This window comes from Micropruina sp. (genome assembly GCF_047602085.1).
Classification (GTDB): Bacteria; Actinomycetota; Actinomycetes; order Propionibacteriales; family Propionibacteriaceae; genus Micropruina.
Genome location: NZ_JASGID010000005.1, coordinates 455,245 through 512,915 on the forward strand (window position 1 = coordinate 455,245; position 57,671 = coordinate 512,915).

Annotated in this window: 50 protein-coding genes and 1 riboswitch (2 of these 51 only partly in view); of the genes, 22 read left to right on the forward strand and 28 right to left on the reverse strand. The window is 68.8% G+C overall.

The genetic code is table 11. From position 1 onward, the window contains the following. From QM721_RS11105 to QM721_RS11115, 3 genes are all read left to right on the forward strand, one after another. On the forward strand, window positions 1–117 hold the 3' portion of the coding sequence (locus tag QM721_RS11105) for an MFS transporter (protein WP_415121888.1). 2,574 nt of this gene lie to the left of the window's left edge; 117 of the gene's 2,691 nt are visible here — the last part of the coding sequence; its start codon lies off the left edge, out of view; the stop codon is at window positions 115–117. 79 nt (window positions 118–196) lie between these two features. Continuing rightward, window positions 197–631, forward strand: a complete 435-nt coding sequence (locus QM721_RS11110) for a hypothetical protein (RefSeq protein ID WP_415121889.1) — start codon at window positions 197–199, stop codon at window positions 629–631. Window position 632: 1 nt separating this feature from the next. Next, complete coding sequence (locus tag QM721_RS11115) at window positions 633–962, forward strand: SHOCT domain-containing protein (protein WP_415121890.1); 330 nt, start codon at window positions 633–635, stop codon at window positions 960–962. A 233-nt stretch (window positions 963–1,195) separates the two neighbouring features. On the opposite strand, the gene treS is transcribed toward QM721_RS11115, so the two are convergent. Both treS and QM721_RS11125 read right to left on the reverse strand, forming a co-directional pair. Continuing rightward, a complete protein-coding gene (treS, locus tag QM721_RS11120; protein ID WP_415121891.1) occupies window positions 1,196–3,409 on the reverse strand; it encodes a maltose alpha-D-glucosyltransferase in 2,214 nt (737 codons plus the stop codon). 433 nt (window positions 3,410–3,842) lie between these two features. Beyond that, window positions 3,843–4,637, reverse strand: a complete 795-nt coding sequence (locus QM721_RS11125; RefSeq protein ID WP_415121892.1) for a transglutaminase-like domain-containing protein — start codon at window positions 4,635–4,637, stop codon at window positions 3,843–3,845. A gap of 227 nt (window positions 4,638–4,864) precedes the next feature. On the opposite strand from QM721_RS11125, the gene QM721_RS11130 reads away from it, so the two are divergent. Further along, entirely contained in the window at window positions 4,865–6,175 is a 1,311-nt protein-coding gene (locus QM721_RS11130) for an alpha-amylase family glycosyl hydrolase (RefSeq protein WP_415121894.1), read from the forward strand. Beyond that, entirely contained in the window at window positions 6,172–6,867 is a 696-nt protein-coding gene (locus QM721_RS11135) for an MOSC domain-containing protein (RefSeq protein WP_415121896.1), read from the forward strand. Before QM721_RS11130 ends, QM721_RS11135 begins: the two co-directional genes overlap by 4 nt. A gap of 31 nt (window positions 6,868–6,898) precedes the next feature. On the opposite strand, the gene QM721_RS11140 is transcribed toward QM721_RS11135, so the two are convergent. Continuing rightward, window positions 6,899–8,107: a THUMP-like domain-containing protein gene (locus QM721_RS11140; RefSeq protein ID WP_415121897.1), complete on the reverse strand. Its 1,209-nt coding sequence runs from the start codon at window positions 8,105–8,107 to the stop codon at window positions 6,899–6,901. Between the two features lie 60 nt (window positions 8,108–8,167). On the opposite strand from QM721_RS11140, the gene QM721_RS11145 reads away from it, so the two are divergent. Beyond that, complete coding sequence (locus QM721_RS11145) at window positions 8,168–8,464, forward strand: hypothetical protein (RefSeq protein WP_415121899.1); 297 nt, start codon at window positions 8,168–8,170, stop codon at window positions 8,462–8,464. A 117-nt stretch (window positions 8,465–8,581) separates the two neighbouring features. Here QM721_RS11145 and QM721_RS11150 read toward each other — a convergent pair whose 3' ends face one another. From QM721_RS11150 to QM721_RS11165, 4 genes are all read right to left on the reverse strand, one after another. Continuing rightward, window positions 8,582–10,819 (reverse strand): alpha-amylase family glycosyl hydrolase, encoded by a 2,238-nt coding sequence (locus QM721_RS11150; RefSeq protein ID WP_415121901.1) that lies wholly within the window; start codon window positions 10,817–10,819, stop codon window positions 8,582–8,584. A gap of 5 nt (window positions 10,820–10,824) precedes the next feature. Further along, window positions 10,825–13,509, reverse strand: coding sequence for a TIM-barrel domain-containing protein (locus tag QM721_RS11155; protein ID WP_415121903.1), 2,685 nt, complete (start codon window positions 13,507–13,509; stop codon window positions 10,825–10,827). Window positions 13,510–13,641: 132 nt separating this feature from the next. Beyond that, on the reverse strand, window positions 13,642–14,850 hold the full coding sequence (locus QM721_RS11160; protein ID WP_415121905.1) for an ROK family protein: 1,209 nt from the start codon (window positions 14,848–14,850) through the stop codon (window positions 13,642–13,644). 5 nt (window positions 14,851–14,855) lie between these two features. Further along, on the reverse strand, window positions 14,856–16,625 hold the full coding sequence (locus QM721_RS11165; RefSeq protein ID WP_415121907.1) for a hypothetical protein: 1,770 nt from the start codon (window positions 16,623–16,625) through the stop codon (window positions 14,856–14,858). A 255-nt stretch (window positions 16,626–16,880) separates the two neighbouring features. Here QM721_RS11165 and mmuM point away from each other — a divergent pair, with 255 nt between their 5' ends. Beyond that, the gene (mmuM, locus tag QM721_RS11170; protein ID WP_415121909.1) at window positions 16,881–17,762 is read left to right on the forward strand and encodes a homocysteine S-methyltransferase; all 882 of its coding nucleotides are present in this window, start codon (window positions 16,881–16,883) and stop codon (window positions 17,760–17,762) included. Window positions 17,763–17,936: 174 nt separating this feature from the next. Here the strand turns inward: mmuM and QM721_RS11175 are convergent, their stop codons facing one another. The 11 genes from QM721_RS11175 to glmS form a co-directional block, all read right to left on the reverse strand. After that, window positions 17,937–18,431 (reverse strand): NUDIX hydrolase, encoded by a 495-nt coding sequence (locus tag QM721_RS11175; RefSeq protein ID WP_415121911.1) that lies wholly within the window; start codon window positions 18,429–18,431, stop codon window positions 17,937–17,939. After that, entirely contained in the window at window positions 18,431–19,474 is a 1,044-nt protein-coding gene (tsaD, locus tag QM721_RS11180; protein ID WP_415121913.1) for a tRNA (adenosine(37)-N6)-threonylcarbamoyltransferase complex transferase subunit TsaD, read from the reverse strand. Before tsaD ends, QM721_RS11175 begins: the two co-directional genes overlap by 1 nt. Continuing rightward, on the reverse strand, window positions 19,471–20,070 hold the full coding sequence (locus QM721_RS11185; RefSeq protein ID WP_415121915.1) for a GNAT family N-acetyltransferase: 600 nt from the start codon (window positions 20,068–20,070) through the stop codon (window positions 19,471–19,473). Before QM721_RS11185 ends, tsaD begins: the two co-directional genes overlap by 4 nt. Next, window positions 20,067–20,711 (reverse strand): tRNA (adenosine(37)-N6)-threonylcarbamoyltransferase complex dimerization subunit type 1 TsaB, encoded by a 645-nt coding sequence (gene tsaB, locus QM721_RS11190; protein ID WP_415121917.1) that lies wholly within the window; start codon window positions 20,709–20,711, stop codon window positions 20,067–20,069. Before tsaB ends, QM721_RS11185 begins: the two co-directional genes overlap by 4 nt. Beyond that, a complete protein-coding gene (gene tsaE / locus QM721_RS11195) occupies window positions 20,708–21,514 on the reverse strand; it encodes a tRNA (adenosine(37)-N6)-threonylcarbamoyltransferase complex ATPase subunit type 1 TsaE (protein ID WP_415121919.1) in 807 nt (268 codons plus the stop codon). Before tsaE ends, tsaB begins: the two co-directional genes overlap by 4 nt. Before the next feature lie 195 nt (window positions 21,515–21,709). Next, window positions 21,710–22,840, reverse strand: a complete 1,131-nt coding sequence (locus QM721_RS11200) for a mannitol-1-phosphate 5-dehydrogenase (RefSeq protein ID WP_415121921.1) — start codon at window positions 22,838–22,840, stop codon at window positions 21,710–21,712. Window position 22,841: 1 nt separating this feature from the next. Next, on the reverse strand, window positions 22,842–24,926 hold the full coding sequence (locus tag QM721_RS11205; RefSeq protein WP_415121923.1) for a PTS sugar transporter subunit IIA: 2,085 nt from the start codon (window positions 24,924–24,926) through the stop codon (window positions 22,842–22,844). Between the two features lie 335 nt (window positions 24,927–25,261). Further along, window positions 25,262–25,912, reverse strand: a complete 651-nt coding sequence (locus tag QM721_RS11210; RefSeq protein ID WP_415121925.1) for a PTS sugar transporter subunit IIA — start codon at window positions 25,910–25,912, stop codon at window positions 25,262–25,264. A 103-nt stretch (window positions 25,913–26,015) separates the two neighbouring features. Continuing rightward, on the reverse strand, window positions 26,016–27,521 hold the full coding sequence (locus QM721_RS11215) for a bifunctional ADP-dependent NAD(P)H-hydrate dehydratase/NAD(P)H-hydrate epimerase (RefSeq protein ID WP_415121927.1): 1,506 nt from the start codon (window positions 27,519–27,521) through the stop codon (window positions 26,016–26,018). 4 nt (window positions 27,522–27,525) lie between these two features. After that, on the reverse strand, window positions 27,526–27,873 hold the full coding sequence (locus tag QM721_RS11220; RefSeq protein WP_415121929.1) for a holo-ACP synthase: 348 nt from the start codon (window positions 27,871–27,873) through the stop codon (window positions 27,526–27,528). Then, on the reverse strand, window positions 27,870–29,714 hold the full coding sequence (gene glmS / locus QM721_RS11225) for a glutamine--fructose-6-phosphate transaminase (isomerizing) (RefSeq protein ID WP_415121931.1): 1,845 nt from the start codon (window positions 29,712–29,714) through the stop codon (window positions 27,870–27,872). The genes QM721_RS11220 and glmS overlap by 4 nt, the downstream gene beginning before the upstream one ends. Window positions 29,715–30,004: 290 nt before the next feature. On the opposite strand from glmS, the gene coaA reads away from it, so the two are divergent. After that, complete coding sequence (coaA, locus tag QM721_RS11230) at window positions 30,005–30,994, forward strand: type I pantothenate kinase (RefSeq protein ID WP_415121933.1); 990 nt, start codon at window positions 30,005–30,007, stop codon at window positions 30,992–30,994. Window positions 30,995–31,154: 160 nt separating this feature from the next. Here the strand turns inward: coaA and QM721_RS11235 are convergent, their stop codons facing one another. The 4 genes from QM721_RS11235 to QM721_RS11250 are packed head-to-tail and all read right to left on the reverse strand — an operon-like array spanning window position 31,155 to window position 36,297. After that, window positions 31,155–31,988, reverse strand: coding sequence for a metallophosphoesterase (locus QM721_RS11235; protein WP_415121935.1), 834 nt, complete (start codon window positions 31,986–31,988; stop codon window positions 31,155–31,157). After that, window positions 31,985–33,817: a putative nucleotidyltransferase substrate binding domain-containing protein gene (locus QM721_RS11240; RefSeq protein ID WP_415121937.1), complete on the reverse strand. Its 1,833-nt coding sequence runs from the start codon at window positions 33,815–33,817 to the stop codon at window positions 31,985–31,987. The genes QM721_RS11235 and QM721_RS11240 overlap by 4 nt, the downstream gene beginning before the upstream one ends. 40 nt (window positions 33,818–33,857) lie before the next feature. Continuing rightward, complete coding sequence (locus QM721_RS11245; RefSeq protein ID WP_415121939.1) at window positions 33,858–34,715, reverse strand: glutamate ABC transporter substrate-binding protein; 858 nt, start codon at window positions 34,713–34,715, stop codon at window positions 33,858–33,860. A gap of 43 nt (window positions 34,716–34,758) precedes the next feature. Next, window positions 34,759–36,297, reverse strand: a complete 1,539-nt coding sequence (locus QM721_RS11250) for an amino acid permease (RefSeq protein WP_415121941.1) — start codon at window positions 36,295–36,297, stop codon at window positions 34,759–34,761. Between the two features lie 51 nt (window positions 36,298–36,348). Between QM721_RS11250 and QM721_RS11255 the strand changes: the two genes are divergently transcribed. Further along, the gene (locus QM721_RS11255; RefSeq protein WP_415121943.1) at window positions 36,349–36,825 is read left to right on the forward strand and encodes a hypothetical protein; all 477 of its coding nucleotides are present in this window, start codon (window positions 36,349–36,351) and stop codon (window positions 36,823–36,825) included. Here the strand turns inward: QM721_RS11255 and glmM are convergent. The 3 genes from glmM to rplM are packed head-to-tail and all read right to left on the reverse strand — an operon-like array spanning window position 36,803 to window position 39,133. Beyond that, complete coding sequence (glmM, locus tag QM721_RS11260; protein WP_415121945.1) at window positions 36,803–38,155, reverse strand: phosphoglucosamine mutase; 1,353 nt, start codon at window positions 38,153–38,155, stop codon at window positions 36,803–36,805. The genes QM721_RS11255 and glmM overlap by 23 nt on opposite strands. 7 nt (window positions 38,156–38,162) lie before the next feature. Then, a complete protein-coding gene (gene rpsI / locus QM721_RS11265) occupies window positions 38,163–38,693 on the reverse strand; it encodes a 30S ribosomal protein S9 (protein ID WP_415121947.1) in 531 nt (176 codons plus the stop codon). After that, the gene (gene rplM, locus QM721_RS11270) at window positions 38,690–39,133 is read right to left on the reverse strand and encodes a 50S ribosomal protein L13 (protein WP_415121949.1); all 444 of its coding nucleotides are present in this window, start codon (window positions 39,131–39,133) and stop codon (window positions 38,690–38,692) included. Before rplM ends, rpsI begins: the two co-directional genes overlap by 4 nt. A 457-nt stretch (window positions 39,134–39,590) precedes the next feature. On the opposite strand from rplM, the gene QM721_RS11275 reads away from it, so the two are divergent. From QM721_RS11275 to QM721_RS11285, 3 genes are read left to right on the forward strand one after another with little or no spacing between them, the layout of a single operon-like run. Further along, window positions 39,591–41,744 (forward strand): ArnT family glycosyltransferase, encoded by a 2,154-nt coding sequence (locus tag QM721_RS11275; protein WP_415121951.1) that lies wholly within the window; start codon window positions 39,591–39,593, stop codon window positions 41,742–41,744. 7 nt (window positions 41,745–41,751) lie between these two features. Beyond that, window positions 41,752–42,984 carry a glycosyltransferase gene (locus QM721_RS11280; protein ID WP_415121953.1) on the forward strand — a complete coding sequence of 411 codons (1,233 nt, stop codon included), beginning with the start codon at window positions 41,752–41,754 and terminating at the stop codon, window positions 42,982–42,984. A 34-nt stretch (window positions 42,985–43,018) separates the two neighbouring features. Next, window positions 43,019–43,972 (forward strand): asparaginase, encoded by a 954-nt coding sequence (locus tag QM721_RS11285; RefSeq protein ID WP_415121955.1) that lies wholly within the window; start codon window positions 43,019–43,021, stop codon window positions 43,970–43,972. A gap of 253 nt (window positions 43,973–44,225) precedes the next feature. Here QM721_RS11285 and QM721_RS11290 read toward each other — a convergent pair whose 3' ends face one another. Next, entirely contained in the window at window positions 44,226–44,804 is a 579-nt protein-coding gene (locus tag QM721_RS11290; RefSeq protein WP_415121957.1) for a hypothetical protein, read from the reverse strand. A gap of 130 nt (window positions 44,805–44,934) precedes the next feature. On the opposite strand from QM721_RS11290, the gene QM721_RS11295 reads away from it, so the two are divergent. After that, window positions 44,935–47,031 carry an elongation factor G-like protein EF-G2 gene (locus QM721_RS11295; protein ID WP_415121959.1) on the forward strand — a complete coding sequence of 699 codons (2,097 nt, stop codon included), beginning with the start codon at window positions 44,935–44,937 and terminating at the stop codon, window positions 47,029–47,031. Between the two features lie 83 nt (window positions 47,032–47,114). Here the strand turns inward: QM721_RS11295 and QM721_RS11300 are convergent, their stop codons facing one another. Next, on the reverse strand, window positions 47,115–47,987 hold the full coding sequence (locus QM721_RS11300) for a DUF559 domain-containing protein (RefSeq protein WP_415121961.1): 873 nt from the start codon (window positions 47,985–47,987) through the stop codon (window positions 47,115–47,117). A 192-nt stretch (window positions 47,988–48,179) separates the two neighbouring features. After that, complete coding sequence (locus QM721_RS11305; protein ID WP_415121963.1) at window positions 48,180–48,647, reverse strand: YccF domain-containing protein; 468 nt, start codon at window positions 48,645–48,647, stop codon at window positions 48,180–48,182. 404 nt (window positions 48,648–49,051) lie between these two features. Here QM721_RS11305 and trmB point away from each other — a divergent pair, with 404 nt between their 5' ends. The 9 genes from trmB to QM721_RS11350 all read left to right on the forward strand — a co-directional run. Further along, window positions 49,052–49,780 (forward strand): tRNA (guanosine(46)-N7)-methyltransferase TrmB, encoded by a 729-nt coding sequence (gene trmB / locus QM721_RS11310; protein WP_415121965.1) that lies wholly within the window; start codon window positions 49,052–49,054, stop codon window positions 49,778–49,780. Then, window positions 49,777–50,589: a tRNA pseudouridine(38-40) synthase TruA gene (gene truA / locus QM721_RS11315; protein ID WP_415121967.1), complete on the forward strand. Its 813-nt coding sequence runs from the start codon at window positions 49,777–49,779 to the stop codon at window positions 50,587–50,589. The genes trmB and truA overlap by 4 nt, the downstream gene beginning before the upstream one ends. Further along, complete coding sequence (locus QM721_RS11320; protein WP_415121969.1) at window positions 50,586–51,185, forward strand: class I SAM-dependent methyltransferase; 600 nt, start codon at window positions 50,586–50,588, stop codon at window positions 51,183–51,185. Before truA ends, QM721_RS11320 begins: the two co-directional genes overlap by 4 nt. An 84-nt stretch (window positions 51,186–51,269) precedes the next feature. Beyond that, complete coding sequence (locus QM721_RS11325; protein WP_415121971.1) at window positions 51,270–51,656, forward strand: hypothetical protein; 387 nt, start codon at window positions 51,270–51,272, stop codon at window positions 51,654–51,656. 187 nt (window positions 51,657–51,843) lie between these two features. Beyond that, window positions 51,844–51,971, forward strand: a riboswitch (cobalamin riboswitch). Between the two features lie 74 nt (window positions 51,972–52,045). Then, on the forward strand, window positions 52,046–53,635 hold the full coding sequence (locus QM721_RS11330) for a hypothetical protein (RefSeq protein WP_415121973.1): 1,590 nt from the start codon (window positions 52,046–52,048) through the stop codon (window positions 53,633–53,635). Next, entirely contained in the window at window positions 53,632–54,540 is a 909-nt protein-coding gene (locus QM721_RS11335) for a hypothetical protein (RefSeq protein ID WP_415121975.1), read from the forward strand. The genes QM721_RS11330 and QM721_RS11335 overlap by 4 nt, the downstream gene beginning before the upstream one ends. Further along, on the forward strand, window positions 54,513–55,706 hold the full coding sequence (locus QM721_RS11340; RefSeq protein WP_415121977.1) for an energy-coupling factor transporter transmembrane component T: 1,194 nt from the start codon (window positions 54,513–54,515) through the stop codon (window positions 55,704–55,706). Before QM721_RS11335 ends, QM721_RS11340 begins: the two co-directional genes overlap by 28 nt. After that, window positions 55,703–57,298, forward strand: a complete 1,596-nt coding sequence (locus QM721_RS11345; protein WP_415121979.1) for an ABC transporter ATP-binding protein — start codon at window positions 55,703–55,705, stop codon at window positions 57,296–57,298. The genes QM721_RS11340 and QM721_RS11345 overlap by 4 nt, the downstream gene beginning before the upstream one ends. Further along, window positions 57,295–57,671, forward strand: the 5' portion of a protein-coding gene (locus tag QM721_RS11350) for an ECF transporter S component (RefSeq protein ID WP_415121981.1). Its footprint extends 397 nt past the window's final position; the window shows 377 of its 774 coding nt (coding positions 1–377); its start codon is at window positions 57,295–57,297; its stop codon lies beyond the right edge, outside the window. The genes QM721_RS11345 and QM721_RS11350 overlap by 4 nt, the downstream gene beginning before the upstream one ends.

Sequence of the window (57,671 nt, forward strand, 5' to 3'; positions counted from 1 at the left end):
CTGCTGTACGGCGCGGCCTGCCTGATGCTGCTGGCACTGTTGCCGCTGATTCGGGTGCCGCTGATTCGGGTGTCTGCATCGACACCGTCGTCCGACTCATCTGCGACCGTGGCCTGAAATCCGTGCCCTGAAATGTTGGACGACACAGTGGTTCCGGCCAGCTCGCGGCCCTAGGCCTCGCGGCTAAGCTGACGCCATGTCTGCTGATCCGAATTGGCTCGATGCCCGACTGGGCCCCCTCGAAGTGGTGGCCATCGTGCTGCCCAGTACCGGTGTCGCTTCCGCCTGGGACACCCTTCTCACCGCCGTCGACGCCCACCTGCTGCGCGTGCTCGACCTCGAACTGGTGCGCGTCGGCGACACCGGCGTCGAACTGGTGAAGGGCGACGACCTGAGCAACCTGTTGCCGCCCGATCTGATCGGCGCGTCCAGTGACCTGCTCACCTCTGACGACGTGCGAGCCCTGTCTGACGATCTCGAACCCGGCAGCCTGACGGCTGTGCTGGTGGTCGAGCACCTGACCCTGCTGAACGTGCTGAGCGACTTCGCCAACGCCGGGTCAGAGATCATCATGGGCGGCGTCCTCGCCGAAGACGAACTGGACGAACTACTCGAAGAAACGGAGTCCTGACATGGCGCTGTTCAAGACGGCAGCGAAGGTGGCGGTCGCCACATCGGTGCACGGCAAGGTGCGTCGCCGCCAAGACAACCGCTGGGCGGCCGAAGACCAGGCCCGGGCCGCGGCCGCCCAGGCCGCACCGCCGGTGCAGCAGTACGCGCCTGCACCGCCGGTGCAGCAGTACGCGCCCCCGCCACCCGTGCCCGCCCCGGCGGCAGCGCCCAGCGACGACGTGATGCAGCGCCGAATCGCCCAGCTCACGCAACTCGCCGAGCTGCGCACGGCAGGCATTCTCAGCGACGCCGAGTTCGAGGCCCAGAAGGCAGTGATCCTGGCCAGCTAGCCAGCCGCAGCGCTGATCAATCGCTTGTCGAGGCAAGCGCTGATATTTCGCTGGTCGAGCTTGTCGAGACCTCGGTCATCACGCAGTGGCAAGGGTGTTCGACAAGCTCAACCAGCGATGGGCGCATTGATCGGTGCTTCCCTATGTCGCTGGTCGAGCCTGTCGAGACCCAATTGTGTCGCTCCGACACGGGGTCTCGACAGGCTCGGCTTTTGTCCAGCCCGACCGACGGCTCAGTTCTCGCGCACGATCATCGCCAGGCCGCCGAACGGCGGCAGCGTGACTGAGAAGCCGCCCAGGTCGTCCACGTTGTCGACCTTGCGGCGGGTGGAAAGGTCGAACACCCGGCCGGCCGGGATCGACTCCGACTGCACCCGGGCGGTGATCTTGTCGGGCCCGAAGTTGAGCGCCGTGACCTGCACCGCCCCCACGTAGAGCCGGTTGACCATCACCAGCAGTTCTTTGGTGGGTACCTCGGGAACATCGAGCAAGCTGCCGGAGAAGATGCCATGCCGCTTGCGCACCTTGAGAATCGCCGCCAATCGCGACACGAACGACTTGGGGTCGGCGAGTTGCTCGGGCAGCGACCCGTACAGCACCCGGGCCCGCGGCATGCCCGAGGCGGACCTCTCGGCGTCCGGCGCCCAGCCCATCAGGTCGTAGGCCCCGCGTTCGAGCCAGCGCGTGTCGCCCGAGGCGATCAGGCTCTGCACCTGCGACCGGTCCAGGGGCAGCGCGCCGACCAGATCCCACCCCGACAGCGCGAACACCCCCGGCTGCCAGGCGTTGTACATGCACAGCAACAGGTGGGCGTTCTTGATCCGCTCGACCTCGGCCGGGCCGATGGCGTCCAGGTCGTCATAGCCGAGGCTCGCGGCGATCACCGAGGCGGTGGTCGACGCGATGCCGTTCTGGGTGAACACGGCGTTGTAGGGGCCAGCCTCGCCGGTGATCTTCTGCCGCAGCGTCTCGCGCACATACTCGGCCAGGTCGATGCCGGTGTACTCCGTCCCGCCCAGGGTGTACCTGTCGTGGGCATGCCGGGTGGCGAAGTGCACCAGCTCGTAGGTGAGTTCGTCGTGATTCTGCAGAGCATGCACCAACGACGCCTGATCGATGCCGGCGGCCATCGCCTGGCGCAGGGTGAGCCGGAGAAACTCAGTGTCGGTTGTGGCCAGCGCGAAGTGGTAGGCGGGCCGGGTGACGAAGTCGTAAGACAGGTCAGGCCCCACCTTGCCGGTCTCGGCAATGTCGTCGACGGTCAAGTTGAGTTCCTGGAAGGTGAACCCGCCCACCTTGCGCACCATCGACCCGATCAACTGATTCGCCGCCTGCGACAAGGGGTGACCCTCTGACCAGGCCGGCCCAGACGCGTTCTTCTCCACACCCAGAAAGCCGTTGGCGTCGAGCCGCAGCCCGCCCGAGCCCAGGTCGAGCAGTGAGTGCAGGGCGTCCCCGATCACCAGCCGCATGCCGGCGAAGGTGGGGTCGAGCCAGTTGATCGACGGCTGGCCCTCTTTGAAGTAGTGCAGGTACACCCAGCGCCGCAGCGTGCCGGTGTGGTCGTAGACCGGCGGCGTGGCCGACCAGTTGGTCTCTTTGACGCCGGGCTCGTAGAAGATCACCCGCTGCAGTTCGCCGATGATGTAGCCCGCTTCGGCGAGCGCCTGCTCGTGCGAGGGGTCGAGGTTCACCGCGTCGTGACCCTTGGGCACCTCGGGCAGCAGGTGCCACGCCTCGGGCGGAATATCCACCAGGTGGTAGATGCCCGGGTAGTCACCGTAGTTCAGCTCGGCCAGCCTGAAGTCGGCGCCCTTGCCGGTGTGGCCGGGCACGATGTCGTCGATGATGGTGCCGTGGTGCTTGCCGGCCGCCTCACACATGGCGCGGAACTCGTCCTCAGTGCCGAACAGCGGGTCGATCGCCATGCTGATCCGGTCGAAGTGGCCGTCGATGCTGGGGGTGGCGTCCCAGCCGCGAATACCGCCCGCCAGCTTCACCGGCCCGGTGTGCACGGCGTCGATGCCGACCGCCTCGAAGCAGCGCCACAGTTCGTCGTCACCCAGCGCGCCCAGAAACGACTGGTTGGGCGCGGTGATCAACGACAGCGGGTAGGCGGTGAACCAGGCGGAAGCCCGGTCGACAGCGGCCCGCGGGTCGGGGGCCGCGTACGGATTGCTCCACATGGTGTGCTGCCCGGCCAACTGACGGGCCAGCGTGCGAGCGTCGCCCAACATCGACTGCTCCACCAGCCATTCCACATACGCCTTGTTGCGCCCGTCGGGGGCGAACGGCGGTGCACTGATCGCATGCAACGGGTTCTGCCGGCGGCGAGCGGCCGGGCGCAGCTTCTTGGGTCGCGCCGGGTAGAACTGCGCGTCGAACGTCATCTCGGGCATCACGTCGTCGGCGTCGTGTGCGACCTGGTCTTCGGGCTCGACAGTCATGGGCGTCAATCTAGTGCTCTGTCTTGCCGATCTGCGTGCTCCATGCTTCCCTGCTGAAGGTGGCCGACACTCGGCAGCCATCGACGCCGCCTGGCAGCCGGTTCGCCGCCACCCACCCGTAGACCAGCCGGGCCGGCCACCGCACCGGCGGATGGCTCAGCAGCCAGCCCGCTACCCGCCAGATGCCCCCACCGGCTCTCAGTGCCCGGCCAATCGTCTCGGTACCGTGGCGAAACCGTTGGTCGAGCTTGTCGAGACCTGGGACGTACCACGGTGGCACGGTGTCTCGACGTAGCTCAACCAGCGGTGGGCGCGCTTCACTTTCCCGCCCAGCGAGCCGGTCGGCGCACTGCGCACCCCAAGCCCCCATCGCTGCAGCCAGCGGGCACTGCGGGTGCGCGGCCCTCAGCCGGCGTCACGCACCGGCACCAGCTCAGCGCAGCGCGGTCAGCAGGGTCAGGTCGTCGTTCGGCAGCGCGTCGACCGTGGCACCCACCTCGACGCTGTGCAGCGTCAAAGCCCCCTTGATCGTGCTCAGAAAGGCTGTGTCCGCGGCGTCGCGCCCGGTGGCGATGCGCAGCAGCGTGGGCCGCGGCGCCAACGCCGTGGCGTCCACCACCCACCAGGCACCGTCGACGAAGGCTTCGGCCACGGCGTGAAAGTCCATCGGGTCGAGCCCGGGCGCGTACACGGCAGCCAGCCGGGCCGGCACGTTCAGGCCGCGCAGCAGCGCGATCACCAGGTGCGCGTAGTCGCGGCAGACGCCCTGCCGCAACAGATAGGTGTCGACCGCCCCGTCGATCGGCTTGGACGACCCCGACACGTACGAAAGCTGCGAGCCGACCCAACTGGAGACGGCGTCGAGCAGGTTCTTGCCTTGCAGCCCGGCGAACTCGGCTGCCGCCACCGGCATCAGCTTGTCGGAGTCGCAGTAGCGGCTGGGCCGCACGTAACTGATCCGGTCGATGTCGGCGGGCTGCTCGACCGGAGCGATCCCGTTCACGGTCGCGTTGTAGTCGATGGTCAACGCTCCGGCAGGCAGCCCGGTGACCAGGTGCAGCCGGCCGCCGTGCGGGGCGGCGATCTCGCGGGCGACGGCGGGGGCGCCGTTGGCGATGATCTCGAGGCTCTCGGTGCAACTGGGGCCGTGCGCCACGGCGATCGCCAGCACCACTTCGGTGTCGGCGCTGAGGGTGGCCTCGATGTGGGCACTGACGGTGCGTTGCATGGCGTCCATGGTGCCAGCACCCGCAAAGGCACCGCTCCCGGACAGACCTACCCGCCCGGCCCCGCCTACCCGCCCGGCGCGGGCATCGTGCGACGCGAGTGCGGGGGCGCGCGAGCTCGCCGTGCTCGACGCGACCACCGTTGGCGTGATGTTTCGCGACTGGGGTTGAACCGCACGGTAGATCACCCGTGATCGGTAGACTCGCGGCGCGAGGGGTGAGGAGCTCGATGGACTGGACGGGACACGTCATTTGGTGGCACTGCTACCCCCTCGGCTTCGTCAACGCCGAGGACACCGCCGTGCACGAGGTGCGGCATCGCCTGGGTCAATTGGCCAATTGGCTGGACTACCTGATCGACCTGGGCTGCAACGGCATGCTGCTCAACCCGATCTTCGCCTCGATGAGCCATGGCTACGACACCCTGGACCACTACGCGATCGACCCGCGGCTGGGCGACGACGACGACTTCGGCGAGCTGATGTGGAAGGCGAAGGAACGTGGCATTCGCATTCTGCTCGACGGCGTGTTCAATCATCTGGGTCGCCAGCACCCGATCGTGCAGCGCGCCCTGGCCGCCGGCCCGGGCACGCCTGAGGGCGATTGGCTGCGCTGGGTGGACGGCTACCCGCGGGTGTTCGAAGGACACGACGCCCTGGTCGAACTCAATTTCGGCAACTCGGCGGTGCAAGACTTCGTCGTCGACGTCATGTGCCACTGGCAGCAGCGCGGCATCGACGGCTGGCGGCTCGACGCCGCCTACGCGCCCGGTGCGGACGCGTGGCGTCCGATCGTCGAACGAGTGAAGGCCGCCTACCCCGATTGCTGGCTGCTGGGCGAAGTGATCCACGGCGACAAGGACGAGTTCGTCGCCCACTCGGGTCTCGACTCGGTAACCCAGTACGAGTTGTGGCACGGCATCTGGCAGTCGATGAACGACCACAACCTGTGGAACCTCGACTGGGCCTTGCAACGGCACCGCCGGTTCTGCGAGCACTTCAGGCCGCAGATCTTCATCAGCAATCACGACGTCACCCGGATCAGTTCCAAGCTCGATGACCGCCGGCACATCGAACACGCCGCCGTGCTGCTCACGCTGCTGCCGGGCGTTCCGTCGATCTACGCCGGCGATGAGCAGCGGTTCGAGGGCGTCAAGCTCGACCAGGTCGGCGGCGACGACGCGGTGCGGCCACCATTTCCGCAGACCCCCGACGGGCTGCTGCCGTTCGGGGCGGACACCCGCGAGTTGTACCGGAGGCTGCTCGGCCTGCGCCGGAAGCACGCGTGGATCGTCGACGGCGTGGTCACCACCCGTGATCTCACCAACGAGTCGGTGGTGGTGCTGGTGGCCGGACCCGAGCAGGTCATCGAGCTGGCGCTGAACATCTCTGACCAGGACGGCCCGATGCCCGAGGGCGAGGTGCTGATCGCCAGCCCCGGCTGCGCCAACACCGTGCCGCCGCACGGGTGGGCGGTCGGGGTGCGACCCCGCTCGCCAAGCGACGCACCCTTCCTGCCCCGAATCGAGGGGGCGGCATGACGGCATCGGTGTTGTCGGTGAACCTGGGCCGCCCGGCCCTCGATCGCGGCAAGCCCGAGAACACCACCGGCATCGACAAGCAGCCGGTCGCCTCGGCTGCAGTGAGGGCACCGGGGGCGCGCGACCGCACCCGCACCCTGGGCCCCGACCGGCGCAGCGGGCTGGCCGGCGACTACATCGGCGACGGCAAGAATCACGGCGGCGACGTGCAGGCCGTGTACGCCTGCGCCCGCGAAGACCTGGACGCCCTGGGCGCGCAGGTGGGGCGGCAGTTCATCTCCGGCAGCTTCGGCGAGAACCTGACCACCCAAGGGCTGGACGTCAACGGTGCTCTGATCGGCGAGCGGTGGCGCATCGGCACGGGCCCCGATGCGGTGGAGCTGAGGGTCACCTGCCCGCGCATTCCGTGCAATACGTTCCGGGCGTTCATCGCCGAGCGCGGCTGGCTGAAGACGTTCACCCGCGCCGCCAAGCCGGGGGCCTACCTGTCGGTGGTGACTCCCGGGGTGGTGCGGGCCGCAGACCCGGTCGAGGTGGTGTTCCGACCCGACCACGCGGTGACCATCGAGGTGCTGTTCCGGTCACAGACACTGGAGCGCGAGCTGGCACCCCTGGTGCTGACCGCCGCCGATTATCTGGACGCCGAATCGCTCGACTACGCCCGCCGGGGTGCGACCTTCACCATCGGCTGAGCTGCCCCCGCCGCACACACCGGTCGTCGGCTCACAACCGCCGGACGACCAGCGCCCGGGCTCCGTCGGGGGTCGGGGTGAGCACGATCGTGGCGGCGTTGGGCCCCGAGGGTTTGAGCCGCCGGCGCAGCACCGCCGGGTCGACCTCCAGGCCGCGCTTCTTGATCTCGAGGGTGCCGATGCGCTCGGCGCGCACCCAGGCCCGCAATGCCCGCTCGCCGGCGTCCAGCACCCGCACCACCTCGAAGGCGGTCGCGAACGGGGTGGGACGATGCTCGGCCCCGGCCAGGTAGGCGATGCCGGGGCTGACCCGGCGGGCGGCGATGCCGACGGCGAGCCGGTCGACCAGGCCGGCCCGGATCACCGCCGGGTCGGGCTCGTACAGCACCTCGCCGGGTTTCACCGGTACGGCGGGGTGCGGCGCACCGGACGTCTGGTCGGCCGGCACGTCCTGGGCCGGCGGGACCGTCCCGACCGACACCTCGCCTTCGGCCAGAACCTCGCCGGAGGGCAGCAGCACCGCCTCGCGACCCTGACTCCACGCCCCGCGCCACAGCGACAGTTCCACCAGGTCGCCGGACTCGCTCACCCACGTCGCGGCGGCATTGCCGGGCACCCGGTTCAGCGGCAGGCCGGGGCCGAGCTTCACGCAACACGTGCGGGTGGCCAGCAGGTGCTCGACGAACGACCACGGCGGGCTCAGGTCCTGCACCCGCCAACTGCGCCCCTCCGACGTGCGCCGAGCCGGGTCACAGAACACCGCGGCAGCGCCGTCGTCCAGTTCGTCGAGCAGGGCCACGGCGTCGCCGGCCACCACCTCGACACCCAGGTTGGCCCGGGCCAGCACGGCGGTGGCCGGGTCGGCCTCGACGGCGATCACTTCGAGGCCGGCATCCAGCAGGGCGAGTGCGTCAGCACCCAGCCCACAGCCGAGATCGATCACCGTCCGAACCCCGGCGGCTCGGAAGCGTTGCGCCCGCCACTGCGCCACGTCACGGCGGGTGGCCTGTTCCAGGCCGTCGGCGGTGAAGAACAAGGCGGCGGCCCGGGGGCCGAATTTGCCGACCGCCCGGCGCCGCAGCGCCTCCTGCCCCAGCACCAGGGCGGCGTGTTGGGGACTGAGCCCCCGACGCAGCCGCTCGGCGGCGGCGAGCGAGCCGGGGTCGGTCTCGGCGGCAGCGCGCGCCAGCCACTCCTGCGCGGCGGGGCTGACCAGCCACGCGGCCTGCTCGGCATCCATGCTGCGATGTCTACCCGATCGGCGCTGCCACGTCGAGCAGGTGCGGGCTACGCTGAGGCCATGAAACTGCTCTCCCGCGTGCTGTTGATCCTCGGCGGTGTCGTACTCGTCGGCGCCATCGGCGTGCTGGCCTACGGTGGCCTCGAAGTGTGGAAGCAGTACATCGCGGTGTCGGCCAACCGCAGCCTGGCGTTCGTGAATCCGGTCGGCTACATGATCACCGGCGCCGCGCTGGCCCTGCTGGCCGGAGCGCTCGCCGGCTACGCTCTGGGCCTGCCACGCAAACCCAAGCCGGTCGATCCGCCGGCCGCTGGCGCAGCGGGTCCGTCCGTGCCGCCGGAACCCACGCTGCGCTGACAGCACATGGCCGGCGGGCCGCCTCGGCTGAGCTCCCCGGTCACGGCACGAGCCCTCAACGCAGGTGGCCCGGGCCGCCCCGACGGGCGAACCGGGCCACCTGGTTCAAGCGGTCGGTCAGCGACCGCGCTGTTGCGGCTGCAACGACTCCGGAGTGTCAACCGGAGCCTGCTGAGCCTTGACCGAGGCGGTCTCACCGACCACCTGCACAATGCCGTCGCTCACCCTCCGGTGCCCGTTGTTGTCGGTCACGATCGCCCGGAAGGTGACCGGGGTTCCGGGCGCAATCCCGGACGGGTCGAACCACACCGACCACTGCGGGTTGTCGTCGGTGCCGATACTGGCCCAGGCAGCGTTGCCCACCTTGGCCACGAAGGTGACCTGGTCGTTGCTGCCACCCTGATTCGAGGTGCGGGCCTGCACCTGCCACCGGTCGGTGATGGTGGCACCGGGGGTCATGCCGGTGAGCTCGACCGACGGGGCCGAACTGCTCTTGGCCACCGCCTTGGCCGCCTTGAACACGGTCACTGACATGGCCGGCACCGTGAGCGAGAGCCGCTTGTTCAGATCGGTGTACAGCGTTTGGCTGCCCGCCGGGTAGAGCTGAGTGAACGCCATGTTGGCGCTGTAGGTCGGAATGTCAACCTGCTTGTCGGTCCAGCCGTTGTTGACCGCGACCACGTACTCGACGCCCTTGCCGGCATCGGTACGGCTCATCGCGAAGACGCCCTGGCCTTCGTCGACGTGCCGGGTCACCTGGGCGCCGTTCTTCAACGCCGGGTTGGCGTTGACCACATCCGCGATCCGCTGAATCTGGCGATACATCGGAACATTCGTGCCGTAGTTGTCCTGCGCGCCGGTTCGGTCGGTGCCCAGCAGGGTCTCCTCCGCGTACTCGGGCACCTTGCTGGCGAACAGTGACTCGCGCGCCCCGGTGTCGTTGCCGTTGCCGACGAAGCCCTGCTCGTCGCCGTAGTAGACGATCGGGTTGCCGCGTGAGAAGAAGAGCACCGCGTTGGCCACGTTGAGCCGGCGCAGCAACGCCCAGTCCGGCTGTTCGGGTGTGTCGACCCGGAGCATGTTGGCCATTCGGCCCATGTCGTGATTGCTGACGAAGGTGGCCAGGTTGTAGGCGTTGAAGTCCTTCGTCGTGTACAGGTCGTCCTGCGCGAACAGGTCGGCCAACGTCGACACCGGAGCGTTCTCCGCCAGCAATTTGCGAATCGCCCCCTGAAACGCGAAGTCGAGCATCGAGCCACTGCGACCCTTGGTCGACCACCACGACACCTCCTCGGCGGTCGGCGAGGCGACCTCACCGAAGACATAGAAGTTCTTCTTGCCCTGCGTGTGCGCATACCTCTCCACGTCGGGCATCACCTGCTGCCAGAACTCGATGTTGACGTGCTTGTAGGTGTCGATCCGGAAGCCGTCCACCCCGTAGTTCTTGATGTAGCCCTTGAAGATGTCCTTGAAGCCATTGACCACCGCGGGCTTCTCAGTGAATACGTCGTCGAGGCCGATGAAATCGCCCCACTGTGAGCTCTCACCCGCGAACGTGGAGTCACCACGGTTGTGGTAATTCAGCGCATCGTTCAAGAACGCGGGCGAGCGCTTGGTGGCGTCGGAGGCCTGGCGCTGCACCGGCGTGTACGGCATGTCCTCGACCTTCATCTGCGGGAACTGGCTGCTCGTCGCAAAGTCGTGGGGGTTGAAGGCGTTGCCGTTCACATCCTTGTACGGGTACTGGTCGGACGCCCGGTAGGTGTACTCCTGCTGGGCATAGTCGAAGACGTCCGCGGTGTGATTGGCCACCACGTCGAAGATCACCTTCAAGCCCTTCTTGTGGGCCGCGGCGATGAACGTCTTCACCTCGGCAGGGGTGCCGACATGCTTGTCCATCGTGTCGAAGCCGGTGATCCAGTAGCCGTGGTACGACGCCGAGGTGTAATTCGGCAGAATCTGCACCGGATCGTTCTCGTACGGCGGCGTGATCCAGATGGCGTTCATGCCCAAGCCCTTGATGTAGTCGAGCTTGTCGGTCAGGCCTTTGATATCACCACCGTTGTAGAACTGTTTCTTCGTTGCGTCGAAGCCATGCTGGAGCGGGCCGCCCGAGATGCCACCGGTGTCGTTGGACGGGTCGCCGTTGGCGAACCGGTCGGTCATCACCGAGTACATGTTCAGCGCGGTCTCCTGATTGCGGGCGCTCGACGCCGCCAGTGCCTTGGCCTGGCTGGCCGAGAGCGAGGCGACGGTCAGGTCGCCCGGCGCCGCCTGGGCGGCCGGCGACCACGATGCGACCACCAACGCACCGGTCAGCGCAAAGGCAGCGGTGAGGTTTGCTGACTTGCTCATCGGGTTCACTTCCCTTCGAACGCGATGGTCACGTTGCGGGTGTTGATCGGCACCCGCACGGTCACCGTGTTGTTCTTGGCGTCGGTCTTGACGATCCGGACGCCGCTGGTGGAGGCCGAGGAGTTGATGGCAGCTTTGGTGGGGCTCACCTTGGCGGCGCCGGAACCACCCAACACCGGAAGATCACCGCGCAGCACGATGTCGTAGGTCTTCAACTTCGAGGCATAGCCCGCGTGGGTCTTCTTGGTCGACACCGACATCGAGCCGTTCGACTTGGTCGTGACAGTCGTGGCGTAGGTGTTGTAAGCGCCCTTCTTGTAGGCCTCGGTCTTGCCGTCGTCCTCGTAGAGCGTGCCGGAGGCCTTGCCGTTGCCGAGGAATACGTTGAACGCGACGTTGGTGAAGTCGTTCTGCCCGGTGTGCTGCTGCACCTCACGGGTCGAGATCACCGAGCCGGCCTTGACGTAGATCGGCATCACATCGAGCGGAGCGGCCTTGGTGATGGTCTGGCCGCCGCTGTGCTTCTCACCGGTCCACCAGTCGATCCAGTCGTTGCCCTGGGGCAAGTACACCTCTCGCGAGGTCGCGCCCTCGGTCACCACCGGCGCGACCATGATCGAGTCGCCCCACATGAACTGGTCGGAGATGTTGCGCACCGCGGAGTCGTTCTGGAACTGGTAGACCAGTGCCTGCTGTACCGGGCGTCCGTCCTTGGTGGAGTTGTGGAAGGCCGTGTTGGTGTACGGCAGCAGGCTGTACCGCAGGCTGACGTACCGGCGGGCGATGTCCTCCACTTCGGAGCCGAGGCACCAGGGCTCCTGGCATTGCTGGTCGGGCTGGAAGCTGTTGTCGTAGTGCACGCGGGCGAAGGGGGCGAACGAGCCACTCTCGATCCAGCGGGCGAACAGTTCGGGCGTGGTGTCGCCGACGAAGCCGCCGATGTCGTTGCCGACATGCGGCACCCCCGAGAGCCCAGCGTTCATGTTGAGCGGTAGGGTCAGCTTGAGGTGGTCCCAGTTGCTGACGTTGTCGCCGCTCCACAGTGCCGCGTAACGCTGTGACCCGGCGTACATGTCGCGGCTGAAGACGAATGCCCGATCGTTGGGCTTGGCCTTCTTCAGGCCCTCATAGGTGGCGACTGTGTTCCAGAAGCCGTAGATGTTGTGAATCTCGGTGTGCTGCTTGGTGCCCTTGCTGAACTCCACATTCAACGGCAGCGTGTGGTTGGGGCCGACGAAGTCGGCCGGCTCGTTCATGTCGAGCCAGATACCGTCCACGCCCTTGTCGGTGAGCTTGGGCAGCTGGCCGGCCCACCACGCCCGAACGTCGGCTCGGCTGAAGTCGGGAAAGTATGCGGTACCCGGCCACACCGCGCCCTCGTAGTTGCTGCCGTCGGGGTTGGTCGCCCAGTAGCCCTTGTCGGTGCCCTCCTCGGACAGCCAGTAGCCGGACTCCTTCTTCACCCCCGGGTCGTTGATGGCGATCGTCTTGACCCCCATCGACTCCAGCTCGTCGTCGATCTGGTTCTGGTCGCCCCAGTTCTTGCCCCAGGTGAAAACCCGCCACCCGTCCATATAGTCGATGTCCATGTTCATCGCATCGAGCGGAATCTTGCGCTCGCGATAGCCCTTGGCCACGTCGAGGATCTTGCTGCCCGGGAAGTAGCCCCAGTGGCTCTGCTCCCAGCCGAGGGACCATTCCGGCGGCTGCTGGTAGCGACCGGTCAGTTGGGTGTACCGCTCGAGCACGTCGCCCATCTTGGGGCCGTTGATGAAGTAGTAGTTGAGTTCTCCACCATTGGCGTAGAAGTAGTAGTAATCGTCGGCCTCGCTGGCCATCTCGTACATCGAGTGGTGCGTGTTGTCGAAGAAGATGCCGTAGGCGCCTGTGCTCTTCAGGCCGGTGAAGAACGGAATGGACGCGTAGATGTACTTGGCGTCGGCCTCGTAGGCGTAGTGGTCGGTGTTCCACATGCCGATGCTGTCCCCACGCTTGTTCAGGCCTTTGGTCTGCTCGCCAAAGCCATAGAACGCCTCGCCCTTGTCGGTCTTCTTGAACACGTAGGGCTTGCCGTCCTGGTACCCGCTGCCGAATCGCGAGTCGTCGGCGTTGATCACCCGGCCCGCCTTGTCGAGCATGGTGACACCGAATTTGTTCAGCGCGATCCGCACCGTGACGCCGCTCGTCTTCATCGTGTAGGTCGAGGACGACTTGCTCCGCTTGATCGAGACCTTCTTGATCCGGTCCTTCACTACGGCCACACTCTTGTAGGCCGGCTGGCCGGCGGCCTGAATGGTGACCTTCACGACATCGGCGCTGACGAAGCGGACGAGACCGACGAACGATCCCATCTCGAGCTTCACCCCGTCGCTGGTGGCCGTGGTCTTGCCCACCTTCAGGTTCTGGAGTTTGGACTTGTCGAGCGGCACCTCGTCGCCGGGATTGACTGCCCGCTGAGCGTTGGCCTCGTTGGCGGCAAGCTGCACGCGGCGCTCACGCTCGATCTTCTGGGCTTGCTTGGCGGTGAGGTCCTTGTCGGGGTCGGGGGTCGGCTGGGCCGACGCGATCATGGGGAGGGTGAGGGTGCAGGCCAGGGCTATGCCGGCCGTGAGCAGCGGGAGGCGACCACGCGCAAACGGAGTTCCGCTGCGCCGGAGTTGAGTGGTCGACTGGTCTTCTGGAGTGGTCATCGAAGAACCGATCTATGCGGGGTGGTGATGGGGTGGACGGCCCGGTGGCCGAGCAGGTGCATCGAAGCGTGCAGCGAAGAGGGTCAATGGGGGCAGCAAAGGCTGGGGGCGCCCGGGCCCGGTTCGGCCGGTTCACACGGCCACTTCCGGGCTCACCCTGGCGAAGGTCTCGGGTCGCATGACCGCCGCCCTGATGGCCAACCAGGCCGCTCCCCGGGCCCACATCTCGTCGCCACCGCGGTCGATCTTCAGCCGGCAGTTCGACCAGGCCGACGAAAACGCATGCTCTGCGGCGGCGCGTCGCATCGGGGCCTCCAGGTGGTCGATGACGCTGACCATTTCGCCTGCCACGATCACCAGCGCCGGATTGACCAGGTTGACCAGAGCTGCGATGCCGCGGCCGAGCAGTTCGCCCGTGGTGGCCAGGCACTCCAGAGCCACCTGATCGCCGGCAGCGGCCAGCCGCTCGACATCGCCCAGTTCGCATACGTCCGCGTCGCCCGTCCGGGCGCGGACGGCGGCCACCAGGGCCCGGTCGGACGCTACGGTCTCCAGGCATCCGCGGCCTCCACAACCGCATGGGGGACCGTCCGGGATCAGCGGCAGATGGCCGAACTCGCCCGCCGCCCCGTCGGCTCCGACTAACAGGCGGCCGTGCAGCACCAGGCCGCAGCCGAGGCCGCGCCCGATGGTGAGCACCGCGAGGTCGTCCACGCGTCGCCCGTACCCGAGCAGGTGCTCCCCCGCTGCCAGTGCATTGACATCGTTGGCGACGACGGTGGGCAGTCTCGTAGCCGCGGCCAGAACCGTGCTCACCTCGACCCCTTGCCAGCCGAGAATGGGCGACGTCACCACCCGGCCCTTCGACACGTGACCGCCGACGCCGACGCCGAGCCCCACCACGCGGGCTTCCGGCTGGTCGACAACCGCCAGTCCCCGACCCGCGAGAACTCTGACCATCTCGCTGACGGCTGCGAGTACCCGGTCGGGATCACGGGTGTCGAGCGGGCTCGTGCCGGCAGCGATCACGTCGCCGGCCAGATCGGTGACCGCCCCGACGATCCGCTCTGGCCCGATCTTGACCCCGATCGCCAGGTGGTGTCCGCCGCGCACCGCCACGCGCTTGATCGGACGCCCGCGCGTGCGGGCCTGCATCTGGTCGACGGTTTCGCTGATCCAGCCGGCCGCGACCAGTTCTGGCAGGGCCCGCACGATGGTCGACACGTCGACACCGGCCGCGTCGGCCAGTTGTGTGCGCGAGCTGGCACCTGCACGCATCAGCCTGGCCAGGATTTCACCGTGCAGCCGCTGTGCCGGGGCGGTCAGAACCAACTCGCGCATGAGACTCAGACCTCGATGAAGTTCAGGTTGATGGCACCCTGGTCGGATGCGGACCGCGCCACGGTGATCAGGTTGACGCCGGCGTCGAGGACGATCTCGCCCGGCACCGTGCCCCACACATCCCAGGCCGACAGGTGGGGGAAGGCCACCGAACTGGGTGCCGCCACCGCCGTCCCATCCACCCGCTCAGCGATGACGGTCATGGTCGCGCGGTAGCCCATCGCGTTGGCGTATCGGTAGCGGATCGGGTAGTTGCCGGTGTTCGACACCTGCACCGCGAACGTGACGGTCGGCCCGACGGAGGCCGCCTCGAGCTTGTCGACGAAGCCGATCGAGCGATGGTTCAGGTGGTTGTTGTTGAAGTTGGCACCGCCGCCCCACGCGGCGAAAACAGCCTGGTAGCGGCGTCCGCGGGCGGGTGTGACACGAAAGATGCGCGACGCGTGCGGGCGCAGACTGACCGTGATGCTGCCCTGACCACCCTGTTCCGTGTGTGCCCACAGGTCGCGTACGGTGCCGCCACCGTCGAAACCGAGGTCTGCGGCGAAATCGATCGAGCGGGTCACCGTGTCGTGATCGCCGCGGTTGAACAGCGCCACCGCCCACGAACCATCGGGTAGCTGGCCGGCCCACCGCTCGGTGTCGCGGGCGGCCGGATCGTCCCAGTAGCGCAGGCCGTTGCGGAACAGCGGACGGCCGACTAGACCGGCCCGATGCAGCGCCAGCAGTTCGGGATTGGTGAACACCCAGCCGTACTCGCCGATCGTCTCGTGAGTATCGGCGATGGTCACCGGCGAACCCGCGATGACCATCAGGTTGATCATGGTCTTGCGTTCCTCGTCGTCGGCCAAGGTGCTGGGCATCAGAAAGTCGCCGTCGAGGATTAGCTGACCGCGCCCCGATCGGTGCGACCAGCCGGTGAAGCCGCAGAAGGGGTTGAACCAGTTCGGCCAGACCGGCTGATAATTCTGGCGTCCGCCACTCAGCCGCTGCCATCCGCCGCGGTCTGCGTCGGCGTTGATCCGAACCATGTCACCGTGCGCCAGCTCCAGCTCGGCGTCGTTCTCGAGTTGCGGCATCACCAACGACAACAGCATGGTGTCGCCAGCCGCCTCGTCCATCCAGCTCAACGCCGTCGCGTACGCTTCGCGGCCGTGTCTGACCCCGACCTCGCCGATGCCGGCATCCATGCCGGTCTCGTACCACGAAAGGAAGTCCACCCGCAGGTAGCGCACCCCCAGCTCGGCGAAATAGCGCACGTAACCCTGCACATACTCCTTCGCTCCGGCCCGGTTGACGTCGACCCAGTACAGGCCTCGCCCCTCACCCTTGGTAGAGAACAGATCGCCGGGAGCAACCAGATCGGCCACGGCAATGTCCGGACGCCCCAGCACGGTCTTCGACCGGTCGAGTAACGCGGACTCGGTCACCCACAGCGGGTTGTAGTAGACGCCAAGTTCCATGCCGCGCTTGTGCAGATAGCCCTGCCAGTAGCGCCAGTCATGTTCCCACTCGTCGCTGTAGCTGATCACGTAGCCGTTGTCGGTGGTGCGGGTCGACCATTCCACCCAGCCGTCGGTGTTGGCCATGGTGTAGCCGGACGGCGCGAAATCGCGGGCCAGCCAGTCGATGTTCGCCCGCCACTGGGCCTCCGGGATCGGCGCGTCGTTGGGAAAGTTGTAGCCGTAGGTGTTCCAGTACAGCGGGCCGGGGCCGCGTCGGCTCCACACCGAGTTGCGGCTGGTGCGGGGCACCGATGGCAGCGCCGTGGGCATCACCCGACCCCGCGAGGCCTGCGCCACCGGCGCTGCGATCCCGCCAGCCGCCAGAGTCGCCAATCCCGCCAGCAGGGTTCGTCGTGAACTCAGGACCATCGGCACCCCCTCGGATGTCTCAGATGTGAGGACGCTGTGTCTACGTTGTCAAAAATAGTGCGAGCTGCACAAAACCCTGTCAAGGGGGTCGAAGCCTCCCCGAGACGCGGCCGGACAGCGCGGAATGAGTGTGCCGGCCTGCACTACCGTGGCGCGATGAGGTCTTTCGCTGCTGCGCTGGAGCGGCAGCCGGTGCTGCTCGACGGCGGCTTCGCCACCCAGCTCGAGACCCGCGGGCATGACCTCAGCGACACGCTGTGGTCGGCCCGACTACTGCTCACCGACCCGGACGAGATTCGCGCCACCCACGCCGACTTCTTCGCCGCCGGCGCCGAGGTGGCGATCACCGCGTCGTACCAGGTGAGCCAGTCGGGCTTTCTCGCTGCCGGACGCACCACGGACGACGCCGAGCGCGCGTTGCGCAGCAGCGTGCGGCTGGCGCGCGAGGCGGCCGACGGGTTCGACGGCGAGCGGTTCGTGGTGGCCTCGGTGGGCCCCTACGGGGCCAGCCTGGCCGATGGTTCGGAATACCGCGGTGACTACGGGTTGAGCGTGGCCCAGTTGCGCGCCTGGCACCGGCCCCGGTTGCAGGTGCTCGCCGAGGCCGGCCCCGACCTGCTGGCCTGCGAGACGATCCCCTGCCTGGCCGAGGTCGAGGCGCTCGCCGCCGAGCTGGACGACCTCGGCGTGCCGGCCTGGATCTCGCTCACGTCGGTGGGTGACCGCACCCGGCTGGGCGAGCCGGCTGCCGAGGCCTACGCGATGGCCGCCGAGGTGCCGAGCGTGATCGCGCTGGGCGCCAATTGTTGTGATCCTGCTGCGGCCGACGACGTGGTAGCCGCGGTGGCCGGACGCCGCCCGGTGGTGTTCTACCCCAACAGCGGCGAGTCCTGGAACGCCGACGCTCGTCGCTGGACCGGTGCGTCGTCCTCGGCGAGTGTGGACGGCTGGCTGGCCGCCGGGGTGCGGGCGCTCGGCGGGTGCTGCCGGGTGAGCCCCGAGATGATCGCGGCGATGGCGGTTCGCCTGGCACCGTAGGCACCGCGCGTCGGGCACAAGCACCACATGCGAGGTCTCGACAGGCTCGACCAGCGACAAGCTCGACCAGCGACAAGCGCCATCACCACCGTCGGCTGAGCGTGTCGAAACCCCTAGTGGGAGCACTACATTCGGGGTCTCGACAGGCTCGACCAGCAAAAGATCAGCGTTTCACTAGCGGTGATATTCCCACGAGGCGGGGTGGCCGTTCACGTACGGCATCACCATGTGGAAGGGGCGGGGGTCGTCGTCGAAGACCAGCGGCAGAAAATGCCGGTCGCCCTCCCACATCGGCAGCGGTTCCCCAGCACCCAGCAGCTTGCTGATCGGCACCCACTCCAGCGGCCCGTCGTCGTTGCGCGGCGGCACCTCGCCGGTGAAGGCGTCGACCACGAAGACGAAGCCGAACCAGTCCTCGCCGCCGGCGCCGAAACCCGGCCACGAGATTGTGCCGCGCAGCCGCTGGGCGATCACCGTGATGCCGGCCTCCTCCATCAACTCGCGATGCAGGCAGGCCACCACGTCTTCGTCGTTCTCGAGCTTGCCGCCCAGGCCGTTGTACTTGCCGCGGTGCTGGTCGCCCGCACGGCTGCGCAGCACCATGAGGGCACGCTCGCCGTCGGGGTGCAGCACGTAGCCGAGCACGCCGATGATCGGTGTGTACGGCACTAGACCAGCACCGTCGAGACCGGCAGGCCCGAGTTCGCGCCGATGTCGAGCCCCGAGGGCCGTAGCCCCCGCTCGACCACCTCGGCGCCGAGCACCGCGATCATGGCGCCGTTGTCGGTGCACAGGCCCGGGCGCGGCCGCCGCAGCGCGATGCCCCGCTCGGCGGTGCGCTGTTCGAGCAGTGCCCGCAGCCGCGAATTCGCCGCGACCCCACCACCGATCAGCAGATCGGCCACGCCGAGATGCTCGCAGGCGTCGACCGCCTTGGCGGTCAGCACGTCGCAGACCGCCTCTTGAAACGAGGCCGCGACGTCGGCCACCGGAACGTCCTCGCCGTCGCGCCGCCGGGTCTCGACCCAGCGCGACACGGCCGTCTTGAGCCCCGAGAAGGAGTAGTCGAAACGGTGCTTGACCAGGTCTTTGCCCGCGGTCAGCCCCCGTGGAAAGGCGATCGCCTTCGGGTTACCGTCGGCCGCTGCCTTGTCGATCACCGGCCCGCCGGGGTAGGCCAGGCCGAGCACCCGGGCAACCTTGTCGTAGGCCTCGCCGGCGGCGTCGTCGATGGTCGAGCCGAGTTCGACGATGTCGCCGGTGATGTCGTTGACCAGCAGCAGCGAGGTATGCCCACCCGACACCAACAAGGCCGCACAGGGCTGCGGCAGCGGGCCGTGGTCGAGCAGGTCGACCGCCACGTGGCCGACCAGGTGGTTCAGCCCGTACAGCGGCTTGTTCAGGCTGACGGCCAGCGCCTTGGCCGATGCCAGGCCCACCACCAGCGCCCCCATCAGGCCCGGCCCGGCGGTGACCGCGATGCCGTCGAGCTCGGCCAGGTCGACATCGGCGGCGGCCAGGGCGCGCTCCAGTGCCGGACGCATCGCCTCGAGGTGGGCCCGCGAGGCGATCTCGGGCACCACCCCGCCGTAACGGACGTGCTGCTCGACCGACGAGGCCACCTCGTTGGCGAGTAATTCGTGACCCCGGACGATGCCCACGCCCGTCTCGTCGCAGGACGATTCGATTCCCAGCAGCAACGGGCCACTCATCGGTTCCACTCCCTCGTCATGGTGTCGCCGGCCCCGGCGGTGGCGCCGGCAGGCAGGCGGTCGGCGGCTCCGGCGATGTCGCGCCGCAGCACCAGCGCATGCCGTCCGGGCCCGTAGTAGTCGCTGCGCCGCGCCAGCTCGGCGAAGCCGAGCCGACGATAGAGCCCCAGGGCGGGTGCGTTGTCGTGCTCGACCTCCAGCAGCATCCGCTCCCCCTGCCGTTGCGACGCCCAGACGATCCCCGCCTCGATCAGGGCGCGGCCAACGCCGTGCCCGCGATGCTCGGGGGCGACCACCACCCGATGCAGATCGACGGTCTCGGCGACCAGTTGAAAGGTGGCCACACCGACCAGGGCTGCACCGGCCGTCGGATGAGCCGACCGAGGCCCCTGGGCACCGGCGGCTTGCGCCGAACCTGTTTCCGCCCGGCTCGGCGGTCGGCCCGCCACCAGCACGCAGCGATCGGGCGCAGCCAGTTCCGCCGTCCACGACCCGGCGCTCCACCGGGAAGCCGGGTCGAAGCCGGTGCGCTCCAAAGCCAGAATGGCGTCCAGGTCGGCCGTCGTAGCCCGCCGGATCACCTCCGAGCCGCTCATGACCGGCTGGCGCCGCGGGCCAGCCGCGGCTGCAGCAGAGTCGACTTACGCGTGGTCGGCACCTCGGCGTCCGGGCGGCGCAGGTAGAGCGGCGACAGCCCGGCATCGGGCAGGTCGGGGCCGGCCAGCGCCAGCAACCCGCCGTCGAGGGCGACGGACGCGCCGCCGGCCAGCGCTGCGCCGGGCCCGGTCACCGGCAGCTGTGGCAGGTCGGCGGACGGGCCTACGAAGGGCCCGGCCAGCCGAGTGCCGTCCGCGGCGTAGCGGGCCCAGTAGACCTCGCGGCGGCGGGCGTCCGAGACCACCAGGAACTCGCCTGCAGCCCCGTGATGCCCGGCGGCGCCCACATCGAGCGAGCACACCCCGCGCACCGGAACCCCCAGCACGAAGCCGAGTGTGTGCCCGGTGACCACGCCGACCCGCAGGCCGGTGAACGGGCCCGGACCCACGCCCACCACCAACTGAGTGACGTCGGCCAGCCGACGTCCGGCATCGGCCAGGGTGCGCTGAATCAGGGGCATCAACTGCTCGGCGTGCGCGCGCGGGTCGGTGACGGCGCCGGACGCCAGCACCGCCCCGTCGGCGGCCAGGCCGACCCGCACGTCGGTCGAGGTGTCGATTGCCAGGGTCAGGCTTCTCATCGCAACCCCTCCAGTTGCCGCTGGGCCCAGCGCGGGCCGCGTCCGGACAGAAAGACCAGCCGAGTCTCGTCGTCAGGGTCGAGCCCGCGCCGAATGTCGATCTCGACCCGGTCGTCGGCCAAACCCTCGGCGATGCCGCCGCCCCATTCGATCAGCGTCACCGAGTCGCCCAGGGACGCTTCGAGATCGAGATCTTCCAGTTCGTCGAAGCTGCCCAGCCGGTAGGCGTCCACGTGCACCAGAGCCGGGCCACCGACCGTGCTGGGGTGCACCCGCGACAGCACGAACGTGGGCGAGATCACCGGGCCGGCAACGGCCAGGCCGGCACCGATGCCCTGGGTCAAGGTGGTCTTGCCGGCACCCAGATCGCCGGTGGCGATGATCACGTCGCCGGGTCGCAGCAGCGCCGCCAGCCGCTCACCGAGGGCACGCATGGCCTCGGCCGTCGGCGCCTCGACGAGCACCGGCAGCGCCCGCTGCAGCACCGCGTCGTGGCCGTCGAAACCATTGCGCCGCCACCAGGACGCCTCGTGCGGGCGGGGCTGCACGCTCAGCCGCCGGACGCCCTGGGCGGCGAGCAGTTCGGCAGTGCAGCCCACCAGGGCCGTGCCGATGCCGCGGCCACGGTGTTCGGGCCGCACCGACAGGTCGGCGATCCGTGCCACATCGCCCGGCACGTCGAGGCTGAGGGCCGCGATCACGACGCCGTCGAGTTCGGCCCGCACCTGCATGCCAGTGCGCACGAACTGCAACGTGCCGCCCTCGGGCAGGGCTGCCTGGGCGACGACGGTCGGGGCGGGCATGGTGTGGCTGAATCCTCCGGAACGAGTGCAGGACGGCCCACACTGTAGTCGCCGCGGCGATCGGGGTGGCAACGGGGCCGCCCGGCGATTGGGCTCGCGATGCTGCCGACCGGTCTCGACCGGCTCGGCCAACGGCGACGGCGCCCCGGAACTCCGCGGTGCCCTCACGGTGTCGTCCGGCTCGACCAGCAGCGCTCAGCGGTCGCGGAAGACCCGCAACAGCCGGTCGTAGAGCGGGTGGCCGACCTCGATGCCTGTGATCTTCTCGACCGCATCCTCGGGCGACAACGTGCCCAGCAGCCGCTGCAGTTCCACGGCCTCGGGGTCGTCCGGGGTGTCGAAGCGCAGCCCGGCAGCGATGGCCGCCAGCAAGCCGTCGCAGGGCAGGCCCCGCTCGGCCAGTTGCGAGGCCGGCGAGATGAACCGGTCGTGCCGGCTCAGCTTGCGCAGCGGTCCGCGGCCCACCCGCAGCGTGGTGTCGGGCAAGGCGGCGTTCGCGAAGCGCTTCAAGATCTTGCTCACGTACCCGCTCTGCACGGCCTCGTCGACGCCGTGCTTGGCCACGATCAGCGACGTGGTGTCGGCCAGCGCAGCGGCCACCGTGGCGGCGACGGTGGGGTCGGCCAGCGCGTCGGAGATCTTCTCGATGCCCGCGGCATGGCCGAACCATGCCGCGGTGGCGTGGCCGGTGTTCACCGTGAACAGCTTGCGCTCGATGTACGGCTCCAGGTCGTCAACCCAGGTGACCCCGGGAATCTCGGGCACGTTGCCCTTGAACGGCGGGGTCTCGATCACCCACTCGAAGTAGTTCTCGACGGTGACGTCGAGCCCCGCACCGGGGGCCTGCGCGGGCACGATGCGGTCGACGGCGGTGTTGGCGAACAACGCCCGGTCGGCCAGATCGTCACCGGCATAGTTGAGTTCGACCTCACCCTTGAGAATGTCGGTGCCGTTGATCGCGTTCTCGCAGGCCATCACCGCCACCTTGGGGGCCCCGGCCGGACGAGCCGCGATGCCGGCCGCGATGGCCGGTGCCACGAACGTCAGAATGTGCGCGCCGACCGCCGTGGTGACCACGTCGGCCGAGGCGATCGCAGCCGTCAGTTCGGCGGCCTGTTTGGCCGAGTTGAGCGCGGAGTACCCGCGCACCACCGTGCTGCGCGGGTGGTCACCCACTTCGTGCACGGCATACGACCGCGCGTTCTGCAGCCCCTCGATCAGCGGGTCGGCGACGTCGGCGAAGACCAGTTCGTAGCCGGCATTGCCGAGTAGCAGGCCGACGAACCCTCGGCCGATGTTTCCCGCCCCGAAATGAACCGCCTTCATCTCAGCCGTTCACCTTTCCAAAAGCGTCCTTGATCTGCTCGGGGCTGGTGGCCGCCTCCAGCTCGGCGATCTTGGACTCGTCGAGGAACACCTCGGCGATCTTGCCCAGCAACTCCAGGTGATCGTTGCCGGCCCCGGCGATGCCGATGACGAATTTGACCGGGTTGCCGTTCCATTCGATGCCGCCGGGGTACCGGATGACCGAGATCGACGACGAAGTGATCATCGACTTCGCCTCGTTGGTGCCGTGCGGAATGGCCAGCAGGTTGCCCATGTAGGTCGACACCGACTCCTCTCGCTCATGCATCGCCGCGACGTAGCCGGCGTCGACATTGCCCGAGGCGACCAGCAGTTCGCCGGCCTCGGTGATGGCGCCGTCACGGTCGGTGGCCGAGCCGTCCAGGACGATGGACGACAGCTTGAGCACCGCGCTCCCCTCGTCCGCCGCCGGGGCCGGCTGCGGTGCCGCGGCCGCGATGTCCGCCGCCGCGGTCTCCAGGGCCGTCGCCGGTGCCGCAGCGGTCGGCTCGGCCGCGGCAGCACCACCGCCATGTGCCCGGCGGACCATTTCGACCACCTCGTCGTAGCGCGGTGAGGCCATGAAGTTGTCCACCGACACGTGGATCGCCGACGGAGTGGCCGGGGCCGCGCGGTCCATCAGGTCTTGGTGCGAGACCACCACGTCGAAGGTGTCGGTCAGGTTCGAGATGGCCTTGTTGACCACGGTGACGTCCTTGAAGCCGGCCGCCTGGATCTTTTTGCGCAGCACCGAGGCGCCCATCGCCGACGAGCCCATGCCCGCGTCGCAGGCGAACACGATCGACTTCAGCGGGCCGGACGGGGCGGCACCGGCGCCGGCCAGGCCCGCCAGCGCCGCAGACGCCTTGCCCTTATTGGCCTCGGTCTGGCTGATCGCGCTGGAGAATTTGTCCTCGCCCGCGGCGGCGGCGGCCAGGTCCCGGGTGCGAGAGGCCCGCAGGATCACCGACGCGATCACGAAGCTGACCGTGGCGGCGAGCACCACCGACAAGATCACGGCGAAGTACGCGCCAGGCGCGGTCTGCGCCAACACGGCCAGGATGCTGCCCGGTGCGGCCGGCGCCCGCAGTGCCCCGCCCAGCAGCATGTTGGTGGTGACGCCGGTCATGCCGCCGCCGATCACCGCGAGCAACAGGGACGGCTTCATCAGCGCGTAAGGGAAGTAGACCTCGTGGATGCCTCCGACGAAATGGATGAACGCCGCTCCCGGAGCGGAAGCCTTGGCCGCCCCGATGCCGAAGACAGCGAAGGCGAGCAACAGGCCGAGACCCGGCCCGGGGTTCGCCTCCAGCAGGAAGAGGATGGACTTGCCGGTGTCGGCCGCCTGCTGCGTACCGAGCGGAGTCAGCACGCCGTGGTTGATGGCGTTGTTCAAGAAGAACACCTTGGCGGGCTCGATCAGGATGCTGGTGAGCGGCAGCAGGTTGTTGGCCACCAGCCAGTTCACCGCATTGCTCAGCACGTGCATGATGCCGTTGACCAGCCAGGCGACCGGGTAGAACCCGACGATCAGCAGAGCGAAGCCCCAGATGCCGGCCGAGAACATGTTGACCAGCATCTCGAGGCCGGCCTTGACCTTGTTCTCCCAGAGCCGGTCGAGCCATTTCATGCTGTAGGCAGCCACCGGGGCCATGATCATGGCCCCGATGAACATGTGGACCTGACCCAGCTCTTTGAAGTCGGCCTCGGCGTTGCCCTGCGCGAGCCACAATTCGAGCAGGCGGGCGTTCTCTTGTGCGATCAGGTAGTCCGAACCGACGATGGCGCCGAGCGTGCCGATCGCCGCGACCACGGCGCCCCGGTTGCCGTAGACCATGTGGCCGCCGGTGTAGCCGATCATGATCGGCAGCAGGTAGTGGATCATCGGGCCGACGATGGTCGCGATGCTCTCGTTGGGCGTGAAGCCCGCCGGAATGAAGAACATGGTGACGATGCCCCAGGCAATGAGCCCCGGGATGTTGGGCATGATCATGCCCGACAGGAACGTCCCGAATTTCTGAATCTGAACCCGCGCCGATCCCTTCGGCGCTCCCGTGGTGGTCGACATAGTGGCTCCTTGTGTTCTGCGCGGGGCCCGGCGGCTCTGCTTCTCATCGGCTCCGCGCACGTGTTCTAAGAACACTAAACCGCCGGCGTCGGGAGAACCAAGCACCGGTTCGCCGCCACGCACCAGGACACCCTGAGCCGGGGGCACGCCGATTTCGCCGCTCTCGCTGTCTAGGGAAGCGCTGATCTTCGCTGCTCGGGCTTATCGAGACCTCGGTCAGCACACTGCGGCAAGGGGTTTCGACAAGCTCAACCAGCTACACCGCCCCGCCTGGCACCTGCCTGCGCCGCATTCGTTGCTCGCCGCCGCAGGGTGACCGTGAACAGGTGCAGAACTCAGCCGTTCACCTTGGCCAGCGTGCGCCAGACCTGTTCAGGGGTAGCGGCCTGCTCGAGCAGCTCCACCTTGGACACGTCGAGAAACACCTCGGCGATCCGTCCCAGCAACTCAAGGTGCTGGCCTCTGTTGGCCGCGATGCCGATGACGAATTTGACCGGGTTGCCGTTCCACTCGATCCCGTCGGGGTAACGGACCACCGAGATAGTGGATGCCTGGATCGTCCGGAGCGCCTCGTTGGTGCCGTGCGGAATGGCCAGCAGGTTGCCCATGTAGGTCGACACCGAACGCTCCCGCTCGAACATCGACTCGATGTAGCTCTCTTCGACCGCACCCACGGCCACTAGCAGACCGCCGGCCTCACGGATCGCATCCTCCTTGCCGGCGGCGGTGCCGTTCAGTTCGATCGCCCGCAATTTCACCACGGCGTTGGTGTCATCGATCTCGGCCAGGTCGTCGGGGGCATCGGGGACGATGGAGGTCACGACCACGCGCTCGGCGAGGGCGTCGGTGGCAGCCGCCCGGGCGGGCTGTGCCTGCACCGCGTCGACCGGGGCCTGCGGGGTCACCGACTGACGCTTGCGCAGCAGGTAAACAGCCGCGACGGCCACCGCAGCGACGATCAGCACGATCACCAGGGTCTGTTCCATCAGGTTCTCCTCGTCGACGGATCTGCGGCACACAACGGGCGCCACATGGATTCTTGCACCTCGCACCTGCAAGGACGATCCTCAGCCCGGCATCCGGGCCGGCTCAGCCCGGCAGCGGTGGGCGCAATCCGGCGATCACCCCGGGTAGCCGCTCGACGACCAGTTGCTGCGGCGGGTACGGCCCCGGCGCGGCAGCAGCGGTCAGGGCCTGGATCGAGGCCCCGGCCAGGGCCGCTTTCGCCGGCGGCAGGCCGGCGGCGAGCAGGGTGCCGCAGATACCTGCCAGCACGTCACCGGATCCGGCTTGAGCCGTCCAGTGCGGTCCGGGCACCGCGATGCTGACGCCGCCGTCGGGTCCGCAGACGTACTGGGTGGCACCCTTGAGCAGCACGGTGGCCCCGAACCATTTCGCGGCGCGGCGCACGGCGCAGATCGGGTCGGACGCCACAGCGGCGCGGTCGATGCCGAGCAGCTTGGCGAGCTCGCCGGCGTGCGGGGTGAGCAGCACCTGCTCCCCCAGCGCGGTGGCCGGCAGGAAGCGCAGCGCGTCGGCGTCCAGCACGAGCGGGATGCCCTCGGCAAGGGCCCGCTCGACCACCGCCGCACCGTCCGCTCGGTCGCCCCAGCCGCTGCCCAGCACCCGGGCCTGCACCCGGCCGGCGCCGAACACCACGTTGGGGGCGGCCCGCCCGACCAGGCCGGCGGCGCCCGCCGCGCCCGCAAAGCGGACCATGCCCGCCCCGGCCTGCACCGCACCCAGAGTGGACAGCACCGCGGCCCCGGGGTAGGCGTCCGAGCCGGTATCGAGGCCGACCACCCCGCGGGAGTACTTGTCGCTGGTCACCCCCGGCCAAGGCCACGCGGCGGCGACGTCCGAAGGCTCCCAGCAGCGCAGGTCCGGCTCGGGCAGGTCGAGCCCGATGTCGACCACTTCGACCACCCCGCAGCCGGACGCCGCCGGCTGCAGCACCTGGCAGAATTTGAGCCCGCCGAAGGTCACTGTGCGAGCGGCAGCGAAGTGCGAGACCCCACCCCCGCCGGTCGAGCTTGTCGAGACCCTGGTTTCGACACGCTCAACCAACGAAGCCCTGGTTTCGACACGCTCCACCAGCGCGGGTGAATCCGCGGCCAGCCCGGAGGGGAGGTCGACCGCAACCACCGGCACCCCGGCGTCCACGCAGGCCCGAGCGAACAACGCGACCGGCTCACGCAGGCCGGCCCGTCCGCCGATGCCGAGCACGCCATCGACCACCAGGTCGACCGCGCTCAGCCCGGCCACGGCGCCGACGGCGTCCAGCTCACGACCGCCGGCGGCCCGAAAGGCTGCCCAGGCCGACTCGTGTACCCGCTGCGAGGTCCGCCAGGCCGCCACCCTCACCCCGCGTCCCGACAACCGCGCCCCGGCGTACAGCGCATCGCCGCCGTTGTTGCCCGAACCGACCACCAGCAGCACCCGCGCCCCGTAGACCGCGCCGCGAACGGCGCGCAGCTCCCGCAGCAGCACCGACGCCAAGGCGGTGGCGGCTCGCTGCATCAGCACCCCGGGCAGCGCCTCGAGCAGCGGCGCCTCGGCCGCGCGAATCGTCTCTGCCAGGTAGACGGGCCTCATCGCCTCAAGCCTCGCAGACCACCACCGCGGCGGCGATGCCCGCGTCGTGGGTGATCGACAGGTGCACCGTGGCGATGCCCAGCTCGGCGATCCGCGCCGCGATCGTGCCCCGGCAGTCGAAGAACGGCTTGCCCACGTCGTCCTTGCGCACCGCGACGTCGTGCCACGACAGGCCCTCCGGGGCGCCGAGCGCCTTGGCCAGCGCCTCCTTGGCCGCAAACCGTCCGGCCATGCGGTTCATCGACGAGTCCTGTTCGGCCGGGGTGAACAGCCGGTTCAGCAACCGCTCGCTGCCCGCGGCCCGGGCGAACCGTTCGACCGGGCAGACGTCGATGCCGATGCCGACGATCACTCGACCGTGACCGATTTCGCCAGGTTGCGGGGCTGGTCGACGTCGTACCCCTTCAACGTCGCCACCTCGCAGGCGAATAGCTGAAGCGGGATGGTGGCGACCAGCGGCTGCATCAGGGTTGAGACCTTGGGCAACCGGAACAGGAAGTCGGCGTACGGGGTGACCTCGTCGTCGTCGTCCTCGGCCAGCACCACGGTGAAGGCACCCCGGGCGCGCACCTCCTGAATGTTGGAGATCACCTTGTCGTGCAACTGGTCACGGCCCTGCGGCGGCACCACCACGAAGATCGGGATGCCGTTCTCGACCAGCGCGATCGGGCCGTGCTTCAGTTCGCCGGCCGGGAATCCCTCGGCGTGCAGGTAGGCGATCTCCTTCAGCTTCAGCGCACCCTCCAGGGCCACCGGGTAGCCGACGTGGCGGCCCAGGAAGAGCACCGATTCGGTGTCGGCGTACTTCACGGCCAGCTGCTTGATCGGTTCGATCTCGTCCAGCACCCGCTGGATCAGCGGCGGGGTGGCGGCCAGCTCGCCCATGACGGCGGCGATCTCGTCGCCGAACTTCGCACCCCGCACCTGGGCCAGGTAGAGGCCGAGCAGGTAGCAGGCGGCCACCTGGGTGAGGAAGCCCTTGGTGGAGGCGACGCCGATCTCGGGGCCGGCGTGGGTGTAGATGACGGCATCCGATTCGCGCGGAATGGTGGCGCCGTTGGTGTTGCAGATCGCGATCACCTTGGCGCCCTGCTCACGTGCGTGCCGGATCGCCATCAGGGTGTCGGCGGTCTCGCCGGACTGGCTGAGCGTCACCACCAGGGTGCGCGGCGTGATGATCGGGTCGCGGTAGCGGAACTCGGACGCGATCTCGACCTCGCAGGCGATCCGCGTCCAGTGCTCGACGGCGTACTTGGCGACCATGCCCGCGTAGTAGGCGGTGCCGCAGGCGACGATGATGATCTTGTCGATGGTGCGCAGTTCGGCCTCGGGAATGTGCAGCTCGTCGAGTTTGAGCGAGCCGTCCTCGTTGTACCGGCCGAGCAGGGTGTCGGCGACCGCCTGCGGCTGCTCGTAGATCTCCTTGCGCATGAACCAGTCGTAGCCCTGCTTCTCGGCGGCGGAGAGGTCCCAGGTCACCTCGAACGGGTGCGAGTCGGCCGGACGTCCGTCGAAGTCGGTGACCACCACCGAGTCGCGGGTCACGTCGACCACCTGGTCCTGGCCGAGCTCGATCGCCTGCCGGGTGAACTCGATGAACGCGGCCACGTCGGACGCGACGAAGTTCTCGCCGTCGCCGACACCGACCACCAGCGGCGAGTTGCGCCGGGCGGCGACCAGCCGGCCGGGTTCGGCGGTGTCGATGGCGACCAGGGTGAAGGCCCCGTGCAGCCGGTTGCACACGCCGCGCATCGCGTCGGCCAGGTCGGCACCGGTGGCGACGGCCTCGCCGAGCAGCTGGGCGGCCACCTCGCTGTCGGTCTCGGAGCGGAACTCGACCCCGGCGGCCTGCAGTTCGGCGCGCAGCGGGGCGAAGTTTTCGATGATGCCGTTGTGGATCAGCGCCACCCGGCCGTTGGCCGAAATGTGGGGGTGGGCGTTGGAGTCGGTCGGGCCGCCGTGGGTCGCCCACCGGGTGTGCCCGATGCCGATGTCGCTCACTGCGATCGGATCGCCCTCGATGGCGGCGTCCAGGTTGGTGATCTTGCCGGCCTTCTTGCGTACCGTGAGCCGGCCGTCGGCGACCACCGCCACGCCGGCGGAGTCGTAGCCTCGGTACTCCATGCGGCGCAGGCCCTCCACGACCACCCGGCTGGCCTCGCGAGGACCGACGTAACCGATGATTCCGCACATGGCTCGAACCCTACCGTGGACGATCGGGGCTCCTGGACCACTTCGCCAGACAAGGCAAGCTCTGATTTGTCTCCGGTCGAGCTTGTCGAGACCCGAACAAAGTGCTCTCACTAGGGGGTTCGACAATCTCAACCAACGATGGACGCCTGGATCAGCGCTTCCTCAGGCCCACGCGAAGTGGGAGCATCGGAACAACAGTCCGGTTTCGGTGACACCCGCGGCGGGTTCTCGCCCGGCCCGGCCGACCGTTGGGCACACTGGTGCCCACGTCCGTTCAGCGAGGAAGCCCCATGGATCCGCACCAGTTCGCAGTGCCGCCCGGTAATGCGGTCACACCCGAGGACGATCCATACGGCCCGTACGTCGCGCTCAGTCGCCAGCAATGGGCCAGCCTGGCCGACACTGTGCCGTGGAGCCTCGACACCGAGACGCTGGCCCGGCTGCGCGGCCTGGGCGACCCGACCGACCACGACGAGGTACGGCACGTCTACCATCCGCTGACCCAGTTGCTGAACCTCTACTGGGAGCGCACCAGCGCACTGTTTCGCACCTCGCACGACTTCCTGAGACTGAGCGATAAGCAGGTGCCGTTCGTGATCGGCGTGGCCGGGTCGGTCGCGGTCGGCAAATCGACCACGGCCCGGCTGCTGCAAGAGCTGCTGGCCCGCGGCCCGCGCCGTCCCAAGGTCGACCTGATCACCACCGACGGCTTTCTGTACCCCAACCACCTGCTCGAGGCCATGGGCATCGCCCACCGCAAGGGTTTTCCCGAATCGTACGACCGCGCCGCGTTGCTGCAGTTCGTGATCGACGTGAAGTCGGGCAAGCCCGAAGTGACCGCGCCGGTGTACTCACACCTGATCTACGACATCGTGCCCAACGAACAGGTCGTGATCAGTCACCCCGACATTCTGATCGTCGAAGGGCTGAACGTGCTGCAGCCGGCCCGGCGCCGTTCCGACGGGACCACGGCGCTGACGGTGAGCGACTTCTTCGACTTCAGCGTGTACGTCGACGCCCGCACGTCGTTCATTCGGCAGTGGTACGTCGACCGGTTCTTCGCCCTGCGGGCCACGGCGTTTCGTGACCCGCTGTCGTACTTTCGTCGCTACGCCGAGATGTCGCAGGCCGACGCACTCAGCACGGCGAGCACGTTCTGGGACACGATCAACGGGCCCAACCTCGAGATGAACATTCGCCCCACCCGCGGGCGGGCCACAGCCATTCTGCGCAAAGGCGAGAACCACGCGGTGAACTGGGTGCGGATTCGCAAGGTGTGACCGGTGTCAGCGCGGCACATCCGGGGTGCAACGAAGTGCTGAGCAACGCCACCAGCCACGGGCCGAGACGTTCGAAAACCCTTACCAGAGAGCGATTTCTGAGGTCTCGACACGCTCGACCAGCACTGTCGACAAGCTCGGACGACGAGGTCGCCGTGAATCACGCCAACAGTTCGAGACACTGCCATTCGCCGCGCGACAGGGCGTCGTGACCGGCGTCGATGCCGATCAGCCGTCCGCCCTCCAGCATCAGGCTGGCGTGCTTGCGCACCTCGTCGAGCTGCACCGCGGCCCGCAACTCCGACGGCAACTGCCAACCACCGCCTAGCCACCCGTACACCGACGAGTGCCCGTGCACCTGGCTGAACGGCAGTCGATGGCCCGCCCAGCTCGCCGCCAGTTCGAGGCCGGCATGGGCCCAGACCGGGCCGGCGGACGGGTCGGGGTGCCGATAGCCGAGCATCGTTCCGGGCCGGAACAACGAGCGCCGGTCGCTGCGCGCCAGGGCGTTGACGGCGTCCGCGGCCCCCTCCGCCGTGGTCGGCGAGCCCAGTGGCCCGTGCCAGAAACCCCTGGTCAGCCCGGCATGGGTGATCAGGAACTCCTCGTCGGCCAACACCACCGCGACGGCCGGCTTCATCAACCCTGCTCTCCACCACCCGCGCAGCGTGGCGGCCGAGCGGCGGGCGATCCGGTCTGACCAGGTGAACTGCTGGCGGCGCAGATAGAACGCCTCGTGGTTGCCCACCAGTTGCACCCAACGCTCATGGCCGGCCCCCAGGTGCCGGTCGACCAGTTGCACCACACCCTCGGAGTCAGGGCCGCGGTGCACCAGGTCGCCCACCTGCACGATCGTCAGGTCGTCGGGCAGCGGACCCTTGCCACCCTCAGACACGCCCAGCCTGGCCAGTTCGGCGCGCAACGGGCCGGCGTGCCCACCGACATCGCCGATGATCGCCAGACGAGTGCCGGGCGCCGGGCGCAGCACGCTCACGAAGTCAACGGCTCCGGACGGCCCCAGTCCTCAGGGTTCTCGTAGCGGGCCAGGTTCGCCATGCGCTGCTGCACGGCCGCGATCTCTTTGACCGCGCGCGCAATGATGCTGGCGTCGATCGGCGAAACCCGGTCGAGGTCGAGCTGATCACCGGGCGGACGCCCTTGCTCCACCTCGGTGAGCTGGTGCCGCAACCGGATCGACTGCAGCACCTCGAAGATCTCGATCAGAATGGATGCCTGCCGGTGCGGCAGCACGCTGGTGCCGGACGCCGCCTGCAACCGTTGCGTGGTCGGCAACACCGTCGAACCCACCGTCAGCGCCGCCCAACGGGCCAGGTTCACCATCGGCAGCAGAGCATACTTCTTCAGGTCGAAGCGCTCCTTCGCACCGCCGAACCGCCGCCGCATCGTGCGCATGCCTGCCCGGTGCGCCAGCGATTCGCTGAGCAGCAGCCGCATCGTGCCCGGATTGTGCCCCAGCCCGGCGAACAGCTTGGTCACCTCGGGAAGGTTCGCCGACCCCTGCAGCGCACGGGCGTCGAGCAGCAGGGAGGTGAGCATCGCGGCGTTGTCACGGGTCGGATCCTGCACCCACGACCGGGCAGCCTGCGCCCACGACCCGCGCGATCGGGCAAACAGCTTGTGCGCCGCCGTGGCGCCGTGCCCGTCACCGGTCAACCCGGCGTTGGCCAGGCAGTTCACCACCTCAAGAAACACCGCACGGTACCGGTCGATATCGGCCTGGTCGAGCTCGTCGTGAAACACGACGGCGCAGTCCACGTCTGAGCTGAGCGTCGATTCGCGGCGTCCGTTGCTGCCCAGCGAGAACCAGGTGAACGCGTCGGTCGAAAGGTCCGGGTGAGACGCGAAGACCAGGGCGAGCATGCGCTTGATGATCGCGTCGACCAGCGCCGAATACAGTGTCAGCACCCGGGCCGACGACAAACCGCCCTCGAGCAGGTGGCCGACCAACTGAGGCAGTCCGCGGGCCAGGCGTTGCAGGTCGGCAATCGACTCGGCCCGGATGAAGCGCTCGTGCAGGGTGAGCCCGGCGGTCACCGACGAGCCGATGAAGTCACGGGCATCGACGGTGCCGAGCAGACCGCCCTCGACCCCGCGCACCAACACCAGATCGGCCCCGGTGTCGAGCAACAGAATCAGCGCCTCGGAGGCGGACGCCCCCGCGTCGATCCAGGGCAGGTCGCTGACCGCGGCGACCTGCGCGGGGGTGTCGGACGGCAGCCCGGCCGCGAGAATGCGCTCGCGGAGCGTGCGGTCGGTGAGCACCCAGGGCTCGGCGCCGCCGCAGTCCACCGCGGCCACGCCCCGCTGCCCAAGCGCCGCGGCCACCTCGGCGACACTCACCGTGCCCGACACGGTGAGCGGACGGGTGACCACCAGGTCACCGGCTCGCACGCCGCCGGGCGCTGCGTCGCTGGCCTGCGGCAGGGGCGGCCGCAGCGGCTGCCAGTCGATGCCCTCGAGCGCCTCGTCGACCGCGTCGGCCGGCAGGTGCAGGGCGCGCACCGGCCCGTGCGCGACCGCCAGCGGACCGATCGCCTTGCCCGACAAGGTGGCGTCCAGGCCGAGCACGTCACCTGGCCCGAGCAACAACTCGGGAACCTCCGGGTTGTGCGGACGCTCCGGGTCGACCCAGGTCTGCACCGCCCCGCTGAGCACGATGACGACGTCACGCGGGGTGGTGCGAAATGCGTCCAGAATCACCTGGCCGCCGAAGTGCTGCTCGACCCGGCCAAGACCGGCCAGGGCCTCGACCGCGGACGAGGCCAGTGAATCGAACGGGGGCGAGGCCGCCAACGCGGCCATCGCCCTCGCCCGGGTCAGTTCCTCGTCGCTGATGCCGGCCTCACTTGCCCGGCGTGGGTGGGCTGGGAATCTTGTACCCCGACTGCCCCACGTTGTTCTCCAGCGCCGCCTGCCATGAGCCGTCGGAGATGTAGCTGGTCAGGATCTGGTTGATCTTCTGCACCAGCTCAGTCGACCCCTTGGGCAGGCCGACACCGTACGGCTCATCAGAGAAGCCCTTGCCGATCACCTTCAGCACGCCCTTGTACTTGGGCAGTGCGGCGAAGCCGGCCAGGATCACGTCGTCGGTGGTGACCGCATCGACGTTGCCGTCGACCAACTGCTCCACACATTCCGAGAAGGTGTTGGGCTGCACCAGCGCGATATTGCCCTGATACTTGGCAAGCACGTTCTGGGCCGAGGTGGTGTTGGCCGCCGCGCACAAGGTGCGGCCCTCGAGCCGCTCGGGCCCGGTGAGCTCCTCATCGTTGCGCCTGATCAGCAGATCCTGATGGGCCACGAAGTAGGGGCCGGCGAAGTCGATCAGCTTGGCCCGCTCGTCGTTGATGGTGTAGCTCGACAGCACCATGTCGACCTTCTTCTGCTCCAGCAGGGTCTCCCGATCGACGGGGTCGGCGCGCACCCAGGTGATCTTGTCGGGGCTGACCCCCAGCGCCTTGGCGATGTAGGTGGCGGTGTCGACGTCGAAGCCCTTTGCATCGGTGCCGGTGGTTACCCCGTCGGACTCGCCGGCAACCGTCGCCGTGCCCACACCGGGCTGGTCGAACGAGATGCCGATGCGCAGCGACGAGAAAGTGGCACCCGACACTGGGGTGGGGTCTTTCACCTGGCCACCGGAACTGCACCCGGTGAGCAGCAGGCCGGCGGCGAGCGCGCCGACGGCGATGCGGCGGGTCACAGAGAAACGCTTTGTCATGTCCATGTCTCCTGTTCTGCCGGGCCTAGTGGCTCGGGAGGTCGTCGTCCGGGTCGGCAACCTCGGCGGTGCCGTAGCGCGGGCCCTCGAGGGTCCACACCGACTCGATGCGTCCGCCGGTGTTGGCAACCACCCTGGGTTTGACCAGGATCCAACCGAGAGCGAGCACCCCGATCAGCACCGGAATGCCGAACACCACGACGAGGAAGTTGATCTTGTGAAAGAAGTCGGTCGCGCTCTGCCAGCCCGAGATCGCGATGCCGACCACCACGAACACCAGGAATCCCAACCCGACATACGACGTCCAGGGGTAGCCCGGCGCCGGGAACGGGGTGGGTGGAACCACCCCGGCATTGATCAACTGCCGCAGCCTCAACTGGCACACGAAGATCGTGGCCCAGGTGAAGACGATCATGATCGCGGTCGCCTCGAGCGCCAGTTCGAAGGCGTCCGGCACGAAGGCGTTCAGCACGGCACCCAGTGCCATCACGCAGGCGGTCATCACGATGCCCGCCCACGGCACGCCCGATTCGCTCATCTTCAGGGTGAACTTCGGGGCCTGCTGCGACATGCCGAGGCTGCGCAACACCCGTCCGGTGCTGAACATGCCGGCGTTCAGGCTCGACATCGCGGCGATGATCAGAATCGCCTGAATGACCGCGCTCATCCAGTCCATGCCAAGTGCGCTGAACACGGTGACGAAGGGGCTGATGCCGGGCTTGTAGTCCTCGGTGGGCAGCATCGAGACCAGCAGCAGCAGCGAGCCCACGTAGAACACGGCGATCCGCATGATCACGGCGTTGACGGCCTTGGGCACCTCGCGGGCGGCGTTCTGCATCTCGCCGGCCGCGACGCCGACCATCTCGATGGCGGCGTAGGCGAACACCACGCCCGACATCACCAGCAGCGGGCCGTACCAGACGTAGGGCGCCTCGGTGGGCCAGAAGCCGCCCGGGTTGCTCCACAGGTTCTGGAAGCCGGCCTTGTGCCCGGCGATCTCGAACTGGCCGACCACCACCACGGTGCCGACGACCAGGAAGACGCCGATCGCGCCGACCTTGAGAATGGCGGCCCAGAACTCGAACTCGCCGAACGCCTTGGCCGACATCAGGTTCACCGCGAGCACCACCACCAGGCCGACCAGCACGGTGATCCAGGTGTCGAGGGTGGGGAACCAGAACTGCATGTACAGCCCGACGGCCGACAGGTCGGCGATGCCGGTGAGCGCCCAGTTACCCCAGTAGATCCAGCCGGTGACGAACGCCCACTTCTCACCGAAGAATTCGCGCATGTACGACACGAAGGCGCCCGAGGTGGGCCGATGCAGCACCAGTTCACCCAGCGCCCGCATCAAGAAGTAGGCGATCAGGCCGACGAACGCGTAGCTGAGCACCAAGGCCGGCCCGGTGTTGTGCAGCCGGGAGGCCGACCCCAGAAAGAGGCCGGTGCCGATGGCACCACCGATCGCGATCATCTGAACGTGGCGACGTCCGAGGGTTTGTTTGTAGCCGACCTGTTCAGCATCGAGTGAGGACAGTTCGGGGGGCGTGTCGGTCTGAGCCATTGGGTTGCTCCTGACGTATCGGTTGCGAGAATTCTGCAATCCGGGCATGGCGTGACTTCGAGAGACGAGGGGCACAGTTACCCGGCTCGCCACACACTGCCAGGCCGAACCGGCTTCCGGCAAGGCACGATCGCCTCACGAGTCCGTTCTGCGCAGATCGTTACGCACTATTTACGACCTTCGTCGAAATCGGCACGCAACTCGTGCCGACCGACACGCCAGCGACCAGACGGCAACGAGGAAAGCGCCGATCTTTCGCTGGTCGAGCATGTCGAGACCTCGTTCACAACGCTGGCGCACAAGGTTTCGACAAGCTCAACCAACGCCGATCTTTCGCTGGCCGAGCATGTCGAGACCTCGTTCACAACGCTGGCGCACAAGGTTTCGACAAGCTCAACCAACGCCGATCTTTCGCTGGCCGAGCATGTCGAGACCTCGGTCATCACGCTGGCGCACAGGGTTTCGACAAGCTCAACCAGCGGTGGGCGCCTCGATCAGCAGTTGCCTAGAACGACAGCCTGGCCTTGACGATGCCGACCAGTCGCTCGGCGATCTGTTGGGCCTGCTCGTGGGTGCCGGCCTCGACCATCACCCGCACCAGCGGTTCGGTGCCCGAGGGGCGCAGCAACACCCGTCCGGTGTCGCCGAGTTCACGCGAGGCGGCCGTCACCGCCTGCTGCAGCACGGGGTCGAGCCCCGCGCGTACCTTGTTGACGCCGGGCACGTTGATCATCACCTGCGGCAGCCGGCGCATCACCCCGGCCAACTCGGCCAGCGACGTGCCGGTGCGCGCCATCCGCGCGGCCAGGTGCAAGGCGGTCAGCACACCGTCACCGGTGGTGGCGAACTCGCTCATGATCACGTGGCCGGACTGCTCCCCGCCCAAGGTGAACCCGTTGGCGTTCATCGACTCCAGCACATAGCGGTCGCCGACCTTGGCCAGATCGACCCGGATGCCGTGCTGGCGCATCGCGATCATGAAGCCCAGGTTGCTCATCACGGTGGCCACCACGGTGTCGCTGTGCAGCGCGTGGTCCTCTTTCATGGCCAGGGCGAGAATCGCCAGAATCTGATCGCCGTCGACAATCTGGCCGGCGGCGTCCACCGCCAGGCAACGGTCGGCGTCGCCGTCGAGGGCGATACCCAACGCCGCCCCGTGTTCGAGCACCGCAGCCTGCAGCGACTCCAGATGGGTCGAGCCGCAGTTTTCGTTGATGTTCAGGCCGTCCGGCGCGGCGTGCAGCGGCACCACCTCGGCACCCTGGGCGTCGAAGGCGGCCAGCGCGGTCAGCGAGGCGGCCCCGTTGGCGGTGTCGATCACAACCTTCAGCGGGGCCAGCGAGGCGTCCGAACCGAGGCTGCTGACCAGATGTGCGATGTAGCCCTCGACGGCGCCCGGATCGTCGGTCACCCGGCCCACCTCGGCCCCGGTCGGACGCTTCCACGACTCGCCCAGACGCTGCTCGATGGCGTCCTCGACGGTGTCGTCGAGCTTGACCCCGCCGCGGGCGAAGAATTTGATGCCGTTGTCGGGCATCGGGTTGTGGCTGGCCGACAGCATCACGCCCAGATCGGCGTCGAGCGCTGCGGTGAGGTAGGCGACGCCGGGCGTTGGCACCACGCCGAGCCGCACCACGTCCACCCCGGCCGAGGCGAGCCCGGCAACCACCGCGGCCTCGAGAAATTCGCCGGACGCCCGGGTGTCGCGACCAACCACCGCAAACGGCCGACGGCCCTCGAAGACGCCGGCCTCGCCCAGCACGTGGGCGGCGGCGACGGCGAGATCAAGGGCCAGTTCGGCGGTCAGGTCGGCGTTGGCTCTGCCCCGGACACCATCGGTGCCGAACAGTCGAGCCATGGCCAGATCAGCGCTTGCTGTACTGCGGAGCCTTGCGGGCCTTCTTGAGACCGGCCTTCTTGCGCTCCTTCACCCGCGCGTCGCGGGTGAGCAGACCGGCCTTCTTCAGGGCCGGACGCGAGGCCTCGGCGTCGACGGCGTTGAGCGCGCGGGCGATGCCCAGGCGCAGCGCGCCGGCCTGGCCGGAGACACCGCCGCCGACGATCTTGGCGACCACGTCGTAGCTGCCCGCCACCGCAGCGGTCTCGAAGGGCTCGTTGACGGTCTGCTGGTGCAGCTTGTTCGGAAAGTACTCCGCCAGCGAGCGTCCGTTGATCACGAACTGGCCGGTGCCCGGGGTGAGGCGCACCCGGGCGATGGCCTCTTTGCGGCGCCCGGTGGCATCGGCGGCGCCGATCACGGCCAGACGCGCGCCCGGCGTTGCCGAACTCGGCACGGCCTCGGCGCGGTAGGCGATCTCGCGGTCACCCTCGGTGAACGGGGCGAGTTCCTCGGTGGTCTCGACGGTCTCGGTCACTGTGCTTCCTTCGGCTCTCACTGAGCGATCTGGGTGATCTGGTACGGCTGCGGCTGCTGGGCGCTGTGCGGGTGCTCGGGGCCCGAATACACCTTCAGCTTCTTGATCAACTGGCGGCTCAGCTTGTTCTTGGGCAGCATGCCCCACACGGCGCGCTCGACCGCGTGCCGGGGGTCGGTGGCCAGCAGCTCGCCATAGGGCACCGACTTGAGGCCGCCCGGACGTCCGGAGTGGCGATGCGCCAGCTTGTCGGTGGCCTTGTTGCCGGTCAGGGCGATCTTCGACGCGTTGACCACGATCACGAAGTCGCCGGTGTCGAGGTGGGGGGCGAACTGTGCCTTGTGCTTACCGCGCAGCAGTGTGGCGGCGGTGACGGCGAGGCGCCCCAGAACGACATCGGAGGCATCGATCACATGCCAGTTACGGGTGACCTCACCCGACTTGGGGCTGTACGTAGACACGCTCGTGGACCACTTCCAGTTGATAACAGTTTTGTCGGCAGTGCGGGATCTGCCAACAAACAGACCTCAGCGCAACAGCGACTCAGAATACCTGCCGGTTCCCGTGTGGGTCAAAACGACGCCGGACGCGACCCCCAAACGGCTCAGAACGGCGGGCATAGCCGGGCCAGCAACACGGTCGCCACGGGCATCGGCATGGCCGGCCACGCCCAACGCCGGGACACAGGGACGCGGGGTCGCGGGGTCGCGGGGACACAGGGACACAGGGACACGGGGACGCACCGCCCGGAACGGGTGAGCTGACCAGATCGGGTTCGGTCCCCTCGGAGCGGGATCGCGACCCAGATGCCGAAAGCCAGGGCGATCAGTCAGCAGCATCCGGTCGACGTCTGGGGCCACAGCGCCCCCACAGGCACCCCTCAGAGACGCGACAGCGCAGCCGCCGACCCTGGTGACCATGACGACGTCAACCCTCAGCCGCCCGGACGCCGCTGCGCCGACCGGCCCATCGGTTCGCCGCGGAGGGCCGCTGCCGCCGCTGGTCAGACGTGGTTCCCTGGCGGCCACGCTGCTGGCGGTGGCCGCGCTCTACACCTGGAACCTGGCCGCCTCCGGCTGGGCGAATTCGTTCTACTCGGCTGCCGTCCAGGCCGGCGCCGAGTCATGGAAGGCGTTCTTCTACGGCTCGCTCGACGCCGGCAATTCCATCACGGTCGACAAGACCCCGGGTGCGCTGTGGCTGATGGCGCTCTCGGTGCGCCTGTTCGGGCTCAGCTCGTGGAGCATTCTGCTACCGCAGGCCCTGTTGGGTGTGGCTTCTGCCTGGATCCTCTACGGCACGGTGCGGCGATCGCTGTCGCGATCGGGGTCGACGGTGCGCGCCCACTGGGCTGGCATCACCGCGGCGCTGGTCTTCGCGCTCACCCCGGCGGCCACGCTGATGTTCCGGTTCAACAACCCCGACGCCCTGATGGTGTTCTGCTACGTCGCCGCTGCCGCGCTCACCCTGCGGGCCGCCGAAACCGCCTCGCGCAAGCGACTGGCGTTCGCGGGCGCCCTGGTCGGGCTCGGCTTCCTGGCCAAGATGCTGCAGGCGTTCGTGATTCTGCCCTCACTGCTGATCGCCTACGCGATCGCCGCCCCCGCGTCGTGGAAGAAGAAGGTCGTCGACCTGCTCACCGCCTTCGCCGCAATGGTGCTCGCCTTCGGCTGGTGGATCGCCATCGTCGAACTTGTTCCGGCCTCGTGGCGGCCCTACATCGGCGGTTCGCAAACCAACTCGATTCTCGAACTCACCTTCGGCTACAACGGCCTGGGCCGGTTGAACGGCGACGAGACTGGCTCGGTCGGCAACTCGTCCGGGCGTTGGGGTCAGATCGGCATCGGTCGTATGTTCGTCACCGTCTCGGGCGAGATGGTCTCGTGGCTCATGCCCGCCGCCCTGCTGCTGGCGGTGGCCGGCTTCGTACTGCTCGGACGGCGCGCCTGGGCCACCACGCTGCGCTCCGGCGTCGAGACCGGACGCACCCGCACCGCCGGCGCACTGGCGCTCTTCGCGAGCTGGCTGGTGATCAACACCGCGGTGTTCAGCTTCATGGCCGGGATCTACCACGACTACTACACCGTGGCGCTGGCTCCGGCGATCGGCGGCACCCTGGCCATCGGCGGCGCCGTCGCCTGGACCCGGCGCGACACCTGGCTGGGCCGCGGCGCCCTGGCCCTGGCGGCCCTGGCGACCACAGCCTGGGGCATCACACTGGCCCGGGTGGCCGGCGGGGTCTATCTGACCACGTCGGTGATCGCCGGCGCCGTGCTGACCGGCAGCGCCGTGCTGTTCTTGTTCGGACGCCACCTGGCCCGCACCGTGCAGGTGCTCGCGATCAGCGCCGCGATCATGGCCGGGCTGGCCGGCCCAGCCGCCTATTCGCTCAACACCGCGGCGACCGCGCACACCGGATCCATCGTCACCGCCGGCCCAGCCCGCACGGGCATCTCGGGCAGCAGCGGCATGGGCGGCGGTGGCGGCGGCATGGGCGGCGGTGGCGGCGGCCGCCCCGGTGGCGGTAGCCAGGGCCAACCTTCCGGCCAGAATCAGACCGGAACCCAGAGCCAGCCGGGCACCGGATCGTCCACCAGCCGGGGTGGTGGCGGCGGTGGCGGTCAGAATCAGACCGGAACCCAGAGCCAGCCGGGCACCGGATCGTCCACCAGCCGAGGCGGCGGCAACCGCGGCGGCGGCGGCGCGGGCGCGCTGCTGAACGGCGCCAGCGTGTCGTCCGAGCTGGTCGCCCTACTCACCGCCAACGCGAGCGACTTCACCTGGGTGGCGGCCACCACCGGCGCCCAGAACGCTGCCAGCTACCAGTTGGCCAGCGGCTACCCCGTGATGGCGATCGGCGGCTTCAACGGCTCCGACCCCTCGCCCACTCTGGAGCAGTTCCAGGCCTACGTGGCGGCCGGCAAGATCCACTACTTCATCGGCGGCGGCAACTTCGGCGGCCAGAACGGCGGCAGCAACACCGCCTCGCAGATCGCCACCTGGGTGCAGCAGAACTTCACCGCGACGACGGTGGGCGGCACCACCGTCTACGACCTGACAGCGACGAAGTGAGGCGGGCATGACGCTGATCGAGAACGCCCCCCACACCATGCGCACCGCCGACCTGAGGCAGGCGCTGGTCGAGATCGTGATCCCGGTCTATAACGAGGCCGACGATCTCGAACGCTCGGTGCGGCGGCTGACCGGCTACCTGGCCGGGCAACTGCCGTGCCGCTACCGGGTGACCATCGCCGACAATGCCTCGACCGACGACACCCTGGCAATCGCGACGGCCCTGGCCGATCGGCTCGAGGGCGTCCGGGTGGTGCATCTGGAAGCCAAGGGCCGCGGGCGGGCCCTCAAGCAGGTGTGGCTGGGCAGCGACGCCGACGTGGTGGCCTACATGGATGTCGACTTGTCGACCGACCTGGCCGCCCTGCCGCCGCTGCTGGCCCCGCTGCTCTCGGGCCACTCCGACGTCGCGATCGGCAGTCGGCTGGCGAACGGCTCACGAGTGGTGCGCGGGCCCAAGCGCGAGTTCATCTCGCGCTGCTACAACCTGATTCTGCGCGGCGCCCTGCAGGTATCGTTCAGCGACGCCCAGTGCGGCTTCAAAGCCATGCGCACCGACGTGGCCCGCCGGCTGCTGCCGCTGGTGCAAGACACCAACTGGTTCTTCGACACCGAATTGCTCGTGCTGGCCCAGCGCGCCGGACTGCGCATTCATGAGGTGCCCGTCGACTGGGTGGACGACCCGGGCAGCACCGTCGACATCTCGGCCACCGCCGCCGAGGATCTGCGCGGTGTGTGGCGGCTGCTCAAGGGGCTGACCCGGGGCGATATTCCGATCGCGGTGGTGCGCGACGAACTTGCCCGCCCGGTGCTGCCAGCGGCACAGGCCCCCCAGGGGCTGCTCGGCCAGGTGGTGCGGTTCGGCGCAGTGGGTGTCGCGTCGACCCTGGCCTACTTCGTGCTGTACGTGCTCTTGCGCTGGGGCATGGACGCCCAGGCCGCCAATCTCACCGCGCTGGCACTGACCGCGGTGGCCAACACCGCCGCGAACCGCGTGTTCACCTTCGGCGTGCGCGGCAATGACGGCCTGCTCAGCCATCACGTCACCGGCCTGGTGGCCTTCGCGGTGGCGCTCGGCCTGACCAGCGGGTCGCTGGCACTGCTGCACCAGCTAGCACCCGAGTCGCCACGGCTGGCCGAACTCGTGGTGCTCGGCCTGGCCAATGCGCTGGCGACGGCCGTCCGGTTCGTGGCGCTGAAGTTCGCCATGGGCCGCCGCCGCGCCGGATCGGCGGGCTGAGCCGATTGCCGCGCTGCTGGCATAGAATCCCGGCGTGGTGAACGTCGGCGAGCCCCCCGTGGTGGCACAAGTGGTGCGCAACGGTTTCGTCGAATCGAGCCATCGCGGCATCGTGGTGGTCACCCGCGCCGACGGCTCAGTCTCGTATTCGCGCGGCGATTTCGACGCTCACATCCTGCCGCGTTCGTCGCTGAAGCCGATCCAGGCCCTGGCGATGGTGCGCTGCGGGCTGTCGCTGCCGTCCGACCAGTTGGCGCTGGCCTGCGCCAGCCACTCCGGCGAACCGATGCACCTGGCGACCGTGCGCAACCTGCTGCACGGTGCCGGGCTCAGCGAGGCCGACCTGCGCAACACCCCCGACCTGCCGCTGATGGACGATCCGCGCCATCGCTGGATCGCCGAGGGCCGGGCACCCAGCTCACTGGCCCAGAATTGCTCCGGCAAGCATGCCGCGATGCTGGCCACCTGCGTGCTCAACGACTGGCCGCGTGAGACCTACCTCAACCGTGGTCACCCCTGTCAGCAGGCCGTAATCGAGACCACCCGCAGCTTCGGCCAGAACGTGTACTGGACCTCGATCGACGGCTGCGGCGCCCCCGCCTACGCGATCTCGCTGGTAGGCCTGGCCCGCATCTTCGGCCTGATGGCGAAGGCCACCGACGGCGCCGAGAAAGAGGTGGCGGACGCCATGCGCGCCCACCCCGAGCTGGTCGGCGGAACCGGTCGCGACGTCACCGATTTGATGAGCGGCGTGCCCGGGATGATCGCCAAGGACGGCGCCGAGGGCGTCTACGCCGCCGGCCTGCCCGACGGACGCGGCATCGCGATCAAGATCACCGACGGCGGCATCCGGGCCCGTCCGGTCGTCATGGGTGCAGTGTTGCGGCGTCTCTGGGTGGGCGACGAGAAGCTGCGCCGGCGCATGATGGAGATGCCGATCTACGGCCGTGGGGTACCGGTCGGAGCGGTGATTCCGGTCGACATGTGAGGTTCGCGTCGTGGCTCGCATTCACCGAACCGACTGGCTGAACTGGTGGATGCCGCTGGTTTGAGCTCCCCGAAGCCCCGTGTGCGAACACCCCGTTCGAGGTCTCGACAAGCCCGGCCAACGAATAAGCCAGCGATTCCATAGGGACCCGCTGACCAACCCGACCCTCGCTGGTTGAGCTTGTCGAAACCCCTAGCCAGAGCACTCAGATCGAGACCTCAACAAGCCCGGCCAACGAAAAGACAGCATTCCTCTACACCGACTTCTCGGGGCCGCTGTCGTCCCCGGACGGGGGTTTCGAGGGCGCGGCCGGGCCGGCCTTCCCGCGAACCACGGGCGCGGTGACCACCGGCACGGCGTGCGGGCCCGCGAAGGGTGTCGGCTGCTTGGACCTGCCCTGCACCGTGCCGGACTCGGCGCCGGGCGGCTGCGTGAGGGTACTCACGGCACTCTGCTCACCGGCAGGGTCGATGAACCCACCGATCGGCGGCGACGCGATCGGGATGGGCCCGGCGCTCGCCCCGCCGTGGACACCGGTGCGCGCGGGGACCCCGGCGGCCTGGGCGATGCCCCCGATGTAGCTGAGCGCCGCCACGAACGGCAGCAGATGGCCGAGCCAGCCCACCCACACCCCGAGGTCGCCGTTGGGTGCGGCCGAGCCCGCCTGATAGGCCGTCCAACCGAACAGCACCAACCAGTACAGCGCCAGCAGCGTGGTGCCGGCCCATAGCAGGGAGCGGCCTCGCCCGATCCGGCGGCCGACGTACCCCGTGGCCGCGACGCTGCCCACCACGAAGACGAGCGTGCGCACCAGCGACAACACGATTTCCACCAGGCCTCCTCCATCAGGTGGCTTGCTCAGCCTAACCCGGTCGCGGGCCTCGTCAACGCTCCCTCGTGGGGGTTCTGCCGGCTTGCGCAAATCGGTTGCAGCACCCCCGTGGCGGGTGTTAGGTAGGGGCATGAGTTCGAAGGCGAACGCAAGCACCGTGCAGGTGACCAGCCCCGATGACGTCCGCAACGTGGTGCTGATCGGTAACGCCGGCTCGGGCAAGACCTCGCTGTTCGAACAGTTGCTGAAGGCTCGGGTCGAGGGCCACCGCGGCGACAAAGAAGACGCAGAGCGCGCGGCGCAACTGTTCCTGGCCTCGTTCGTCTCGGGCCAGGTGGTGGTGAACCTGCTGGACGCCCCGGGGCACCCCGACTTCGTCGGCGAGCTGCGCGCAGGCATCAGAGCCGCCGATGCCGCCATCTTCGTGGTCTCCGCGGCCGACGGCGTGGACGGTGCCGCGCAGGCGCTGTGGGAGGAGTGCCGCGAGGCCAACCTGCCCCGGGTGATCGTGCTCACCAAACTGGACGCCGGCCACGCCGACTTCGACACCTCGGTGGCAGAACTACAGGACGCCTTCGGCGACGGCGTGCACCCCACCCACGTGCCGACCTTCGCGGGGCCTGGGCAGGTGGCGGGCAACATCGGCCTGCTCAGCCTGGAGGAGCATGACTACACCGACGGAGCCCCGGTCAGCCGCACCCTCAACGCGCACGACGACCAGGTCGAGACCTACCGCGGCCCCCTGATCGAGTCGATCATCGAAGAGGCCGAGGACGACGGCCTGATGGATCGCTATCTCGACGACGACGAGCACCTCGACGTCGACTACCTGCTCGACGACTTGATGAAGGCAGTGGCCACCGCGAACCTGTTCCCGGTCGTGCCCGTGCAGACCGGCACCGGCGTCGGCATCGAAGAGCTGCTGCGGCTGATCGAGCACGGCTTCCCCACGCCGGGCCTGCACCCCAACCCTCCCCTCACCACCATCGGCGGCGAGGTGCTGCCGCAGCCCACCAGCGACCCGTCCGACCCGCTGGTAGCACAGGTGATCCGCACCACCACCGACCCCTTCGCGGGCCGACTGTCGATGGTGCGCATCTTCTCCGGCACCTTGCGCACCGACGACGTGGTGCACGTGTCGGGCCACCGCTCGTGGGTGGCCGGCGAAGAGAACGTGGCTCACCCCGACCACGACAACGACGAGCGGATCGGGTTGATCCAGTGCGCGGTCGGCACCGAACTGCGGCCCCGGCAGCAGGCGATCGCCGGCGAGATCGTGCTGCTGCCCAAACTGACCACGGCCGAGACCGGCGACACACTGTCGGCCAAGGATCGTCCCGGAGTGGTCGAAACCTGGCCACTGCCCGACCCGCTGCTGCCGCTGGCCATTCGCGCCGCCACCCGCAACGACGAAGACAAGCTGGCCGGGGCCCTGCAGCGGCTCGCGGTCGAAGACTCGACCGTGCGGCTCGACCGTGGCACCGGCGACCAACTGGTGCTATGGACCACGGGGCAGGCGCACGCCGACTTGGTGCTGGGCCGGCTGGTCGAGCGTTACCAGGTGCGGGTCGAGCAAGAGGAACTGAAGATTCCGATGCGCGAAACCTTCATCGGCGGCGTCACCGCGCTGGGCCGGCACGTCAAGCAGTCCGGCGGCCACGGCCAGTACGCGGTGTGCAACATCGAGGTCGAGCCGCTCGAACGTGGCGCCGGTTTCGAGTTCGTCGACAAGGTGGTGGGCGGTGCCGTGCCGCGGCAGTTCATCGCCTCGGTCGAGAAGGGCATCCGCAACCAACTCGACCGGGGCGTGTTCGCCGGCTACCCGATGGTCGACGTCCGGGTCACCCTGTTCGACGGCAAGGCGCACTCGGTGGATTCGTCCGACATGGCGTTTCAACTGGCCGGCTCCCTGGCCATCAAGGAGGCCGCCGCGGCCAAGGCCGGTGTCGTGGCGCTGCTCGAACCCATCGACCTGGTGACCGTCACCGTCGGCGAGGAGCACCTCGGAGCGGTGATGACCGACCTCTCGGGTCGCCGCGGTCAGGTGCTCGGCTCCGACTCGGCGAACCGCAAGGCGGTGGTAAGGGCACTGGTGCCCCAGGCCGAACTATCGCGTTACGCCATCGACCTGCGCGGTCTCGGCCACGGCTCGGGCACGTTCGCCCGAGAATTTCACGGTTACGAGCTGCTGCCCTCCGGGCTGCTCGACCGGTACACCAAGAAATAGGCAGGGTTGAGTGTGAAAACTTCGCACCAGTGGTGCGGGCCTAGGCTCGCACCACTCGGCCCCGAGCCGACCGTGCGAAGTTTTCACACTCGGGGTCCGCGCCCGGTCAGCGACAGTGCCGTGCGAACCAGCTCCACGAACCCTTGTGGATCGTCGTCGATCGCGTCTGCCGCAACCGGCAGCACGGTCCAGCCGGCCGCCGAAAGCCTGGCGTAGCGCCAGCGGTCCCTGGTGAACTCGACCCGACCGCTGTGCCACTCGTAGCCGTCAACCTCGACGACCACTCGGGCCGCGTCGAACACGATGTCGCCGTAGTAGGTGGTCTCACCCACGACGATTCGGTGGTTGGTGCGCCAGCCGGTGACGCCCGCGCTGCGCAGCAACCGATGAGCGGTGCGTTCGGGCTCTGACCACGGCTCGTCACGAGAATCGCGCAGCAGTGCCCGGCGGTGGGCGTTACCCGATCGGTGAGAATCAGTCTCGAGTGCCTGCCACAACTCCACAAGGCGTACCGCCCGGAGCCGCAGGGCTTGATCGATCACCGTGCCACCCAAGGCCGGAATGAGGTCGAGAACCGACTGGCTCGGGCCGGCGATCCGAAGCTCACCGCGATCGACGATCAACTCGGCCGCAACCCGGCGACGCTCCCAGACGAAGCCTGGGTAGCTGCCCCTGACTTCGCGGCTGACCGCCACCGTGACCGACGTGATCGGGCATTCCGGCCACCACGTGATCCTGGCTGCCGCCGCGCCCGAAATGACTCCACCGGGTCTGAAGGCGGCGGCAGCCCGAATCTTCACCTGCCAGCCCGGTTCTGGCGCCGAGTAGATACCGGGAAGCACCGGCACCAGCCGGCCGGTGGCGAGACAGTGGTCGAGTTGGCGAGTGATCGTGGGGTGCTGACGGCGAACCAGCACACCGCCTTCCGCCTGCAGCAGTTCGAGAACACGTTCCATACCCTTGAATGCACTTTTCGACCCCTGGTTTGTGAGTGCGGGTTCTGAAAAGTTCGCTCAATTTCCAGTCGAGCCGACTCGCCCAGGCACGACCCGTGCGAAGCACGCGAAGATTTCACACCATCCGCCGAGCATCGTGAGGGCGCGAACGGCCCGGGCCGTGCCTGGTCCGGGCCGTTCGCGAGGTATCGGTCAGAACGTGTAGACGGGCTGCGTGCCGGCGGGAACGCGGCGGCTGTCGACGATCTCTTTGCCCAGCGGCACGCAGGTGACCGGGATCATCTTGATGTTCGCGATGGCCAACGGAATGCCGACGATGGTGATGGCCTGGGCGACCGCCGTGGTCAGGTGCCCGATGGCCAGCCACAGACCGGCGACCAGAAACCAGACGACGTTGCCCAGGGCCGAGCCGACACCCGCGGTCGGCTTGCTGACGATGGTCTTGCCGAAGGGCCACAACGCGTAGGCGGCCATCCGGAACGAAGCGATGCCGAACGGAATCGTGATGATCAGAATGCAGGCCAGCAAGCCGAAGAAGACGTAGCCCAGGGCGAGCCAGAACCCGCCGAAGATGAGCCAGATGATGTTCAACAGGGTGCGCATGTGGGTCAGAAGCCTTTCGTGCAACGCGACGTGCGCCGCGGCACAATTGTTGCTCACCGGAGGCACTGTCACGGCGCCGCCCGACCAGCTTCAGGGAATTCCCAGGGCCGGATGCAGCCGCGGACCTATCGCTGATCCTTAGCCAGCTTGTCGAGACCCCGGACCTGCGGCTTTGACGCGGGGATTCGCCGAATCCATCATTCCCGATCCGGGCGCGGAGCCGCGGCCCGTCGCCGGCAAGGGCTTTCAACTCAGCCAGCGGTGTTTGCATTGATCAGCACTTCCTTGGCCTCGATCCACCGATGGGCGACGTGGCGAGCGACCACAGACGGGTGCAATGGCAAGCCGGGTGTGCCCAGGCCTACCGCGGGGCGTACGGCCACCGCAGCCAGTGCGCCCGGCTGGGGTCGTGCAGTGGCCGCAGATCGGTGGATCGAGGCTCAGGGCACTAGCCTGGCGGCATGCACCAACCCCTGCCACGTGTGCAGCGCGAGGTGGTCTCGTTCGTACGGCGCAGTTCACGGATGAACCCCAGCCAGCTCAAGGCCTGGACCGACCTGCAGCACTGGGTGGTGCGGGTTCCGGCCCGCGAGAGTTCCACCTCGGTGGCCGCTGAGGCCGAGGTCGACTGGGCCGAGGTGTTCGGGCGCCGGGCTCCGCTCGTGGTCGAACTGGGCGGCGGCACCGGTGACGTGATCGCGGCGGTGGCTGCCGCCCACCCCGAGCGCGACTTCATCGGCTTCGAGGTGTTCGAACCCGCCGTGGCCAGCACCCTGTCGAAGTGCGCCCGGGCCGGGGTCGGCAATGTGCGCATGGTGGTCGCCAACGGTGTGGACGCCCTGGGCGCCCTGATCGATGACGACAGCCTCACCGAGCTGTGGACCTTCTTTCCCGACCCCTGGCCCAAGAAGCGGCACCACAAACGCCGGCTCGTCTCGACCGGCTTCGCCGACCTGGTCGCCGACAAGCTCGCCCCGCGGGGCCACTGGCGCCTGGCCACCGACTGGGCCGAGTACGCCGACGCCATGCATGCGGCACTGGAGGCCCATCCGCGATTGGTCAACTGCCACGACGGCTGGGCGCCCCGGTGGCAGGATCGTCCGGTGACCGGGTTTGAGGCCAAGGGCCGCGCCGCCGGACGCACCATCTACGACCTGTGCTACCGACGCAGAGAAGGGGGTCGGCCGTGAGGCTTCGGCTCGACATCGCCTACGACGGCAGCGACTTCCACGGCTGGGCAGCACAGCGTGGCTTGCGCACGGTTCAGGAAGAATTGGAGGCCTGGATTCCCCGGTTGCTGCGGCTGTCCGAGCCGGTCACGCTGACCTGCGCCGGACGCACCGACGCCGGCGTGCACGCCCGCGGCCAGGTTGCGCACCTCGACCTACCGCCGGTGGAGAACGCTGACCGGCTGGTCGCCGACCTGGCCTACAAGCTGCGCAACGTGCTGCCGTCCGACCTGGTGGTGCGCCGGGTGAGCGTGGCGCCGCCCGGTTTCGACGCCCGGTTCTCGGCGATCTGGCGCCGCTACGTCTATCGCATCGCCGACTCGACCCCTGACCCGCTGCTACGCATTCACACCCACGCGATGCGCTCCGAGCTCGACCTGGCGCGGATCAACGCGATGGCCTCGCGGCTGACCGGCCTGCACGACTTCGCGGCCTTCTGCAAGGCGCGCGAGGGCGCCACCACAATCCGCAACCTGCAGCATCTGTCTGCCCGGCGCACCTGGGGCGACGTGGCCGAGATCACCGTGCGCGCCGACGCGTTCTGCCACTCGATGGTGCGCTCGCTGGTCGGCGCCCTGGTCGCCGTGGCCACGTCACGGCGCGACCCGGACTGGCTGGTCGGCCTGCTCGGCGCAACCGAACGCGCCGGCGAGATCACGGTGATGCCGCCGGGCGGTCTGACGCTCGAAGAGGTCGGCTACCCACCCGATCGCGAACTGGCAGCCCGCGCCACCGAAGCCCGCGCCGTACGCACCCTGGAGGCCCCGTGAGCCATTACTTCACCGAACCCACCGGGCCTGAGAAGCGGCGTGAGATCGAGGTGCGGTTCTGGGACACCACGTGGCGCTTCACCACCGCCAACGAGGTGTTCAGCTCCGACGGGCTCGATCTGGGCACGGCGGTCCTGCTGCGCGAGAGCGCACCGCCGGCCGAGGCCACCCGCCTGCTCGACCTGGGCTGCGGGTGGGGGGTGCTGGCGGTGGCGCTGGCCAGCGCAGTGCCCGGCGCGATCGTCGACGCCGTCGACGTCAACCCGCGGGCACTGGCCCTGGCCGACAGCAACGCACACGCGCACCGGGTGGCCGACAGGGTGCGTCCGTTGACCCCGGACGCCGTAGAGCCGGACGTCCAATACGACGAAATCTGGTCAAATCCACCGATCCGGATCGGTAAGGCCGCGCTGCACGACCTGTTGCTCACCTGGCTGCCCCGACTCAGGCCGGGCGGAACGGCCCGGTTGGTGATCGGCCGCAACCTGGGTGCCGACTCGCTGCAGCGCTGGCTGGTCGAGCAGGGGTGGCGCTGCGACCGGACGGCCAGCGCCAAGGGCTTTCGGGTCTTCGCCGTGCGGTCGAGCGAGAACTGAACCCCCTACCGGGCAACCGCCGAGATGCCTACTGTTGGGCGCGCGGGCAGATGAGCTGACCAGCACGGGACGAAGGAGATGGGCGTGGCTGACACCGATGGAGGAAAGCTTGTCGATGACCTGATCGCCAAGGCCAAGGGCGTCGGGGGGCAGGTCAAGGAGTTCGCCGAGGACGCATTCGACCACGTCAAGGACTTCGCCGAGGACGCATTCGACCACGTCAAAGACTTCGCCGCGGACGCAGGCGGAAACATCAAGGAATTCACCTCGGAAGCGGTCGAGGCCGGACAGCACGCCATCGAGGGCATCAAGCACAAGCTCGACCGCGGCGCGGATGCTGCGTCCGACGTGGCAGGCAAGACCAGCGAAGCAGTCAAGGACGCGGCAGCGGAAGCCGTCGACGCGGTTCAAGACGCCACAGCCGAAGCCACCAGGGCCGCCGAAGACTCGATCGGCGAGGCGCACAGCTGAGCGCACCCGGCAACGGAGGGCCGCCCACGAGTGGCTCTGGCGTTTTCGTCGGCACCAGATGCACCGATTTCCGCTGGTCGAGCCTGTCGAGACCCCAGACACACTACCTTGGCAAGGGGGTTCGACGCAGCTCAACCAGCAGCGCGGCGCGTCGATCCGCCAGCTTCGTGACGGACGCACGGCGGGGCGCCGGCCGGTCGGCTAGGGTGTCGCCACCTGATCCGTGCAGGGGAACCCGGTGTGAGTCCGGGGCTGACCCGCAGCCGTGACGCCAGAGGCGAAGTCGGAATGCCTGCCCGGTTCTGGCTCTCACACACCCGTCGTGGCGCGCGGGGAGGGGCGTGCGTCTTGGTCCGACTCCCTTCGTGAACACACGCGAAAGGACTCAGATGCACCCAACCCTGCAGCGACTGCTGGCCGTCGGGACTACGGCCGCCCTTGCCGTCTCGACCCTCGTGGCCACGGCGCCCAGCGCCCAGGCCGCCGAGCCCAGCGCCACCAAGGCCGCCAACTACATGGTCAAGAACCTGCCCAGCACCTCTGATGGAGCCGGCGCGTCGATGACCGCCGCACTGGGGCTGGCCACGACCGGCGACTGCACCTACGCCCCGGCGGCGCGCACCCTGGTGAAGCAGATCGAGAAGAACGCCAAAGCGTATCTGTACCCGAGCAAGAAGCTCAACCAGGCCCGGGCGGCCAATCTGGCGATCACGGTCAAGGCTCTCGGCCTCAATCCGAAGAAATTCGCCGGCTACAACCTGATCTCGCTGGTCACCAAGGGACTCCCGGATGACGGCCAGGTCGGTTCGTCGGCGTCCGCCTTCAACCAAAGCCTCGGCATCATCGCGCTGAAGCGGGCCAGCGCCACCATTCCGGTGACGCTGCTGACCAACCTGCTCGGCCAGCAGGACGACAGCGGCGCCTTCGGCTACGAGTACAACGGATTCAACGCCGACCCCGACACCACCGCGATGGGGTTGCTGGCATTGCAGGCGCTCGGTGAGCTCAAGCCACAACTGGACGCAGCGGTCGATTGGGCCAAGGGCGCTCAGACCACCGACGGCTACTGGTCAAGCTACTCCCCCGTCGACTCCACCGGTCTGGTCGGCTCGGCCCTGTCGGCCGCCGGCGAGGACGCCGCCGCCACTGAGGCGACGACCTGGCTGGGCGAAGTGCAGCACTCCGACGGTGGCTTTCCCAACAGCCTGGACGAGGGCACCGGCTCGAACGTGATGGCCACCGCCAACGCGTTGTGGCTGATCACCGGAACCTCGCTGCTCGACGTGTCGCTGAACCTGAGCACGTGCCCGGCCAACCCGCCGACCCTGCCCAAGGCCACCACCGCCTGCACCGGCGTGTGGGTCGTGGTCGACCGTGGCAACGGCCAAGACACGGTGCGTTGCGCCACCAAATTCAGCACCGGGCTGGCCGCGCTGAAGAGCGCTGGGTTCACGGTCAAGACCACCACCACCCAGTGGGGGCCCTTCCTGTGCCGGATCCAGAGCTTCCCGAGCACCTGCACGAGCACCAGCGCAACGTACTGGGGCTACTGGTACGCCAACCCAAAGGCCGACGGAACCTGGGGCGAATGGGTCGAGTACGGCGTGGGAGCAGCAGAGTCGGCGCCCCAAGCGGGCGCTGCCGAGGGATTCATCTACGGCCCCTGGCTGAACGGCGAGCAGCCCGACCTGGAACTGCCGCCCACCGGCTACACCGACGCCCCCGTGCCCACCATCGCCGGCACCGCCAAGAAGGGTCAGACGCTGACCGCCACCGCCGGTAGCTGGACGCCGAGCCCCGACACGCTCGCCTACCGGTGGTACCGCTCGGGCAAGGCCATCGCGAAGGCCACCAAGACGACCTACAAGCTGACCAGTTCGGACGTCGGCAAGAAGATCACCGTGACGGTGACCGCCAGCGGCAGCGGCCTGCAGACCGTGTCGCGCACCTCGGCGGCCACCGCGAAGGTCACCAAGTGAGAAAGCACCTGGTCGCGCTGGCGCTGACGGCTGTTGCCGTCAGCGCCAGCGCGCCCGCCTCGATCGGCGTGGCCCGAGCGAACACACCCCAACCGGCCTTCGCCAACCAGCCGGCCGCACCCCAAGAAGCCGCACTGAAGCCGGCCGCGCTGCCTCAGGCGGCGAGTTGCAGCGGGGTCTGGGTGGTGGTCGACTTCGGCTCGCTGGGCGGCATCAGCACCAGATGCGCCAGCAGCTACGGCACCGGGCTGACCGCGCTGAAGAGCGCCGGCTTCTCCCCCACCGTCGACGAGGGCTTCGTCACCAAGATCTCGGGCAAGCCGAGCAAGCCCGACATCAACAAGGCGTACTGGTCGTACTGGCACGCCACTCGGGCCGACGACGGCAGCTACTCCGACTGGAGCTACTCCAACCTCGGAGCCGGCAGCTACCAGCCCAAGAAGGGCAACGCCGAGGGGTGGCGCTATGTGTCGCTGAGCGATCCGAAGACGCCGCCGCAGGCCGCCCCGCCCAGCGCCGAGGTAGCGACCCCGACACCCACCAAGACCACAGCCAAGCCGACAGCCACCAAGACCACGAACAAGGCGACCACGACGGCCAGCGCCACCCGGTCGGCCACCACCACGACCACATCCAGGGCCACGACCTCAACCACGTCCACCAAGACGAGCGCCAGCGCGTCCGGCACTTCGACCAGCGCGGCACCCAGCGCCACCGACTCGCCCACGGACGGCTCGGCCCCGGTCGAGACGTCCGAGAGTGCCGCCGCGCAGGAACAGGCCTCGACCCCCGACCCGGACGGTTCGAACGGCAGCCCGGTGGGCGCCATCGTGGTCGGCGCGGTGGTGGTAGCGGCGGCCGGCGGCCTGGGCGGCTGGTGGATGCTGAAGGGACGCCGGCCCTGACCGGCGTTCACCCCTGGGCGTGGTGGTGCTGGGCGATCGGCGTGGGCATCGCCGTCAGCGGCACCACCAACCCGCTGCTCCTGGCGCTGATCGCCACCGCGGTGATCGTGGTGGTGATGCTGCGCCGCAGCGAAGCGCCCTGGGCCAGGTCGGTGCGGGCCTACCTGCTGCTGGCACTGTTCGTGATCGGCATGCGGGTGTTCTTTCGCATCGTGTTCGGCGGCGGTTCGGGCGAGATCGTGCTGTTCACCCTGCCGTCGGTGCCGCTGCCCGACTGGGCGGCCGGCATTCAACTGGGCGGCCCGGTGACGGCCGAAGCCCTGGTCGGCACCCTGTACGAGGCGCTCCGGCTGGCGGTGCTGCTGCTCTGTGTCGGCGCAGCCAACGCGCTGGCCAACCCCCGACAGGCGCTGCGCTCGGTGCCGGCCGCGCTGTACGAGGCGTCGGTGGCCGTGGTGATCGCGCTCAGCGTGGCTCCGCAGTTGATCGAGAGCCTCGCCCGGGTGCGCAAGGCCCGGCGGCTGCGCGGTGATCGGGCCACGGGCCTGCGCGCGGTCGGCCGTATTGCCCTGCCGGTGCTGGCCGACGCCATTGACCGTTCCCTGGCCCTGGCCGCAAGCATGGAGTCGCGCGGTTTCGCCCGCACCCGCGGCCTGCCCACCCATGGCACCCTGCCGGTGATGCTGGTCGCGTCGTCGACAGCCACCCTGGGCGTCTTCCTACTGCTCAGCACCGACCACTGGCAGCTGGCCTGCGGGCTGCTGGCCGGCGGCGCCGTGGGCGTGGCGATCGGGCTGCGGGCCGCGGGTGCGCGGCTGCGGGTGACCAGGTATCGTCCGCAGCCCTGGCGGCCCGCCGACACCGTGGTCGCGGCCACCGGCCCGCTGACCGCGGCCCTGGTGCTGGGGCTGGGCTGGCTCGACCCCGATGCACTCAGCCCTGGGCTGGCCGAGTTGCTCGACCCGCAGGCGCTGTTCCCGTCCACCGACCCACTGCAGTGGCCGGCGGTGACCGCGCCGATGCTGCTCGCGGTGGCGTTCGCGCTGGCACCGCTGCCGCTCACCGCAGCGCGCCGGAGCGCCACGGTCGCCTCCACCCGCAACGACACCCGGGTGCGGCTGCTGCGCGCGCAGCCCACCCCGAGCGCCCACCCGGAGCCGACGTGACGGTGATCGGCTTTCACCAGGTGAGCGTGACCTACCCGGGCGCCGAGCGTCCGGTGCTGAACGAGGTGACGTTCGAGCTGCCCGAGGGCGACCTGTGCCTGGTGATCGGCTCGACCGGTTCGGGCAAGTCGACGCTGCTCGGCGCGATCAACTCGCTGGTGCCGCACTTCACCGGCGGCACCCTGCGCGGCCGGGTGCTGGTCGCCGGCCGCGATACCGCCCAGCACCGCCCCCGCGACCTGGCCGACGTGGTGGGCTACGTCGGCCAAGACCCGCTGCGCGGCTTCGTCACCGACACCGTCGAGGACGAGATCGCCTACGGCATGGAGCAACTGGGCATCACACCCCCAGCGATGCGGAAGCGGGTCGAAGAGACCCTCGACCTGATGGGCATCGCCGAGTTGCGCCGGCGTCCGCTCGCCGAGCTGTCCGGGGGCCAGCAGCAGCGGGTCGCGATCGCCGCGGTGCTGGCTGCCCAGCCGCGCATTCTGGTGCTCGACGAGCCCACCTCGGCACTCGACCCCACCGCCGCCCAAGATGTGCTGGCCGCCATCGGCACCCTGGTGCACGAGGTGGGGCTGACCGTGGTGCTGGCCGAGCACCGGCTCGAACGAGTGATGCAGGCCGCCGACTCGATGCTCTGGCTGCCCGGCGACGGACGGGTGCTGCACGGCCCCCCGGGCGCGATGCTGGCGCAGGCCACGATCACGCCGCCGCTGGCCGAACTGGCCCGGCTGGCGGGCTGGTCCCCGGTGCCGCTCAGCGTCCGCGAGGCCCGCCGCCGGGCGCTCGCTGAGGGACTGGCACCCGCCCCGCCCGAACCCCGGCCGGTGTCGACCGGGGCGGTGGTTCTCTCGGCCCGGCGGCTGGCCGTGCGCTATGGCGCCTTGATCGCGGTGAACGCCGTCGACCTCGACTTGGCCGCCGGCACCGTGACCGCCCTGCTGGGCCGCAACGGCGCCGGCAAGTCGTCATTGCTGTGGGCGCTCCAGGGCGCACTCACCTGCTCGGGCGAGCTCGACGTGCAGGGCCATGACCCGCGCCGGCTCGCTGCCGCGCAGGCCCGCCGGCAGGTCACGCTGGTGCCGCAGACGGCCGCCGACCTGCTCTACCTGCCCAGCGTGGCCGCCGAATGCGGCCAGGCCGACGCCGAGAGCGATGCCGAACCGGGCACCACCGCCGGCCTGCTGCGTGACCTGGGGGTCGAGCTGCCCCCCGAGCGCGATCCACGCGACCTCTCCGAGGGGCAACGGCTGGCCCTGGTGCTGGCCGTTCAGCTCGCCGCCCGTCCGCCGGTGTTACTGCTCGACGAACCGACCCGCGGCCTCGACTATCGGGCGAAGGCCGAGCTGCGCGGCATCGTCCGACGGCTGGCGGGCGAGGGTGTCGCGGTGCTGATCAGCACCCATGACGTCGAGTTCGCCGCCGCCACCAGCACCCGCACCCTGCTGATGGCCGACGGCGAGGTGATCGCCGACGGACCCACCGCCGAGGTGCTCACCTCGTCGCCGGCCTACGCCCCACAACTGGCCAAGGTGTTCGCGCCGGTGCCGGTGCTCACCGCCGACGACGTGGCGGCGGGGCTGGCATGACCGGCGAGCGCACCCGGGCGTCGTGGGCGGTGGCGGTGGCGCTGGCCATCGGGGCTCTCGCATTCGGGTGGCCGCTGGTGCTGCGTCCGCAATCGGGGCTGCCGCCCGAACTGGCCCCGCTGGTGTTCGCCCTGGTGCTGCCGTTGGTGCTGGCGGTGCTGCTGTCGGAGCTGGCCGGCGGACGCATGGACGCCCGCACCCTGGCCATGTTGGGGGTGCTGGCCGCGGTCGGCAGCCTGCTGCGTCCGCTCAGCGCGGGCACGGCGGGCATCGAGCTGCTGTTCTTCGTGCTGATCGTGGCCGGGCGGGTCTTCGGTGCCGGCTTCGGCTTCGCACTGGGGGCGATCACCCTGTTCACCTCGGCCCTGATCAC

Excerpts from the sequence above, each read along its gene's own strand:
- QM721_RS11110 (WP_415121889.1), top strand. The coding sequence starts at position 197 with ATGTCTGCTGATCCGAATTGGCTCGATGCCCGACTGGGCCCCCTCGAA.
- QM721_RS11115 (WP_415121890.1), top strand. The coding sequence starts at position 633 with ATGGCGCTGTTCAAGACGGCAGCGAAGGTGGCGGTCGCCACATCGGTG.
- treS (WP_415121891.1), bottom strand. The coding sequence starts at position 3,409 with ATGACTGTCGAGCCCGAAGACCAGGTCGCACACGACGCCGACGACGTG.
- QM721_RS11125 (WP_415121892.1), bottom strand. The coding sequence starts at position 4,637 with ATGCAACGCACCGTCAGTGCCCACATCGAGGCCACCCTCAGCGCCGAC.
- QM721_RS11130 (WP_415121894.1), top strand. The coding sequence starts at position 4,865 with ATGGACTGGACGGGACACGTCATTTGGTGGCACTGCTACCCCCTCGGC.
- QM721_RS11135 (WP_415121896.1), top strand. The coding sequence starts at position 6,172 with ATGACGGCATCGGTGTTGTCGGTGAACCTGGGCCGCCCGGCCCTCGAT.
- QM721_RS11140 (WP_415121897.1), bottom strand. The coding sequence starts at position 8,107 with ATGGATGCCGAGCAGGCCGCGTGGCTGGTCAGCCCCGCCGCGCAGGAG.
- QM721_RS11145 (WP_415121899.1), top strand. The coding sequence starts at position 8,168 with ATGAAACTGCTCTCCCGCGTGCTGTTGATCCTCGGCGGTGTCGTACTC.
- QM721_RS11150 (WP_415121901.1), bottom strand. The coding sequence starts at position 10,819 with ATGAGCAAGTCAGCAAACCTCACCGCTGCCTTTGCGCTGACCGGTGCG.
- QM721_RS11155 (WP_415121903.1), bottom strand. The coding sequence starts at position 13,509 with ATGACCACTCCAGAAGACCAGTCGACCACTCAACTCCGGCGCAGCGGA.
- QM721_RS11160 (WP_415121905.1), bottom strand. The coding sequence starts at position 14,850 with ATGCGCGAGTTGGTTCTGACCGCCCCGGCACAGCGGCTGCACGGTGAA.
- QM721_RS11165 (WP_415121907.1), bottom strand. The coding sequence starts at position 16,625 with ATGCCCACGGCGCTGCCATCGGTGCCCCGCACCAGCCGCAACTCGGTG.
- mmuM (WP_415121909.1), top strand. The coding sequence starts at position 16,881 with ATGAGGTCTTTCGCTGCTGCGCTGGAGCGGCAGCCGGTGCTGCTCGAC.
- tsaD (WP_415121913.1), bottom strand. The coding sequence starts at position 19,474 with ATGAGTGGCCCGTTGCTGCTGGGAATCGAATCGTCCTGCGACGAGACG.
- QM721_RS11185 (WP_415121915.1), bottom strand. The coding sequence starts at position 20,070 with ATGAGCGGCTCGGAGGTGATCCGGCGGGCTACGACGGCCGACCTGGAC.
- tsaB (WP_415121917.1), bottom strand. The coding sequence starts at position 20,711 with ATGAGAAGCCTGACCCTGGCAATCGACACCTCGACCGACGTGCGGGTC.
- tsaE (WP_415121919.1), bottom strand. The coding sequence starts at position 21,514 with ATGCCCGCCCCGACCGTCGTCGCCCAGGCAGCCCTGCCCGAGGGCGGC.
- QM721_RS11200 (WP_415121921.1), bottom strand. The coding sequence starts at position 22,840 with ATGAAGGCGGTTCATTTCGGGGCGGGAAACATCGGCCGAGGGTTCGTC.
- QM721_RS11205 (WP_415121923.1), bottom strand. The coding sequence starts at position 24,926 with ATGTCGACCACCACGGGAGCGCCGAAGGGATCGGCGCGGGTTCAGATT.
- QM721_RS11210 (WP_415121925.1), bottom strand. The coding sequence starts at position 25,912 with ATGGAACAGACCCTGGTGATCGTGCTGATCGTCGCTGCGGTGGCCGTC.
- QM721_RS11215 (WP_415121927.1), bottom strand. The coding sequence starts at position 27,521 with ATGAGGCCCGTCTACCTGGCAGAGACGATTCGCGCGGCCGAGGCGCCG.
- glmS (WP_415121931.1), bottom strand. The coding sequence starts at position 29,714 with ATGTGCGGAATCATCGGTTACGTCGGTCCTCGCGAGGCCAGCCGGGTG.
- coaA (WP_415121933.1), top strand. The coding sequence starts at position 30,005 with ATGGATCCGCACCAGTTCGCAGTGCCGCCCGGTAATGCGGTCACACCC.
- QM721_RS11240 (WP_415121937.1), bottom strand. The coding sequence starts at position 33,817 with ATGGCCGCGTTGGCGGCCTCGCCCCCGTTCGATTCACTGGCCTCGTCC.
- QM721_RS11250 (WP_415121941.1), bottom strand. The coding sequence starts at position 36,297 with ATGGCTCAGACCGACACGCCCCCCGAACTGTCCTCACTCGATGCTGAA.
- glmM (WP_415121945.1), bottom strand. The coding sequence starts at position 38,155 with ATGGCTCGACTGTTCGGCACCGATGGTGTCCGGGGCAGAGCCAACGCC.
- QM721_RS11275 (WP_415121951.1), top strand. The coding sequence starts at position 39,591 with ATGACGACGTCAACCCTCAGCCGCCCGGACGCCGCTGCGCCGACCGGC.
- QM721_RS11280 (WP_415121953.1), top strand. The coding sequence starts at position 41,752 with ATGACGCTGATCGAGAACGCCCCCCACACCATGCGCACCGCCGACCTG.
- QM721_RS11295 (WP_415121959.1), top strand. The coding sequence starts at position 44,935 with ATGAGTTCGAAGGCGAACGCAAGCACCGTGCAGGTGACCAGCCCCGAT.
- QM721_RS11300 (WP_415121961.1), bottom strand. The coding sequence starts at position 47,987 with ATGGAACGTGTTCTCGAACTGCTGCAGGCGGAAGGCGGTGTGCTGGTT.
- trmB (WP_415121965.1), top strand. The coding sequence starts at position 49,052 with ATGCACCAACCCCTGCCACGTGTGCAGCGCGAGGTGGTCTCGTTCGTA.
- QM721_RS11330 (WP_415121973.1), top strand. The coding sequence starts at position 52,046 with ATGCACCCAACCCTGCAGCGACTGCTGGCCGTCGGGACTACGGCCGCC.